Origin of the sequence: Clostridium sp. MT-14, from assembly GCF_042436595.1 — a bacterium.
In the GTDB taxonomy this organism is placed as follows: domain Bacteria; phylum Bacillota; class Clostridia; order Clostridiales; family Clostridiaceae; genus Clostridium_B; species Clostridium_B aromativorans.
On record NZ_JBHMIY010000001.1, the window covers coordinates 230,687 to 288,357 of the forward strand.

The window sequence follows — 57,671 nt, forward strand, 5'->3', positions numbered from 1 at the left end:
GGAGAGAATTGCTTGCCAGCCTGTTGGCACCATGTACTCCAGTGCAGGCACATTCTCCCAGGGCATAAAGTCCTTCCATACTTGTTCTGCCGAAAAGATCCACTTCAATTCCGCCCATGAAATAGTGTTCCGCAGGAGTAACAGGTATATAATCCCTGTACATCTCTATGGAGCTGCTTTCACATTCCCTGTAGATCTGCCTGAACCTGTTCTGGAGAAAATCTTTATCATACATGGTGGCATCCAGATATACATATTTAGATGATACCTTATTCATCTCATGGAATATGGCCCTCGCAACAATATCCCTGGGTGCAAGCTCCATTCTTCTGTCATATTCCTCCATGAATCTCTTTCCTTCCATGTTTCTAAGTACTGCACCTTCTCCTCTTACGGCCTCGGATATCAGGAACAACCTGTCATTTGTATCTCCTGTATAAAAGGCTGTAGGGTGAAATTGAACATATTCCATGTCCTTGAGTTTCACATCTGCCCTTATTGCCATGGCAATTCCATCTCCAGTGAGTACATCCACATTTGTGGTTTTTGAAAACAGCTGGCCTATTCCCCCTGATGCCATTATACAATACCGGGAGATAAAATACGTTGATCTTCCTTTGTAAAATACCGTTACGCCGCAGCATTTCCCCCTGTTTTCCACGATATCCAGGGCAAATACATCCGGTATTATTTCTATATTGTCGGCACTTTCAGCATCTTTTATGAGCACGTCCATTATACCCTTTCCCGTGGAATCGCCATTTACATGGAGTATTCTGGGTATGGAATGATTCCCTTCAAAGGATCTGTAGAAGTTACCCTGATCATCCCTGTCAAAATTCACACCAAGTTCAATCAAATTCTCTATGGCCTGCTGGGATTCATCTACCAGCACCTTCACGGCTTTTGCATTATTCACATAACAGCCTGCATTCACAGTATCCTTTATATGGAGTTCCCTGTCATCATCTCCTATGCTGGCAGCAATACCTCCCTGAGCCATGTAGGAATCCGAATCATCTATTTCCTTTTTGCTGAGCACTGCTATCTTTAATTTTTTTGGAAGCATCAAAGCCGTGTAGAGGCCGGCTATTCCAGCCCCTATTATTACAATATCAAAATATCTACCTTCACAGGGTTCATTTTTAAAATCAACCAAATATCTTTTCATTCATATCACCAGCCTATTTTATAATCACTTGATTCCGATACCAACCTCTTACTCAATACACAACATTTTCTCCAGGGAGTTCTCAGCCTTTTTTCTGATATTTTCAGGCACTGATATTTCGTATTCCATATTTAAAAGACATGTATAAACATTTTCGAGAGATGTCATTTTCATATTCTCACATACGAGTCTGGGACTCATGAGATAAAACTTCTTGCCAGGATTATCCTTTTTCATCTTATGAAGCACACCTATTTCAGTACCTATGATGAATTCTGTATTTGAAGATTTACGGGCATGATCAATTATCTGTGAAGTGCTGCCAACAAAATCAGAACTTTCCCTTATTTCCCCGGAAACTTCAGGGTGAGCCAGTATTTCTGCTTTCGGATGCTCTTCCGATGTTTTTACAAGATCCTCCACCATTATCCTTGCATGAGTTATGCAGTGTCCGGGCCAGGGTATTATATGTTTTCCTCTTACTTTCTCAGCTATATAGCCGGCAAGATTTTCATCAGGTACAAACAGCACTTCATCCTCCTTCAAACTTTCAACAACCTTCACTGCATTGGAAGAAGTACAGCATATGTCACTTATGGCTTTGACTTCTGCTGAAGAATTTACATAACATACAACAGCTGCCCCAGGATGTTTGTTTTTCATAGTCTGAAGCTGTTTTGAAGTTATGGAATCCGCCAGAGGACACCCTGCATATTTTGAAGGAAGCAGCACTTTCTTATCCGGAGAAAGTATCTTTGCACTTTCCGCCATAAATCTGACGCCGCAGAACACTATAACTTCCTTGTCCATTTTTGCCGCCGCCCTGCTTAAGGCAAAGGAATCGCCTACAATATCCGATATATCCTGAACTTCAGGTACCTGATAATTATGTGCCAGTATACAGGCATTTCTCTCTGTTTTCAATCTTTTTATCTCATTTATTAAAAAACTTCTATCCATTTTTGTGCTCCTAAAATAATATTTTATAATTACTGTATATACATCAGTATATACCTTTTTTATTTTTTTAACAACACTATTATAAATACTTAATATAACGATTTGAACGTATAAAAAAACAGCAGAACTTTTAAAATCTGCTGAAACAATTTTAACGTTTGAAAGACAGCATAAAAGTCAGAGTATTATGCTTATAATCTGCAGTTATCTTACCCCGCTGTAGTTCCATCAGCTCTTTTGCAATGGCCAGGCCCAAACCGGAAGAGTGCCCGGAGCGATTAATATCAGCCCTATATGTACGGTTGAAAAGCTGTACTACAGTTTCCTCGCTTAAAGCTTCAGAATCATTGCTTATACTGATATGAACATGCTCTTCTGTCACTTTCAATTCAACCCTGCAGTATGACCTGGCATAGCGTATGACATTTTGAAACAGATTCAAGAACACTCTATTGGTGATCTTTTCATCCAGCAGCACCAACGGAACTTTTTCATCAAGATCCAGCTGCAGGGAGATACCTTTATCTTCAAAGTCCTGGTGAAACAACAGCAGACTGTCACACAGCAGCTGATATAAGGAGTGCGGATTCAGCTGCACAGGATACTCCCGGGCATCAACCAGGGACAAATCATATAGTGAATCCACCAGATTGTTTAAACTCTTCAGCTTATGCTGTACAATATTTAAATATTTTTCTTTATCTTTGATGGATAGATCCATATTCAAAACTATATCAATATATCCCATGGCAGAAGTCAGCGGCGTGCGCAAGTCATGGGAAAAGTTAGCCAGAGCTTCTTTATTCTGACGCTTCTCCTCAATATTCTTCAATTGCAATTCCTTATAGCGCTCAACTAAATGATTGATTTCAGCAGCCAGCTTTTCTGTGGTTTTATCAGGAGCAGCCACAGTAACCTGCTGATTGGTTTGAGAAATCAATTTAGTTAATTTTTTAACCTCCGCAGTTAATGTACGAATATTCATTCTGATAAAATAATGCTTTGTCAGACAGAGGACAGTTACAACTGTCAGTATACAGTTAATATAAATCATAACTCTCCTCCTTTCTCTAGGATAAATCCTTTTTCGTAAAAATTGCCAGCCCCATAATCAAGCTTACAAAAATAATCATCAGTCCCAGCACCCAGCACTTCACGTCAAAATAAGCACTGCCTGACATATAGTGGACTAAATTATTATTAAGCAGTGAAGAAGGTGTCCATTTAGATATAGTTCTCAAAACACTTACTCTGCCGGCTAAAGTATCGATTAAACGTCCTAAAATACTGTAAATAAACAGCAAAATAAGCAGGTTCAAAACTTCTGAGACACCATTGACACTTAAAACATAACCTAGAACAAAACCGGAGGCAACAATGGGCAGTACATTGCTAAAGGCAATTAAAAATTGACCAAGAGTTGAATTATTCACCAAATCAAAAATAACATTACCGCTTAAAATGGTGACCGACAAAATAACAGCAGCCATAACAGCTACTCCCAGAGACAAAGCAATCAATTTTGACCAAAAGACAGCCCCTCGGGAATATCCGAAAGAAACCGCTGCACAGATTTTTGACTGACTCTTTCGTGTCAATATTAAAACAATTAATAAACATAAAACAATAATTAAAGTAGTCATACCAAATACATTACTGTAATAGAACATCCTTGTTCCGTAGGGAAAGGTTGATTCCTTGAATCTGAAATACTGCAGTACCCCTGCGGCAGCCATGACTAGAAAGACACTAACTGCAATAAGCCCGTAGTACAGTTTTGAACGTATCAACCGGTAGACTTCACTTCTAATGAGATTCAGCATTATTATTACCTCCTATGAGCTCCAGAAAATATTCTTCCAGATTCTTGCTTTTAACTGTCATTTCCAAAATATCCACACTGCCTTCATTCAAAAGCCTATTGATTTTTTGACGGTCTTCAATATGATTGTAAACCTCCAGCTGCTGACCAGCTAAAACCCTATAGTCCATATCTGGAAAATGATTTTCCAATATAAAGCAGGCCTTCTTGGCATCATTGACACGAAGGAATATAAACTGCTGATTCATCTCCAATAGCTCTTTACGTGACAAATCCTGAATAATTTTACCTTTGTGAAGAAAAACAAAACGTGTTGCAATTGACTGCAGCTGTGATAAAATGTGACTTGAAATCAAAATTGTAATTTGATGCTCCTGGTTTAAATTAAGAAAAAGCTGACGCATTTCAGCCATTCCTTCCGGATCCAAACCATTGGCAGGCTCATCTAAAAGCAAAAAATCCGGTGAGGATAATAAAGCCAGTGCCAGTGATAAGCGCTGCTTCATCCCCAGTGAATATTCCGAGAATTTCTTTCCCTGATACTCTGCAAGTCCCACTGTATTCAATACTTTTTTTATTACGGCTTTTTCAGGAATTCCCCGCTGCAGACGATAGTACTCTAAATTCTGGATGGCATTGAAGTTATCAAAAAATACATTGTTTTCAATCATGACCCCCATTCTCCTGCGGACATTATGTTTCCCGTAGGGTTCACCAAACAGTGTAATCTCACCCTTTGTGGGAAATATCTCTTCGGCAATCATCTTGAACATGGTTGATTTTCCCGCGCCGTTTTTCCCTATAACAGCACATATTTCTCCATGATACAGTTCAAAATCACTGCTTTCCATGGCAACCTGATGCTTATATCTTTTCTCCAGATCAGTTATTTTCAAAATTGGTGTTTTCATCTCAATTCCTCCTTTACACTTATCAGTTTACAAGGTGTTTTTTAAGAACCCTTAAGCAAATTATAAAGAAATCATAAAGATGATATCTAGACCAGTGAAAAGCCGATTCCCCAGATAGTTTTAATATATTCTTCTTTGGTAACAGCTGCAATTTTTTTACGAATATTCGACACATGGACACTGATACTATTGTCATTTCCCCGGTAAACATCATTCCACAGCAGTTCATACAGCTTGGCTTTTGAGAATACCTGTTTAGGATGCTTCAACATAATTTTCAAGATATCAAACTCCACATTGGTGAGATTCAACTCTGATTTTTCAACCATTGCCACATGTCGGCCTTCATCCAGAGTCAGTGCCTTCCAGTTTAAACACTTATCAGCCTGCCGTGAATAATTTTTACGCAGCTGGACTTCAATCCGTGCTGCAACTTCTTCACGGGCAAAAGGTTTGACCATGTAATCATCCGCACCCAGCCTCAGCAGGCTGACTTTGTCTTCAATCATATTTTTCGCAGAAACAACAATAACCGGGACAGATGAATGCTCCCTGATTTCTCCCAGCAATTCCTCCCCTGTCAGTCCAGGCAGCATAATATCCAGTAAAATCAGATCAAAGGACTGCTGCTGAAGTCTTAATCTGGCTTCCGTACCGGAAAAGCAGCAGGTTGCTTTGTATCCCTGCTCCTTTACAATCAGTTCCAGTATTCTATTGATGTCATCATCGTCTTCCACAATCATTATCTCCACTTGCTTCAAATTTTTCACCTCTCTGTTCGCTTCCCTAAATTTATCCATTAAATTATACTACCATTTCTTTTATAGGTAAATTTATTTTTTCTTCAGCAGCGCTATTTGATGTATTGGTCTTTAATACTGGGTTGATTTTAAAACAAATAAAGTACTAATCAAGCTTTAACCCTTCCATAATTCATACAAAAAAGCTTGATCAGTACCCTCTCTTAATTTCAGCGGATTTATTTCTTCATTCCAACAAGGCATATCCATTTTCCATTCTGTTTTTCATCTTTCTGAACTACGGCAAACCCTGCTGATTTTAAAATATCTGCCAGCTGTATAATACTGTATACTGTCATTCCTTCTATTTTTTCAGACCATTTATCATTTACAGGATCTCCTTCTTCACAGCATATCATAAAATACCCTTCCGGTTTTAATATTCTCCTGACTTCTTTAAAATTTTCATACAAATCAGGCCAGAAATATACGGTTTCAAATGCAGTAGCAATATCAAAGCTTTCATCTCCATAAGGTATATGGCTTACATTACCTGTTCTTATATCACAATTTTTCCCAATGTAGTCCATATTCTTCTTCCTGCTGCACTTTACACTTTCTTCTGAATAATCTATACCTGCCACAAAACCATCCGGACAGCTTTCCAACAATCTTGATATATTGGCCCCTCCACCACATCCAATATCAAGTACATGGTCTGTATTTTTCAATTGAAGATGTTTAAGACCCCAGTCTGAAAGCCTGGCATGACCTGAATTCATCATCTTTAGAATCATTTTTCCACCCAATCCCCTGGGTTTACATGTATTTTGAAATAATTTATTGAACATACCATCCTCCCCTCAAAAAATAGTATCCCTCATATAAATAATAATATCATATTTTTTGTGTAATTGATAGTCATTTTCAATAAACTAATTATATTCAACATCTCTTTTACAATGAAAAATTATTTTATTTTACCCAAAAAATCTGCCATGATCTGAATAAATTCACCTGGTTTTTCAAAATGAATATCATGTTCTGATTTTATTGTACGGGTTTTGCCTGCTTTAAAAACTTCTTTTGAAAACTGAAGATACTTATCATTTCACCCTGTCATTTTTAATTTTGTTGTTTATCTGCCTGATTCTATATTTCCACATGCTATACTGTATAAACCATATTATAATATATATTGCTATAAATATACCATAATAACTTACGATGCCGGCAAATGTATGCTCCATCCAATGTGAAAAATAAGCAATTGGCAGCATTGCAAAAGAGATTATAATAAAATGGACAGGAGACACACTTTTTTACAAGGCAACAGGGATGGGAAAGCCTTTTTCTTCTAATTGCAGGAGGAGGTGGTGACGGAGACCTTTATTTACCTTTGGCAGATGAGCTTGCAAATCAGTATAAAGTTATCACATATGATCGCCGTGCAAATGCGATAAGTACCATGAATTTTCCTGATCATAGAGTAAATTTTAAGTCATACTTCCTATTTCCCATATTTCTCCCTCAGCTCTTTAAATACTTTTTCTCCATCTTTAAGCGGCATACCATCTGCAAGTTCTTTCTCCGCCTCAGATAATTTTTTATAAACTTCTAAAAGAGCCATTTTGCGCTCATAAATTTCCATACTCATTATTACCATATCACCATAACCATTTTTAGTAATAAACACTGGCTCTTTGCTTTTATGACATATTTCAGAAATTTCATTTGTATTTCTTAAATCTTTTATAGGCCTTATTTGCGGCATTTAAATCACCTCACTTTTATTGTGTCATAATTATAGCATAATTATGTATGAAATACAATGTAATTTCTGCTGTTTGTATAGTGGCGTTGTCTGATAAAAAGTCAGATATTAAAATAGAAAATAAAACAGCTTTGAAACCTGATGAAATATCATCCGATACCAAAGTAAACATCAAGTGATTCTTAGGTTCAGATGAAGTTTGCTTATATTTGATCTATATTTAGACAGGTCAAATTTGTTAACCATTTCCTTATACTATATGGGCATATATACTCCCGGCTAAGTAAGCCTTGTTAAACTCTGTGGATCATTGTCTCTGAAAAATGCCTTCTTCATTTCCAGCTCTTTCGTCATAATCTGATTTATACCGTCGCTGGCTTCTCTGAGCTTGCAGCTGTATACAATTGGAAAATAGGTTCTTATAAATTTTCCTTCCGAATGTGCTGTAAGAGCTATTATTTGAAATCCAAGCTGTTCTGCAATAAAAAATACCGGATCCAGTACATGTTCACTGGAAGCCTTGCCAAAAGGATTATCCATTATAACTGCTCTGTGCCTTTTACAATCTGAAGCCATCCTGATTCTCTTCTCTGCCAGATAATTCAGTATGCCCAGAAACAAAGTCATGTTTTTGCTCCACTTTTCTCCGCCGGACCATTGATTTGATGTCTCCCATGAAAAAGGCAGACTGCTCATCTTTCCATCATTGGTCACTTTCCTGCATTTCACCTTTATGGTGTTCTGCTTCATCACATACTGCAGCAGCTGTTTTGACTGAAGCCATTTTTCAATGGATTTTCTGGCTTTTTCCACATCTTCCCTGCCATTTTCATCCTTGAACTGATCCCCCTGAAGCTGATTCAGCATCCAGTCAATATATTCGGCCAGTCTTTCCCTGCCTTCTTTTTCATCCCATTCAGGTACTGTAAACAAAAATACCTCTTTCCACTTTCCATCAATCTTTATCCTGGTGCTTTTGGGAAGTCTCCTGAATTCATCTGATATTGTCTTCAGATAGGAATGAAGCTGGTTTATAAACTGCTGAATTTCTCTGTCATGATTCCTCATGTCATCTTCTGTAATTTTAACTATGCGCATAATTCTTTCACTCATTTTATTCTGCCATTCTAAAATAGCTTCAAAATTTCTGTTATATTCTATACCTGTCACAGACATCTCTTTAAGTTTTACATCCAATATGTCATTTTGACAGAAATCAATAAAATTCTCCTTTTGTACTTTTACCCTGTCGGCTTTTTTATCTAGATTTCCGGCGATTTCATTCAGTTTTTTCTCCATTTCTTTTAAAACTTCCATCCTCTTATAGGGAAACCTTTCCTTTACATCTTCAGAAATAGTCACTTCTCCTGTTTCTTCTGCAGAAGATGGATATTTTGCATTTATGACCTTGATTTCCTGCAGGACATTTTCTATATCCACTTTCTGTTTCTCCAGGGATTCCTGTTCTGCTGTGAGATAATCTTTCCTTCTATTTATATTTTTTCTTTCCCGGGACAAAACCTCAGGTACTCTCTCCAGTGGAATGGAAAAAGATATTATATCTTCATACTCGCCTTTAAAGTCCTTTTCCCTGATTTCATATTTATTTTTGCTATTTTGAAGTACGAGTTCAGCTCCATCATACTTTTTTTTCAGATTCTTCAAGGGCAATCTCATATCTTTTATTTCAACTGAAAGTTCATTTATATCCTCACCACTGTGGTAAATGAACTCTTCTTTTTCATCTATGGGAAATTCCAGTTCGTTTTTAAAAACTTCAAATTCGGACTCCAGAGAATTTTTCAATTCAACTGCACTTTTCATTTTCTGTTCAAGCAAATCTCTTCCCTTTTGCTTCCGGGCAAGTATATCCTTCAGGGCCATCCTCTCATCTTCAAGCACCTCCACACTTGTGGAAGTATATTTAGGATCAAATTCAAGTACCTCTGTATAAAGTTTTTGACCTTTTAGATTTTTAAGGGCAATGCAGAGACTTTTAAAATTATCTTCCAGATCCCTTTGTAATTTTGAGGATATGCTCTTCTCTCCATTGAGCTTTGAAAATTTCCTGTTATTTTCCAGAATATCTTCTTTTATCTCAGCCGCATCCATTTCACATTTTTTCTTTTTCTCTCTGTCATTTAGATACTTTCTCGATTTTATTATTTTATTTCCCAGTACATTCTGTTCACCGCTTGAATCCTTCATATTATTGTTGAGTTCTTTTATCTTATCATCAATATCCTCAATTCTCTTCTCATCAGAGGATATATTTCCTGCTGTCACTGATATATTGTATTTGACACTCTTTTGATCTCTTTGCATGTCCATATACTGTTCATAGGGATATACTTCATAAAACTCTCTCACATCCATAAGCAGCCTACGGCATATTTCAACTTCCTTTTCCTTTTCAATTCGGATCTTGGTGGATTCATCAGCCTTTGACGCAATGCCCATTTTCCAGTTTTCAAAATTCTCCCGGAAAATGTTTTTCTTCCAGCTGGGTGGAAAAAATATATTTTCCTCTGTAATTGTATATCTGTCTTCAATTTTTAATCTTGCTTCATTTTCATCCATTACTATAACAGGATGGGAAAGCTTGCTGCAGTTGTCAGCTATCTTTTTCTTCAGCTTATCTGTCTCTGAACTGGAAGTTATTATGGATATAGTCCAGTAAGGATATACATTTTCACCGCCATCAAAAGCTCTTTGAAAATACTGGGTTCCGCTTTCTATATAATTGAATCCGTTTCTCCAGGCTCTAACCCATTTTTCTATAACAGGATCTGCAGTATAATACTCACTGTCACTGTAATCATCCGCCCATCTGTGAGCTGTTCTCTCTTCAATTATAAGATTTTCCTTTTCTTCATAAAGACTTACGGCTTTATTTTCAAGCTGCTGCAGTATAGTTTCCTGTTTTGAGTACAGTGAATCAAAGCTGAACCAGTTTCCCTTGAATTCTTTAAGTCTTTTCAGCAAAGCATCCTGTTTTTTTCCATGGGCTTCCAGGTAGTCCCCAATACTGCTTTCCTCCCTTTTAAGCTCCTCCAGCTCTTCCCTCTTCATTTTGATATTCGTTCTTAGATCCTCTTTTTCTCTTTCAATGGATTTAATTTCTTTATTACACTCAAAAATATTGTTTTCCAGAACATCTATACGGAGCTGCCATTTGACTGCCTCTTCTTCAACACTTTCCTGTTCAGGATTGCTCAGTATTTCTCTCTCTATGGATTTCATATCTTCTTCAAGATATTCAATTTTAGCTTCCAGCCTGCTCCTATCTTCAATCAATTTTTTACCCATATCCTGAACCTTTGAAATTCTGTTTTCAATTTGTCTAATCTTATCTTCAGCATTTTTGAGATGATTCTCAGCTAAAGATCTTTCATTCTCCAGTTTTTTCTCCTGTTTTACATAATATCCTCTAAGGCAGCAGGAATTATCCTGAATTTTTTCAACAGTATCTACTGCTTTTCTGTCCCTATTGAATTCCTCAAGCTGGCTCTGTAAAAACTTTATTTTGTCATTTTGAATTTTGATACTGCTTTTATATTTTAAAAATCGGAGCCTCTCATAGACCTTCTGCTTTCTATTTCTAATATTCAGCATTCCATTATAACTGTCGGAAACTCTTTCAAAATTTCTCCTGTTTTCCTCCATCTTCACTTTCAGAAGTTGAAGCTTGTAGGAACTCTCCTTCTGTTTCCAGCTGTTTTCTTCCCTCTCCAGTTCTTCCAGCGCAGCACAGTTTTTATCTATTCTATTTTTATTTTCAGTCTGCTCTTCTCTGGCAAAATTATATACAGCCTTTACATTTTTCTTCATTTTACCAAATTTTAAATTTACATTATGGTAGTCCCTGTAAACTTCTACATATCTGTCTATTTCGGCTTCAATGGATCTGCTTTCCTCTACCCTGGCTTTCAGCTGCTTATATTTTTTAAAATGCTGTATCTGCTTTTCAAAAGTCTCGGCAAAATCCCTTGTTCCATCACCGGCTATAGCTTCTTCAACAGTTGGTATCAAAAGGTTGTCCACCAGCTGTCCCGTACTTCTGCAGTTATTGAAAAATTCCTCTACTCCTCCTTCTGCACTATTTATCAGTGCAATTTTCCTCCATTCCCAGGGAACTATTTTAAAATTTTTCTCTATATATTCCTGATATTCTTTTATGGTTGAAAATTCATGGGCATTTATCTTATTCCGGCTCATATTCAAATAGTATTCACCCATTTCCTCTTTTTCGGCAGGTCTCTTGTTTCCACTGCCGCTCTGTATCACAAAGGGCAGTTTTTCTATGGAATTTTCATCATTTTCTTCATATTCATAGACATATTTCAGAGAGCTCACCAATCCCCTGTTCATAAACAGAGTTACAGCTGTAAGTCCATATCTCCTGGGCTTTTCACTCAGTATCCACTCAATTGCTACATGTGCAGAAGTGTTTTCAAGCACCAGAGTATCTCTTATCTTCCTGTTTGCAACTTCCACATGGGGCAGCACAGCCTGAATGGCTGTCTGCACAAACACGGTTTTCCCTCCCCCGTTTGGAATCAGAAGGGCTCCATTGTGTCCATCAAACTGAAATATGTCGTCATTAAACCTTTTGGCACCATTTTCATAGATAACATTTGTAAATCTTATTCTGGAAATAGACGGCATTATTTTTCTTCCTTTCTATTATCAATATTGTACATAAAATCAAGTATACCCCTGTTGTAGTCATATTCCATATAATACTTCTGAATTATGGTCCTGGCCTTTTCCGTAAGAGCCAGTTCCTCATTCCCAATGTCTTCTATAAGATCCTGGGATTCCAGAAAATGCTTTACTATATTCAAAAAGCCCTTTCTGCTTGCAGTCCTGGCATCCTGAACTTTTGCAGTTTCCCTTATTTCATCTATATCCGTCCACTTTTTTACAACAGAGGACCAGTTATAATCGTATTTACTGTCAAGCTCTTTCAGCTTTTTATCCCCCTGTTCCTTCAGCGACGAAATCCTCTCATTCAAACTGGAAAGCCAGTCATTTAGAGATATGAAATCCCTGGTGGGTTCTATTGTCTGATAGCTGTCATAAAATTCTCCAAACAGAACTATTATTGATACGTACATCATGTATAAATCCACATTTACTGCCTTTGCAGGAAGATAGGTTTTTTTGATATAATCATTTGAAACGTGGAACACTGAATCTTTTAAAACAGGTATAAGATATATGTAATCCCCGGATAAAAATATGCTGCAGTCCACCTGCTTTGCGAACTGATCCACCAGCGATCTTATACTGTCATCGGACATGTAGAGATGAAGCTGTTCTTTTTCTCCATATCCCTGCACAGCCAGCACTGAATATATGCCAAATGCCTGCATCACCTGTTCATTACTGTAAAAAGCCATGTTTTCACTCCAATCTCAAATTCATATCTTTTATGGTAAATCTTTCTGTAACCTCTAATACTCCTTCTATTTCCTTTACACAAATACAGTCTGACTTCTGTGCAAATAAATCAAAAGATTTTCCAAACAGACTCTTTTCACTGCTTTCATAATTTTTCAAATTCACAGGAGATTTTTGATGAAGCAGGATCCAGTAGTCGTAAAAGCAGCGTCTGTCAAGTATATTTTCATATCCACTTCTTTTCATATATTCTGCCACTTCCCTTAGGTCTATATCCTTCCCATCTCCCAAAGCATCAAGTAATATAGAAGTTATCTCCTTGAAATTATTTCCCTGGATTTCAATATCCTCCTCTGTCTCTTCCCTATCGGATACAGACAAAAAATCCTGGGATTTTTTAAGCCTGCTCCTGTTTTCTATCCTCTGTCTGGAAAAAACTGCGAGAGGTGACCATTCTTTATGCATTTCCAAAAACATGAAGGGCTCTATGAGCATTCTTGAAGCATGCAGGGGCAGTGGCGATGAAAACAATCTGCCGGCTATCTCCTGATCAAAATTGAAAGAATCTATTCCCGAATAATACAGTGCCTCCTGGGCTGCCTCAAGTGCCCTGGTCTTTAAAACTATACTTTCCTTCAAAAGCAGTCTATGTTCATAATTCACCTGTCCCAATTCCCTGTCCACTTTAATTATGAGTTCATAGGCTTTTTTGTCTTTTTCATGGACTATCTCATTTCCCATTTTCTCCCCGGTGTCTTTCACAAAAGACTGCAGTTCGCTGAATTCCTCATCTTCCCGCTGCAGTCTTATATTGATGTCTTCAATTGTATTTTTATATCTTTCATAGATCTGATTTGAAATTATATTTCTGCTGACCTCATGCTTGATTCTCATTATTCTGTCACGAAGATTTCTCACATCGAGGCTCATTTCGTCAATCTGCCTGAGTGCTCCTACAAATTCTCCCTTTTCCAGCTGCTTTCTTAAAACCAGCTGATTTATGGAGAGCTGAAATTCATTGAAATACTCCTTTGTAGCAAATACAAGTTCCAGTCCCTGCTCATCAAGAGTATAGTACTGGGTGTTTTTTTCAAAATCCGCCCTCTCAGCCTTTATTATGGAATACTGAACGGTTTCCTCCCTTCCCGTTTCCCAATTGTAAAATTTTCTGGAATTTCTCTTTCCATTGGGCGGTCTGAAAATTTCTATTATATCTCTGGCAATCTTCTCAAAATCCTCACAGCCAAGATCCAGCCTTCCCAGGTTAACCCTCTGAAAAAATTCGGCCAATTCTCTTATTCCAGTTTTTCTATTTCTCATGAGCATATTTTCAAAAAAGAACAATAGAGCCAGAAACCCCAAATTAAAGTAGTCAATGGGTTTATTGCTCCTGTCCCTTGAATTTTTATTAGACAGCTTGTAGAGGGGATCAAACAGTGCAAGCCTTTGAATTCTCTCTCTATAGTTTTCCGTAATGCTTTTTATATCTATGTCCAACAATCTTCCCTCCATATATTTTCAAGTTCCTCTTTTTTCAAAGCCTCCTGGGGCAAATACTTTCCTGAATGCAGTATATCCAAAATTCTTCGGCTTTCATCTGTGCTGAAAAATTCCAAGAAGTTGTCGACAGCACTGTGATTTTCAACCTGATTTTCCTTTCCCCTGCTGCAGGGCTTTCTGATGAGTTCACTGTAAAATTTCACTGCAACAGAGGCTTTCCTCCTTCCATTCAGGGAATTCCATATGGATATGCCTTCATTATCCAGGTCTCCAAAATAATACAGTTTGTGTTTTCCAGTTACACCAAGCTGTCTTTCCAAAAGTCCTATATTGGAAACTATTTTCCATCCAGAGCCAAATATGAGAGCAGTAAAATCAGTATCACAGAGCATATCCACAAGTGCCATGAAAGTGGCTTTATTTTCCACAATCAAATGGCGGTATTCAGATTGGGATCGTGAAAGTTTCTTTGGATTCACTGCCATCATAAGAGGATCGCAATTGTTCATTATCTTCAATTTATTCCAAAGCCCAATCTTGTCAAGAAGTTTTCTGCCGGATTTTTCATCAATCCACTTTTCATCCCCTACAAGATAAAAAGATCTTTCCTGTGAAGTTGCATATTCCTTTGGCAGCCCGTTTTTGCATATATATTGACTAATTTTATCGATATAGGGTTTATCCCTTTTTAATTCTTCAAAACTGCCGGCAAAATATTTTTGCAGGTCGATTTCACTGCTTATGCTCAAACTGTAATTCTGCAGAAAATCAATGTAGTCTTTTTTCAATTCATATTTATTGATGCCGAATTTATAGGGAAGTGGAATATCCTTTCCGTTATTTATTTCCGGCTTTTTTTCCACAAGTACATTATCTTTCACCAGCTCCATTATACAGCCGGCAAATTCGTCATATTTCATATTCCCCGGCACCAAGCTCTCCAATTCCCCCAGAGTTATAGTGACTCTCTTATAGGATTTGAGATAGGAAATTATATCATCTTTCATCTTATCACCTTTATGTACAATTATTACCTGTTGCTCCCCGATTTGTTTGCAATAACCAATACAGTTATTATAGCATTATCTAATAAAAGTTCAGAGACAAAAACATTTCTTATGGGCAATTTCCATTTATGCTATAATTAATTCCATAAATATTCTAAATTTGGAGGGACAAAGAAAAATGGCAAAAAAGATATTAACACTGAAATTGTTAAAGGGAAAATATGGTGTCTGCAGATTGAATAAAACTCAATCAATACCTGAGTGGTCAAAAAAAGGTGAGTTTTTTTCCATAACAAAAACATCAGATGAACTATCAATCGTATGTTCTGAAAACAATATACCCAATGACGTAAAATGTGAAAAAGGCTGGAGAATTTTAAAAATCCAAGGTCCCCTTGACTTTTCCTTAATTGGAATCCTTGCTTCAATCAGTTTATTACTATCGCAAAATAAAATCAGTATATTTGCTATTTCTACTTATGATACAGATTATATCCTCGTCAAAAACAAAGACATAGATAACGCTGTAAAATCACTTGTTAAAGGGGGCTACGAAGTTGTGGATCAATAAATGATCACTATATGAATTTTTGCCATGTCTTTCTTGCTTTTAGTTTTCAGTAATTAGAGTATATGTTATAATTTAAAATGTAATAAGAAAATTTATGTGGTTACCTCTTCTTTATTCATGGGTGGATTATGGTTAATAATGTCTGCGTATGAAGATGAGGTGATGCATTTATGGCAGAAAGATATTTAATATTGTTCTTCAGTTTATTTTCAATAACTGCTATTTGTATAGTGGCATTGTCTGATAAAAAGTCAGATATTAAAATAGAAAATAAAATAACTTTGAGACCTGATGAAATATCATCTGATACCAAAGTAAACATCAAGTGATTCTTAGGCTCAGGTGGAGTTTGCTAATAAGGAATACTTTTCTCCACCTGAACCTTAGCAGAACTTATCCAGGCGCGTAGCAGTGCTTATCTCTCACTTTGAGAAGCTGGGAGTATTAGCAATGGTAGCGTTCGGATAAATAATTCTAAAAAAATAATAGATAGATCTTAGCCGGCCTATCTATTATTTAAACCATGTAATTTAATCAAGCAGACTAAATTCATAATCCACCCTTCTTATTACTGATATTATACCATAGAATATAAAAATTATACAGATAAATTTGTGAGTCATTTAAATATGCATTATTTAAGTTTTTATTAAATTCAAAAATCTTGTTAGCATTTTTCCTATCTGTACAAAATGAAATGTAATTCATTATAGAATTTTCAAAACTAACAGCTTTATGATACACTAATCAGGAGGTGTTGTTCATGAAAAAATTATTAAAAGTTGTTGGAGCAATTATAGAAAATAAAGACAAAGAAATCCTATGTGCTCTCCGTTCTCCCAAAATGTCACTTCCAAACAGATGGGAATTTCCAGGTGGCAAAATAGAACAAGGGGAGACTTTTAAACAAGCCATTGAAAGGGAGATCAGGGAAGAGTTGTCATGTACAGTTAAATTCATAGATGTTTTTAATGAAAGTACTTATGAATATGAAAAATTTATAGTGAACCTGATTACAGTTAAATGTAAATTGATATCTGGAACTCCGACAAAAAGTGAACATTCAAAATTAATATGGATGCCCAGGGAAAATTTACCTTCTTTAAACTGGGCACCTGCGGATATTCCAACCATGAAAAAACTACTGGAACAAAAAGTATAGCAAAATTAAATCTGCTATACTTTTTTGACAAATTCATTATACAATCCAAATGGCACTTGATTTTCCAGCTTTATCTTTACCGTTATAGGCTTTTCTCCCTGATACTCTATTACATTTCCCTTTCCTATATAGATATAGGGCTGAGTCAATCCATCTATCTGTCTGTATTTTCTTATAAAAATATGTAAATTTACACTTCTCCCTTTATTGTGTATTATATTTTGCCCTCTCTCAGAATTTTGAGATGTACTATTTGGGCTCTGCCACTGAAAAAGGCCTTCATTTATAAATTTATCCTTGTAATTAATACTTTCCTTAATTCCTTCTTCCTTATGCAAATCTACAAAAATAAAATATTCACTGCCATTACTTATAAGACCGCTTCCCCTAAAAGAGCTGTGAGCTTTTTCATAATTTGACAACAATGCAGTATCCGTCATTTTATACTGCATATACAGCTTAAAAAATGGCACTCCATAATACTTATTGGAAAATTCCTTCTCATATCTTATGAGTCCATAATTTATAATATCCTCTATATATTTTCTATATTCCCTGTTATGTGTTAACTTTTTAAAATCCCAGGCAGAATATAATTCTCTATCCTTTAATTCAAAACATCTAATAGTACCATTTATTTCAGCTTTGTCACAATAATTCTGATTCAAACATTTAAAAGCATGATGAATGCTTTTATCATCCACATATTCAATATGTTTTAAAATTTCATTTTTAGCCTGCTCAAGATTTATATTTTGATGATTTAAAAGATATTTTATTATGCTGAATTCATATACTCTTTTTATGGGCAGCTTTCCTGTGAATTTTTTCAGGACTTTAAAAAAGTCATCATTTTGCAGCAATTCTTTCAATCCTTCATCTTTTTCCATTTTAGCTACAAATGCAGTATAAATCTTTTCCTTATAAACAAACTTGAGTGGATCAGGTGCTCCGTCATATTTCATATAATCCATTAAAAAATATGGGACTCTTCCTCCATTCATCTTCTTAAACTCCATATACTCTTCCTTTAAATATTTCATGGAATTAAAATTTTCTTCATCCAGCTGCTTTAATATTCTCTCCTGGACAATCCTGTCCATTTGAATATTAGTACAACCGTGTAAATCCTCAAATTCGGTCGCCACTGCCACCTTCAAACTGTCCTTATCATAATATCTTGAACCATTAAGTGCTATGGCAATTAAAAATGCTCTTTTATAATTGCCTATAAAATCCAGCACCGTTAAAAAGCTCTTTTCCATGCACTTTCTAAGTCCTCGTCCAAGCTGCTGTATAAATACTACAGGAGATGTGGTAGGCCTGAGCATTAAAATCAAATTAACAGATGGTATATCTACACCTTCATTAAAGATATCCACAGTAAATATAATTTCCAGTTCATCATTATCATCTTCAAGTTTCTCTATGTACTCTTTCCTTTCATCAGCAGAATTTTTTCCCGTCAGGTACACACTTTTTATACCCCGCTTATTGAATTCAGAAGTCATATATTGGGCATGGTCAATATTTGCACAAAAGCCTATGCACTTTCTCCTTTTTCCATCATATCCATAGAAATTCATCTTTTCTATAATAAAATCCACCCGTTCATTTACTTTGAGCCGCTTGACTATTTCGTCCACATCTTTCATGTTAACATCACTTAAATCAATAGAATCAATATCTGTTATACCAAAATAGTGAAAAGGAATAACTAAATTCAATTCCAGTGCTTCCCTAAGTCTAACTTCCAGTGCCACATTATTATCAAAAATATCAAATATACTCTCTCTGTCACATCTTTCAGGTGTAGCAGTCATTCCAAGTAAAAAATCCGGCCTGAAATACTCCAAAATTCTTTTATAAGATAAGCTTGATGCATGGTGAGCTTCATCTAGAATAATATAATCAAATTCATTTCTGCTAAAATGTTCTAAATAATTATTCATGGATTTTATTGTTGAAAATAAATAATCACAATTCAAGTCTTTGCTTGAACCTGTTAAAAGTCCTAATGTTCTATGTTTATTTTTCACCAGTTTTGAAAAAGTATTTTCAGCACTTCTTAAAATTTCTTCTCTATGAACCAAAAAGAGCATCTTTTTAGGATTGTAATTCATAATATCAAAAGCTGATAAATAAGTTTTGCCTGTACCGGTAGCTGCAATAATCAGTGCTTTTTTCTCACCTGAAGCCCTGAGTCTTTCTAAATTTTTCATAGCTTCGATCTGCATATCATTTGGCTTTACTATTTCATAATTACTAAAATATAGTGTTTCATCATGTCTTCTTTTTTTGATTTCTCTCAAAAAATTTCCATAGCTGTTTAAAAATCTATCATCTACAACAGAAGTTATTTTCCACAAATTTAAATATTCCTCAAGAACCTGGCAGCAAAAGCTGTCATCCTTTTTTAAAATTGTCCTCACATTCCACTCTACATTACTTTTTAAAGCCCTTTGAGTCATGTTGGATGATCCTATAATAATCTTGTAACTTTCACTATTTTCAAAAATATAAGCTTTAGTGTGAAAACCCTTATCTCCGGAAGCAATAAAAACTTTTAAATCAATATTACCAAACTTCCTTATTCTTTCGAGCGCCTTTGGTTCAGTAAAATTGAGATATGTAGAAGTTATAATTCTCCCTTTGACTCTCTTTTCTTCAAGTTCTTTAAAACTATCCAATAAAAGCTGTAACCCGCTGAAATTAATAAAAGCCACACTGAAATAAAATTTTTCACATTGACTCAGACACCTTTTGAGTTCATTTAACAGATTCCCTCTATGCGAATTTACTATTAATTTATTATTTACGAGATAAGTACTATCCTCTATTTCTTTATTTTTAATATCAAAGTATGTATTTTCCTGCTTTTCATTATTTATTTTATCAGGTATCGATTCCATAATTTTCATCTGCCCTTAAAATAATTTTTCAAATCTATCTGATAATTTACCCAAAAATCAAGTTTAATTTTCAAAAAATATGTTATAATATATTTAAAAGAAGCCATTGCGGTTTTAAATGTTTATACTTTTTTAGTTTAGTTTATTAAAATGCACTTGTGCCAGAGTGCATTTTAATTTTTTGAGTTTCTATCTTTATTATCATCAACGGTAATTGAAATTTCATTGCCACTGACACTGGAGTTATTCTTATATTTAAGAACAGCTCTTTCTTTCAAGTATGCGAGTATAGAAAAAATACCCACTACACCGACTATAGTAACACATACCATATCCGTAATAACAATATATCCACTCATGCCGCCACCTCCTCTGCTGTCAATTACCGCAACAGCTCCTTTTGTGAGAGATAAAACCCGGGAGGCGGCTGTCTAAAAAATATTTATACTCTCCTAAATATTATAAATCACTGTATGAATTTTTACTATGTCTTTCTTGCTTTTAGTTTTCAGCAATTAGAGTATATGATATGATCTAAAATATAATAAGAAAAATTTACATGGTTACCTCTTCTTTATTCATGGGTTGTCTGCGTATGAAGAAGAGATGATGTATTTATGTCAGAAGGATATTTAATATTGTTCTTCAGTTTATTTTCAATTACTGCTGTTTGTATAGTGGCACTGTCTGGTAAAAAGTCAGATATTAAAATAGAAAATAAATAATAGATAGTACCTGACAAGACCTATCTATTATTCAAACCTATAATTTAATCAAGCAGACTAAGTTCATAATCCATCCTTCTTATTACAGATATTATACCATAGAATATAAGAATTATAAGTCTCACTTCGTCCAAGTAACTTTTCCACTTAATTTACCTGATAAAATATGCCTTTATTAAGCTCCCTTAATCAGATCCCTGAGTTTATTTAAAAATTTCAAATTGTCCTTGTGATAATCAACATCCGGTTCTTTTTTCGACAATAGCTCTATTTTTTTATCCAATCCTCCAAAACTTATTATATTAGATGGCTTAACCAAATCAGTATCCAATTCTAAGTTTTCAAGCAACTCAATTAAATTTCCTGGCTTCTTGCCAAAATTTTCAATTATAAGTCTTTTCAATCCGAGGATTTTACTAAACAAGGGTATTCTGGTACAGAGTTAATTAATAATTTTAAAGAAATAACTGGAGAAGTAAGACCTGCAGTTGAATCCTTAATTGCTGAAGCAGATAGGGCAGCAACATAACAAAAAGGTACAGGTGATGAAGAATTAGAAGAAACTTTTTTAAAAATAATTCTACAAAAAATGTGTTCATGATGAACACATTTTTTGTATTTTGCTATATGAATAATTTTTATAATTTAAATCCTAAAAAATATTATTTTTCATAATGTGTCTTACATTGAGCTATTTCAATTTGATCATTTTCAATACGATATACTAAACGGTTGACTTCATCAATTCTTCTGCTCCAGAATCCTTGTAGTTCATATTTTAAAGGCTCTGGTTCCCCAATACCATCATACCCATTTCGATCAATATCTTTAATAAGTTTATTTATTCTTTTTAACGCTTTTTTATCCCGCGATTGCCAATAAATATAATCTTTCCAAGCTTCATCAGACCATAGTTTCTTCATTCTTCACCTCAACAATATCGTGTATTTTACCTTTACCCTCGTTAAGCTGATCTATAGATTTTTTCAAATGTTTCATATTAGATTCACTGTAAAATGGTTCACTGGCAGCAATATCAAAAGGTATCTTTCTTTCTCTCACAACTCCCCTCAAAAAAACATTAATTGCAGAAGTTGTATTAATGCCAAAATCATCAAATAGACATACAGCTTTTACTAATAATTATTCATCAACACGGATATTAATTGTCCTAAGAGCCATATAAATATCACCTCTTTTTTATTATATTATATAACAAAAAACTAATTTTGTGAATATATTATATATACATCATGTACATATTGTATTATTTTTATACACATAAATAGATAAAAGTCTCTAAAATTTTTCATTATAATTCTGCTAAACGATAAACATCATCTATGTCATCTTGAGAAATACCAAGGTATAACTTAGTTATAGATTGATTACTGTGGTTATACAACTCCATCAAAATAAGAAAAGGATTGCTTGAAATATACGGTGAAATAACCATAAATTCATTTTTTGCTTTATCTATATATGACGCATAGAATATTATGCACTGGAAATAATTAAGTTTTATAATTTTAGTCTAATAATGATATTATGTAAATACAAATCATTATTGGAGGTATAGCCATGCATAATGAAAATATTAATGAAAAAGAAGAAATTAAGGTGCTAAAGAAACTATTGAGAATCACTGATAATAAACGTATGCATGTCAGATATCAAGTTATATTATTGCATCTAAAAGGCTATACAAATGCTCATATAGCTAAAATAATGGACTTGAATCCCCATACTATAGGTATTTATATTAACTCATACAAGCGAAATAGAGCAGATGGCTTAAGAATTGGCAAAAGTAATGGCAGCCCTGGTTTTCTCAGCAAAGACCAGGAAAAAAAGTTATATGAAATAATAACTATAAAAACTCCGGACCAATTAGGGCTCGGAAACCGCAAAAACTGGAATGCCAACATAGCCCGTAAATGGGTTAGTGACAATTTCCATATCGAATACAGTAATAGAGGAATGCTTCAAGTGTTCCACAGATTAAATCTCAGTTATATACGGCCAACGTATACCCCTGGCAAAAGCAGATGAAAAAAAGCAGGAAGCCTTTAAACAAGAATTTGAGGTTTTAAAAAAACCTGATTGACGGAAATATCAACCATATTCTTTTTGAAACGGAAATATCAACCATATTCTTTTTGAAGATGAATCAATGATCCGGGATTATCAAGCTATTTCCAGGACATGGTTTTCAAAGGGTCGGCAGAGAATTATAGCGACCTATGGGTCATTTACACTTGACCTTTCTACTTAATTTACCTGACAAAATATGCCTTATATATTCATTCGATACTGAAACCACCAACGACACCTTTATTGAAATAGCAATTAAATACATAAATATAATTATCTATCAAAATATAATATTAAAAGTACTGTCCTTTAAATTTTCTATAAAAGCTTCATTGCTTAAAATTTCATCATGTTCTTCAACTGAAGTATCAAGTGCATTTTTTGTATACTTAACCCTCTTTTCATCTCTAAATCTTATAATAGAACAAATATCCTGTCTATAATTTATATAGTTATTTAAATAACTTTCTTTAATTATGAAATCATTAGATTTAAACGTTATAGAACTTTCTTTTAATTCTATAAACATACTATCTTTTGATAATTTTAACTTCGCAAACTCAATAAAATCATACGTATCCCTATCATTGGACAATATAGTTACAGTATGATTTGCCTTAAAATAGATATATGACATAGTCAAGGCCAAAACACTTATGGAAATCTCACCTGCATTTTTCTTTTTCATTCTTCCATTTTTAAGCATTTTACCTTCAAATCCATTATGATATAATAAGTTCAGCCAAACTTGATAATCTTCTAATTCTTCCAATGCTTGGCCTTTTTCAATATATCTCTTTATAAAACTTTTTAACTCACCAATTTTATATGAGGAATAGAGAAAAAATTTATACAGCCATACTGTTTTATAATTTATTAACTTTTCATAATCTCTCTCATCTACCACAAAAATTTTTATGCCTTTGTTGAAAATTTTCTCTATATAACCTACTCTTCCTTTTGAATCTCTTACTTCTTCATAAACCCAATTAGGTATTAGTAGCAGATCATAATTTGTCAATATTTTTTCTATACAAATATATTCACTTACATTTATTAAAAAACTAATTGTATTATTATCAAGGATCCCAATTTTTTTAGGAGTACTGGAACTTAATATTTCAATGAATTTCTTTACCTGAATTATTTCCATTATTTAGCTCTCCCTTCATTAGATCCTTGAGTTTATTTAAAAATTTCAAATTGTCTCTGTGATAATCAACATCCGGTTCTTTTTTTGACAATAATTCTATCTTTTTATCCAATCCCCCAAAACTTATTATATTAGATGGTTTAACCAAATCAGTATCCAATTCCAAGTTTTCAAACAACTCAACTAGATTTTCTGGCTTCTTATCGAAATTTTCAATTATAAGTCTTTTCAATCCAATGTCATTGAACACATCTACGGCATCCTCGTATAACTGGATTAATACAGCCTTATAGGGTGCTTTGAATACATCCACGCACCTGGCAATTTTATTTATGAACTCATCACTTTCCAGTGAATAATAATATTTATAGACATCTCCCAATAACATTCTGGCAGCAAAGTAATCTGCTTTTCTCTCATTCAGTTCCATTTTTTCCGCTTTTATATTGTGCTGTCCCTCAGCTATGGAATTATCATAAAGTAAATGAAATATTTCATGCCATGCAATAAAAAATTGATAAACTCTAGGCTGTGCTGAATTAATGACAGGTATTTTGAAATTATTTCTAATAAATATGGCTCCCCCCCAATATTCGTCATCTATTGGCAGCTGTATTAAATTATAATTTTTCTTTAGAACTTCAAAAGCTAACTTATCAAAACCAGTTATTCCAATTTTGTTATAATTAATAAAGAAATCACTTTTAAAGTTTTCAATTTCATTCCTTATTTTTTTATTTGCTTGTATAACTTCATTTAAATTCTGAGATGTTATATATTGAGACATATTTATCAACCTACCTATCCTCATTATAAACTTCATAAAGATCTATTATATCATCTAAAAATCCCAACATTCTCTTAGCACTGTCACTTAATTTATATTCCTCCGGTGCATTATCAGATGCTACAATTCTACATTTACTTTCTGACTCCAGATGTTTATAATCCATCAATTCTTCAAGATTTATATTAAAGGTTGCAATAATCTTATCCACATGCTTTTTTAGTGTTGTATTGTTGTCTATTTCACCCTTAACCAATTTATCAATAGTCGGTCTGGAAATACCAGCTAATTTTGAAAAAGATGACTTAGTGTACCCATTATCTCTAATAAATTGAAGAATGTTAGAGCCTATTTTATATCTATTGTCGTATATATAAGATTTTAACTGCATTTCACCATACTTTTCTGCTATATCCATACTATTACCTCCTTACTTATATTATAGACCAATATTGTAAAAAAAGATACATATGTAAAAAATATTTTTACATATGTATCTTTTTGAGCTTTTTACTTATAGATTTATATTATTATTAAAAATATTATTTATTTTTATTCATTTTCTACTTTTTCAAATTCACTTATATATTCCTTTAATATTGCTGCATTTTTAAGTAAACTTCCCAATCCACCAATAAATAATTTCCATGCATCTATAATATCTTCAAATTTTATTTGTTTCTCTAGTGGAGCAGCTGGAGTAATTATGTAATTAAATTTCTTTGCATTTTTTATTCCCAGTCTTTCATCCATTTGCAAAAGCATTTTTCATGTTAACAGATTCGGTTTTTTATATTCAAAACTTTTTAGTGAAATACAGTCTATTCCTGGATTGCTTCTATGTGTAAAAGGATTTCTGATTTCTTTAAAAATCTTCACATGTTCATCAGTATTAAATTGTTCCATAATATTTTTTATTAATCTAAATTCATCATTATTAATCCAAGAAATATTATTATTATAAATATCAATAATTTTCAGCTCTTTATTAATTTTCTAGCTTATAAAGTATTTCTCGTTCAACTAAATTATAATCTATATTAGCTATAATGTTTTCTTTAAGTATTATGCCTTCAATTGTATCATATAATTTATTTTAAACACTTAAAAATTCCTTTTTAGAAAATGAATATTTCATTTTATTTACCACCTGGTCTATTATTTCATAAATTTAATTACTCAATCATTGTGTATATCAGTATTATCGTAAATTACCAATGGAAATTCCTATGCAATTTTAATAGTAATCGTCTACTAATAACCCTATTTAATATACTTTACTTTCAAAAATTATAAATTATATATCATACTAAATTATCAAATCTTTTATCCGTATTTTTCATTAGATCAACTTGTGTTTTTGCCCAAGCTCCTCTACCAATATCTCGTATAGGTCTTGACTTATGTAAATATTTAATTGGTAAATTTTGAATAATACTATTAGGAGCCATAATATTTAAATCTTCAATCTTAGCTACTGGTTCAGTAGTCAAGAATTTTGGTAAACATTTATATGCATCTATTGCATCTAAACTTTTAACCAACTTTTTTCCACTACATATTTTATTCTTTCAAATTGTGCTTTATCTACTCCTGTTTTCTTATTCTTTCTTGTTTCAAATCCATTAAAAACCCATCCTGCAAATTTGGGTTGCCCCTTTGTAAGTATCAATTTATCATATTTATTTAAATTTATATATCTCGATTTACCCTGCTGCCAATCATTAATAAACATTGGTAATACTTCACCAATTAATCCAACACAATATGCAGAAAAAGAATCTGGGATACATGGAACTAAAAAATAATCTGAGCAATATAAAGCTGATCTCACTAATGCATTAAATACCGATGGTAAATCTACTAAAATGAAATCATATTTCTTATCATAATATTTTTCAATTTCATTTACCAAATGACGTTCTTTATACATTCACAAGCCCACGGGTTTTTTGCATTAGATTTTAGTTGAATAGTATATAAGACCTTCTTGAAAATAATATATTCTCTAATTTGGTTTGTACCGTATGCTTTATCTGCCAAGATATTACTATCTTTTATATCAATGTTGGAAAAAACATCTACAGCCTGTGTACTATCATGTAAATTACCAGATGATAATTGAAAATAGATTAGATTACCAAGCACGTCAACAACTGCATGAATTTTTATGATATATCCACCACAGCTTAGTCCAATATGCTGTTTTGTTTCACTGTTTATAAGCCCCTTTTTAGCACCAGTACTATGCTGGTGAGCTTTTATACATGTTGAGTCAATGCTTAATTTTTCATAATCTGCCTCTGAAGTTAATTCTCTAAAAATTGTTACTAAAGTACCATCATTACGCCACTTACAAAAACGGCTGCATACAGTTTTCCATGGACCAAAATGTTCTGGTAAATCATCACGCTATACTACACCACTTCTTGCAGTCCATAGTATGGCATTAAATATAAGTCAGTTATCTTTTGGAGATCTTCCTGTTTTTGCTATTGGAATTAAATTTTTTATTTGATCCCATTGTTCATCCAATATTTCATAACGTTTTCATGCCATATTTGCAACCTCCGAGTTTTTTATTTTACCTAAAACTCGATTTTTGCGCAATATTTAGTTTTCAGACACGATCTAATCTAATTTATAAATTAGATTTATTATAAATATATTTCTCTACTATTTTCCACACATTTGCAATAGACACCTTAAACAATCTATCAGGTATTAAAATTGTCTCTTTATCTCTATCTATTTTATTCATATTGCACATTGCAGGATATATTTTTATTTTTTTCTTTAGTGTTCCTATATTTATCCAATAATTATTTTCTCCTTTTATAATGTGACCTGGTTCTTCCTGCAATTGTGCTATTTCTTCAAGTGTTTTCATATAATCAATTTCTTTTTTTTGATCAACTTCAGCTAATTCACCCTTTCTCACCCAGTTTAACAACTGTAATCCTGCCTTGCGATCCAAATTTGCCCTGATAGATTGATTCCAAAAATTTTGCAAACAATTTGGGCATGCTGTTTCACAATTACATTTTTTTAATCTATTTTCAGCTTCGTCCATCACTTCCTCTATTAGATCTGCAACTCTATTTGCATATCCAGCTCCACTTGATAAACTATCATATAAATATATATCTACATAAATACTTTCCTTACCATATCTTAACCGATATCCTGATCTTAAATCACTAAATTCAATATCCAAGACCTTACTAGCTGCTAGTGCTAATGCTTCAGATAATGATGTCGCTGCGGGTATTACCCATATGTTTAAACTATCTTTAGCAATATTAATATATTCATTTTCCAATTTTAATTCTAAAACGAGCATATCAGTATGTATATCACAGCCCAAAAATACTTTTTGTCTCGTATGAGAACATTCTTGCATATCTTTCTTCCATTTATAAGAAACTTTATACGGTCTCTTTCGTTCTTTTTTATCTTTACCCGAGCTTACACATGGATCAATGGCACCACATTTAGTACATAAATCAAAACCTTCATCATCAGGTCCTTTATTGACGAGAATCAATTGCTGATCTTTTCTATTTTCCATACAAATCAGCCCTGTTTTTGATATTGAATCCATTTTACTTGTATCACCATAAACTGAAGCATAGGAAGGTTTACTTACAATGGAGTATTCTTGATTATCTCTCACTTCTGGAATTTTCATTCCATCTCTTGCTGTAAATCCCCAAGGTTTAATCAAAATTTCTTCCCTTAAACTACCTCCACACAATGGACAAACTCCTGTTTTGTTTTCTAATCCAAACCATCCACAGTCATGATTCTCACAACAATAAATGCGTTTATTATATTCATTCATCTTTAACCATGGTTCCGCAGCTTTATATGCATATTCCTTATTATACTTAGTATAATAATCATATAAACCGCCTGAAATATAGGACTTTTTATCAATAACAAGCATACGGCCCGGAGCATATTCACTAAGGGCAATATCAATACTTCTTTCAGGACTTTGTTCTACTTTACCATATTTATCTTCAACCCAAAAATGTACAATATCTCTTGGGAAAGAGTATGTTGGCAATAGGCCTTCCGTAAAGAGCTCATTCATCAATGAAATATATTTCTCTTTTTCGTCTTCTTCACATTTTTTACTTGCCCTGTAAATAATTGGATTTTTATTAACTTTTACTTTTATTTCTTGAAGCTGCTTTGTTATATCTTTTTCATATTTATCCCAACTAATTGAAATTTCATCAGGTATGAGTCTTCTTACTCTTTCTTGTGACAATGGTAATCTATCTTTTAGCCATTCAATGAAATTTAGATAATTGGGCTTTACTTCCTCTGAAAAGAAATTTATAACATCTATGTCAGCCATACTCATTTCATAGGACATAAAAAATTCTTGTAATAAAATCAAATTCAGATGTCTTCCGATTAGTTTTTCATTAGTATAGTCAATCCAGGGTATTCTGGGATTACCTGAAATAATCTCTCCTGGATGATTAAAATACCATGCATCATGCGGTCCATTTTCTGTATATGTTACAATGGTAGAAACAGCTGCACCTTTCCTTCCTGCACGTCCGGAACGTTGTTGATAGTTTTCCCTCATAGGCGGTATATTTCTCAAGCCAACTGCTGTTAATGACCCAATATCAATTCCTACCTCCATAGTAGTCGTACAACTTAAAATGTCAATTGGCTCACTATTCTTTTTTATTAAAATATTTCTAAAAAGCATTTCATTTTTTTCCGTAGTTGCCCAAACATCATTTTCTTGGCTTTTATGAGATAATTGTGCTGTATGCTCGTCAGTCACAAAGTTCTTAATTTTTCTTCCTTGTATCGCTTCTATTACAGGCTTTCTCCAAAAATCATATCTTTCTAAGTCTTTTTGTGACATCTCTGATAAATAATCCTTACTGCCACAATAAATACAACTATCAAATAAAGTAAATGTAGATGTGCCTGAACACCTATTGCATCTATACCATTTACCATTTTCATTTGTTTTTAACATCAAATTGCTCGACAGCAAATATCTATTATTATGAGATACATGGCTGTCTTTGTTTACATCAGTAAGCAGTAAAACAAAATTTCTTCTCATCTCTTCTATCTGATTTTTATTTATTCCATTTGACTTTAGTATTTCAATCAAATATTTAGGAAACTTATCTTCTTCTCTAATACCTAAGTTCCCTTTATCGAAAGGTAATATACTGTTCCTCACTTCATCAGATACTGATGGAAATATAGCTATATCTTTAACTAAAATATTTTGAATCCATGTATTATATATATTTCTAATAATATTTACATCTAATCCAGTATTTCTTTTTACTCCTTTTAATACTAATTCCTCCAATTCCTCTGCATCTTCACCTTTTTCTAAAAGAACAATTTGTCCTAAGCAAAGGTTATTAAAAGAACGATAACTATCACTGATGTTTTTTAAAAGAAGCTGATAAAACATTTTAGGTGGAGTTCCTAACCTTCTCGCCATTCTTTCATAATCTAACCCTTTTTTATTTTTACTACCATACATATCTCTATAACGTTCTAATTGTTCATTAAATTCTTTTTTTTCATCTCCATAAAAAAATGAAATATTATTTTCCTCAACAACCTTAAGAAATGCATAATACAATATATCAAGCGATTTCTGCTCTTCACCATATCTTTTATTTAACTCTTTTTGCGCCATAAAAATGGCTTGTCTTCCTGCATCTCCATCAGTCGCTATTGTCAAATCACGTGCTAGTGTAGCTGCACGCTGCCTACTGTCAGAAAACAGGAGCACTTTTTTTCCCTCATTCTTCAATTTTGCATTTTTAACTGGCTGATCTATCAACTGCTCTGTAACTAAATTGGCAAAAGGTTCATTTCCCCTTACCCTAAATGGTGTTGGATTATTTTTTTCTCTCCCGCAATTGGGACACATCTTAAAAGTATACATTTTTTTATCTTTATCATAAGTTCTCGGTATTAATACTCTAATAAATCCTTTTTTATTAGAAAATTCTTCTCCTTCATATAAAATTCCTGTCTGACTGTTAATATATCCAAATATAGATTCTTTTCTTGATTTACTATTTTTTACTCCCTCTTTAAATATATCATCTTTAGTTCTATACTTTGGTGCCAACCACAAATGTATTTCTCTAGGATTATCGATAAATTTACTGCTATCCTGCCATAAAAACGTGTGATATCCCATATCTTCACTTTCTTTAAATGCTCGAATAAATAATGTGCCACATCGTCTATCTCCGACAAGCTCAAAAACCCTTCCTCCACATTTAGGACATGTAAAATTAGGCTGATTGCTAATATGTCCTATTTTTATTCCCATTATTTCATGATTATCTTTACACTCCGGGTTTATACAAGCATATATACCATTTATTCCCCTGAATAATAAATGCACTTTAGCTGAAAGTAATACCTTACCATCTCTAGATCGTGATAATGCTCCTAATGCTAATAAAATCTCCGTTGCCTTTTCTGCATCTTCTTGAGAAACTCCTTTAAAAACACATTTGGCAATTTTCTTAAATGGAACAGCACTACCACTGCATAATCTAATCAGTTCCAACATAGGTGGATATTTAGATAATTTTTCATAGAGCCAATCATTATAATTATCTGTAATTTTCCCCCACTTGAATGATTGCGAGAGTATAATAAGCTGATCCTTTAAATTCTTTTCATCACCCTGTAATTTATCATAGTCAAGCTGTAAAAGGCAATTCACATCTTCTTTATTACCTTTTTCATGACCTAGTAGCAGCGTTTTCTCTCCTTCAATAATAGAAAATTTATCTTTTTTCAAACTTTGCCCTGTTAAACCACAAGCAAATTCTCGTAATTCCTTTTCACTGTTAGGCGGTACACTAGCACTAGTTAATATACATTTAACTTGTTCTCTGCTAATATCTAACTTATCCAATAGTCTTCTAATAAGTAAAGAAACTTCTCCCCCTGCAGCACCTCTATACATATGAGCTTCATCTATGACTAATAAAAGTTTATTATTTATTGAACGTTTTAACCATTTTCTTGTCTTTTCCCAAAAGCACTGCTCAATAGGTCTCATAAGCATAAATTCAAGCATACTGTAATTAGTAATAAGGATATCAGGGCATATTTTCTGCATTTCAGTACGCGTCAGAAGTTCAGCATCATTCTCCCCGGTTACTTGAATTCCCTTATCCAGGGCACAAATAAAAGCATTTAAATCTTTAGCTGGAATTTTTCCTGCTTTTTTCAATTCTTCATATAACATTTTCTTATATTCACCTTTTTGATAATATGTACTTTTCAATAATTTAGAAAGCTTCTTATTTTTATTTTTATCTTCTTTTCCTGAATAAGGTGTACGTCCCGTATACATACCAAACCTTAATCTTCTGACATCATTATTACTTTCCTGTTTCATAAGGTTCATATAAGCATCATCTGCTCTTCCTACAATATTGCGTATTCTTCCCAGTTGATCTGATACTAGAGCATTCATTGGATATAAAATAAGTGCTCTTATACCTTCTTGTTCCCAATTATTTATATCAGCAGCTGCTTGTCCTATCATCTCAGTTAATATAGGCCAAAGAAAACATTCTGTTTTACCTGAACCAGTCCCAGTCGTAACTAACATATCTTTATCATGATAAAAAGCTTCGAGTGCTTTAACTTGATGTGAAAAAGGTGTATCAAAAACACCTAAATTATTTTTTACTAAATAATCTAAGTATCTCTTTATATTTTCATCCAAATCTGCATTTTTAAATCCTTCTATCTCAACCTTATAATTTTGTGTTACTTCAATAAAAGGCTCCCGGAACAATACACCTTCTTCATTTAACATTGATTTTGTAGCTTCTAGTAACAAATCATTTTCTGCAAAATATTGAGCCTTAATATAATTTGCAAGTTTTTCCTTTAGCTTTTCATGTATCTTTCTGATTCCTAATTGACTCACTATTTTTCTCCTTTCTATAGTTATTTAAATACTACTTGAATCCCTAATCCATCCAGCATATCTTCTATATCTTCCCACATAAATACAGGAATTTCTCTTAAATAAATATCGTCATACGTTCTTTTAGGCCAGGATGACATTAAAAGTATTCTGGTCTCTGCATCAGGTAATCTACTATGGCAATGCAATTCTATTATTTTTCCATTTGTTTTTGCTTTAAATATTGCAGGCTTACCACGATAATAATCCAAAGCATACATAATTCTGTTTATCTCTTTCTCCCTATAATACCATTCATCCAGTTTGGCCGTAAAAAATTTTCCTTTTTCATGATACAGTAAAACATAATTGCATTTCTGATCACTTCTTCTAAGTAATGAAATACCATTAGGAATACATGATCTATTAAGTTTTCTCCAGGCTTTGCTGTGCCACAAGCCATTTTCTCCACTAAAATATTCATAGTCATCTTCTAATTCATCTAGCTGCCAGGAAGCATTTTCTTCTAAAGATCTATAATATTCCTCTAAGTTGCATTCAGGTATATTAAACACTTTCCTATAATTAGGTTCACATTGTTGCTTTTTATTTCTCCATTCTCCCAAGCCAACAGCACAAGCCCCTTTAAGACTACTGTTCCAATCTACACCACCCAAAATCAATTCATTGTTTTTAAAATATACTATTCGCTCAGGTGATGATGTCAGCCACTGTGTTTTACATGTTTTATTTATTTGATAACAAAAAATCAATTTTTCAATTATATAATTACTCAACTCTTTTTTTACTGACCGGGTGTCATTTACTTCTGTCCACTTTTTTAAATGAGGAATTGCATTAACTAACCCATTAGCAACATGTCTTAGTCTTTCATTTACATAGCGTTGACTTACGCATGGATATTCTCTTTCAGTTTCATTCATTATTTCAACATAGGAATTTCCTAGGATTTGAACTTTTGCCCATGCTGCCAATGCACAATATATCACTCTATTGCCATATTCCTCAGCCGTCTCGCCATCAAAAGGATACATTCTTAAATCTCTCGAAATTTGTAGTATCAATTCATCCATATCAATCACCTACTATAGATTCCTTTAACTCCTGTGCAAAATAATCAGGATAGTTATCTATATTACTCCCGATTTTTTCTCTTACATCATCTTTAAACATTGATTTTAAATCACATATACTTAAACATTTAAGAGCACTTCCCACATCTTCCATATTACACAAATAAGCTAGTATCAAACTTCTAGTAATTATATAGGAATCTTCAGCTTCAATATATTCAAGCAGTCTTTTTAGCTTTTTATAACTATCCTCTATATTCAATTTACTCTTTCTAATTGATTGCAATATTTTCATATTATCGGCATAATTATAATCAAATTGCACTACCGGTCTAATATTTGATATTTTAATAAGTGCCAAATATTCAAATAAATATGATGGTATTAAATTAGCCATATTAATATCTTCACACGATAACAATATAATTTTATTATCTTCTTTCGATTCAACATATTCTTTAAAGAGTGGAAGCAACAAGGATTCATTCATCTGACCTATTGCATTTTCTATTAAAATAACTTTAGCTTCAGAATTATGATAAAGATCTATCAATTCATTTACTTTATTATATCCTGGCGATAGAGTGATAATATAAGGTGTTTCTCCTGCATATGAACAACTTATGGCTTTGGCAATTTCTCTAGTCCTGTACCCAACAATAAGGGGTATCATTCTAGCTGCTAATACACTTATTATGTAATCTGACCATTCATATCTATCTTCCACTACACCTATATTTTTAAGATTATCTAATATTGTATTGCTCCATTCTTCTTCATCTATACCATTAAAAAGCTCCATTTTATTACACTTAATTTGATATTTAATATACAATTGCATGTTATTTTCTTTTTCTTGTAATTCTTTTATATTTAAAACCGAAGATTCTAGGGCTGATCTAATAAGTTCTTTATCAATATTATTAATAAAACCACTTACTACACCATTATATTCTTTTAATCTTTTCCGAGATTTTTCTTTTTCCTCATTTAAGTTTATAATTTCTTTTTTTAATTTTCTAACATTTTCCTTTAAACTATTCTTTTCATATATTTTTTTATCTATTACCAACTGATTCTCTTTTTCCCACCTTGCTTTGTATTCACTGCTATAATTTTCATATCGTCGATTTAATTCATTTTCTAGATACTCAATCTTTTTATTTTGATCTTCATTTATATTTTCTAACTTTTGATTTTTCTGCTTTTCCTTAATTATATTTTGCTGCCATTTTTCTTTGTTATCATTTAATTCTTTCTTGATTTCACCAATCTTAGATTCTAAAGACTCTGATTTCTCTTTTAAATAATCATAGTTCTTCTGTTGTTCATCTATATATTCATTTTTTTCATTAAGCATTTGATTTATATTTTCAATAGCCCTTTCTTTTTCCAAAATTTGTGAGCTTAAAATCTGATTTTCATTTTTGAATTTATTTTCTATAGCTTTAAGTTCTTTCTCATATTTTATTTCTAATTTTTCTTCTTCTTTTAGCACCCGCTTTTCTATTTTCCTGAGTTCAACAACCTTTTCAATACTGTTTTCAATCATTTCTCGTTGCTGTTCATTAATATAAATCCCATTTAAATTCAAAAATAACGAAACCCATTCCATACTTTTTCCTATATATTTTGACTCCATTTTTTCTAATAAAATATCTAATAACTTTATATAATTTTCTTCTCTATTACTTTGTATTGTCTTTTCTATATTTTGCATTGAGCCAAATTTTGATTTTATATATTGATTAATTTCATCTAACCTTCCACCTACATTTTTTTCAACAAAATTAATCACCACACTATTTTTTCGTTTAATCTCATTTGAAAAAACATTTGGTATTTTCCTTTGCAATACCAGTGAATTCATTTTTAAATCTGCTCCATCAAGTTCATTTCCAAACAGTTTTCTTTTTTTCTTTAAAAATTCTATCAGCCCAGGTGTTATAGGTAGAAAAAATTCTATTATTAATCTTATTTTACTTTTATCCAACTTTTCAAATTCAATCATTATATTATAAATTCTCCCCCATTTTATGTAAAAGTCCCTGCAGATTTACAGGTACTTTTTCTGTCCAAATCCACTTATATAAGATTTTATATATATCTTTGTTTTCTTTAGTAAGATTTTTTCTAAGCTTGTACATTAATATTTTATTTTCATAAGTTGCAGAACCTGTAACTCCTCCTCTATACATATAAAATTTTTCACGTATACCTTTCCAATTTATTTTTCTATACCTGCAAACTCTATTATATCTGTAATATATATTTCCAAATCCCCTGCAATCAATATTTATTGTTCTTCCATAATCTATTTTCTCTAAGCCATATTTACCCGAATATATACAATAATTACCTTTCATCACTCTTGCTATAATCGGAACATTAGAATCCATAGACAAAATACCTTTTTCAGGGACAGAATTATTATCCTTGTTATAATCGATGATATTTCCTCTAATATCTTTCATTATTATTTTAACTTCTAATAAATTTTTATAGTTTAATCTTTTTTTATAATTTAAAATATACTTAATCTCTGCTGAAACATTTGTATCGTCTGTATTGTCTAATATTTTTTGATCTTTAATTATTTTATTTGTAATTACAACGACTTTCTCACTAAATGCAGATATATCAGAGATTTTAAAGACTCTATTACCCGATAAAAAATACATTTTCCCATCTTGTATTTCGTAAAGGTATTCACTACTATTGTTAGGTAAATGATAAAACCATGCTGTATCACCATTAAAAGTAAGTTCTTTTCCATCACACACAGCAGGCGGCCACAAAGGTATAATTTCACTTATTTTATCAGCAAGATGATACCTTTTTCCTTCTATAAACTGTCTTACCTCTTCTGTAAATTTTATAATTTTCATCTCATATATATTAAATACTTTCTGTTTGCAGTTTTCTTTCAATTTAATTTGACCTACATTTTTAAATACAATACCATTAACCCAAGGTGCTTTTTCCAAAAACATCATTCTATATTTTTTACCAACATAAATATTAGCTTTTATAGCTACACGATATCCTCCATTTTCACTTGAGTAATATATGTCATTTTTTATATCAATGCCTTTTATTCCATACAGCCATTTCCTTTTTACTTCTTTAAATTCTGTACCTAATTTAGGTTTAATACTGATATCTATCCATTTGGTAATATCATATACTCTATAATAACTTAAATTTTCTATACAGCACCACTTCTTTTTGTTAATAAGAACTTCTGCCCGATTTTGTATCAATTTATTTCTGCAATTTTCACTTATAGTAGGAAAATAGGCACGGAGTTCAAACCTATTCCCATCATTACACAAATACAATGGAATTCCACCGTTCATCACATATGCAACATCAGTTGCATTATCAATTTTACTATACCCTAAACTTTCATGATACTCAGGACACATACGCTGCAAAGGTGTTCTCTCTTTTATCACATTATGTGCAAAACAAGGCTTTTTACCATTCCTCAGAACTAGTTTTTCTATACAATAAGGGCAAAAATATTGTTTCCATTGTAAAGCATTTTTATAATGTACTTTTCTGCCTTCTTTATCAATACCAAATTTCATTCTGTACCTCCACACAAATTACATAAGATTGCCAATATTCAATGTAGAATATCAGACTTTATAATACCCTTCATCTTCCGCAACTTTCCCATAACCTGAATATGCATGGCTTTCCACATTACCACACATTAATTCAGCCTGCTTCATTACAGTTTTCAAAGCACTTTTAGCCTGCTTGGGAGGATAATCATATTTTTTCAAAAGTCTCTTTATAATTCTCCTCATACCTGCCTGGGCACTTTTTCTTATACTCCAGTCAATAGTTATATTTTTTCTGATTACTGCAGTCAGCTCATGAGCTATTTTCTTCAAAACATCATCTTTCATAAATTGTTTTACAGCATCATCTGCTGTCAGGGCGTAGTAAAAAGCAGCCTCATCTCTATTCATTCCCAAATCTTTTTCATTCTCCACATCTTTCTTCATTTCATTGGCCATTTTTATAAGTTCTTCTACAACCTCTGCATTGGTAATAGCCTGATTTCTATACTTATTCAGAGCCCTCTTGAGTTTTTCGGAGAATTTTTCCGACTTTACAAGATTGCCTTTCTCCATGGTCTTTATATTACCTTCAAGCAATTTTTTCAGCATTTCCACAGCAAGATTTTTATATTGTATATTTTTGATCTCTTCAAGGAACTCCTCTGATAAAATTGATATATCAGGCTTTTCAATACCCATAACATCAAATACATCTATTACTTCCTCCGATATTATGGAACGCTGAAGCATTTGGTTTACTCTTTCTTCAATCTCTTTTTTGGATTTTTTCCGGAGCTTTTTCTCCTGAAGCTTTGCAAGGCTTGCCTTTACACATTTAAAATAACTTATCTCAAGTGCGGATTCTTTCCCTTCAGGTGTAGCTGCACAGAGCGAATGGGATTTTGCAAGTTCTACTGCTATCTGTTTGAATTCCTTCTGCTCTTTTTGAGATTTTCCCAATACAAAGTTCATTCCGCCGGTAATTGCCCTGATTCTTCCCGCCTGTGACTTACCCATATAATCGGAATAATCAAAGCGGTGCATCATATCCTGTAAGATTTCCAGTTTTTCCAGCATGACAGCCACTGCTGCAGAAGTATCTATTCCAGTATTCTTCCTATCATTGTCCGTATATTCATTCAAAGCCTTTTTTAAACTTTCAAGAATACCCAGATAATCAACTATGACCCCACCAGCCTTATCCTTAAAAACTCTATTGACTCTTGATATTGCCTGAATTAAATTATGGCCCTTCATAGGCTTGTCAATATACATTGTATGCAAAGATGGAACATCAAAACCTGTAAGCCACATATCACGGACAATGACTATTTTAAGTTCATCCTCATTATCCTTCATCCTTTTGGCAAGAGTATCACGTCTCTGTTTTCCTCCAATATGTTTTTGCATCCTGGGCTCGTCCGCAGCGCTTCCAGTCATTACAATTTTAATCTTACCCTTGTATAAATCATCACTGTGCCAATCCGGCCTCAATTTTACAATTGCATCATACAAATCCACACAAATCTTTCTGCTCATACATACAATCATGGCTTTTCCATCGACGGTTTTGGCCTTTTCCTCATAATGACTAACAATATCCTGGGCAAGTTTTTTAATTCTGTTAGGCGATCCAACTACTGCCTCAAGTCTTGACCATTTGGATTTATTCTTCTCCTTCTCCCTTTCTTCCTGACCTTCTGTAATTTCTTCAAATTCATCATCTATCTTCTTGAGTTCTTCATCATTGGTCTCAAGCTTTATTACCCTGTTTTCATAGTATATTTTAACTGTGGCTTCATCCTCAACAGCCCTTGTCATATCATAAACGTCTATATAATGGCCGAATACCGCCGGTGTGGATTTGTCTTCATTTTCAATGGGTGTACCTGTAAATCCTATAAAAGAGGCATTGGGCAATGCATCCCTCAAATGCTTTGCATATCCATATTTTACCTTACCTGTTTTAGTATCTGTTTTTGCTTCCAGACCATACTGGCTTCTGTGAGCTTCATCAGCAATAATTATCACATTTCTCCTGTCTGTTAAAACCGGCATTTCATCACTCTCCGGCCTGAATTTTTGAATAGTGGTAAATATAATTCCACCGGATTCCCTGTCATTTAACAGATCATAAAGTCCATTGATTTCTCTTACATTTTCTTTAACCTGCTGATTTTTCTGTTCATCGGTCAATTTTCTGACATCAGCCTGCCTGGGAGTCTGCCTGAGCAGATCTTCCGATTTGGAAAAGGTCCTGTACAACTGGTCATCCAAATCATTCCTATCAGTTATAACCACTATGGTAGGATTATTGAATTTTTCAGCAAGAAGCGCTGCATAAAATACCATGGTAAAGCTTTTCCCCGAACCTGTAGTATGCCAGACAACACCTATTTTCCTGTCTCCATGGGCACTTATTGCAATTTTAGTTTTCTCCAGTGCCTTTTTAACGGCAAAATATTGATGATACCCTGCAAGTATCTTTATTATGGTCTTTTTATCCCCAATTTTGTTTCCATATGAATCCTTTTCTTCTTCTTTGGATTCCTGAAATAAAATAAAATTCTTAATTATATCAACAAATCTTTCTTTCTCAAACATTCCCTTAAACAGCACTTCGTACTGCGGAACAGACAGAGGCTCAATATTTTCTCCATCTATGGTTCTCCAATTCATGAATCTTTCTTCATTAGAGGTTATGGTTCCAGCTTTTGCATTAATTCCATCAGATATTACACAAAAGGCATTGTAGTTAAAAAGAGAAGGTATATCCCTTTTATAGGTTTGAATTTGATTGTAGGCATTTTCAATCCCTACATTTTCATCAGAAGCAGATTTAAGCTCAATGACCACCAGTGGAATACCATTTACAAATACTACAAGATCAGATCTTCTCTCTTCATTTTCAACAATGGTAAATTGATTTGCCACCAAAAACTCATTATTGCTATTGTTTTCAAAATCCACAATATAAGCTCTTTTTGTCCTTGCCAGTCCGCCTTCCATATAGGAAACTTCCGCACCCTCCGTTAAAAGTCTATGAAAATGCCTGTTGTTCTCCTCAAGCACAGGACTGTTAAAAGTTATTATCTGCCTGTAGGCATCTTCAAGGGCTTCCTCCGGCAAATCCCTGTTTATTCTAAACAGTGCATCCTTAACTCTATCCTTTAAAATGACATCCCTATAATCTTTCCTTTCAGGATAATCTCCGTCACAGGATATATCAGGAGCAAAGACATAATCATATCCAAGTTTCTTAAATATTTCTACAGCTGCCTGCTCCAGCTGATCTTCCGTAAAATTTTCAAGTGCACTCATGGCATAACCCCCTCCTTATACTTATTTTATCATCTTATATGACATTTTATACAAAAAACAACTATTTGCTTCTATGGAAAATTTTTATATTGCCTTAACAATCTTTTTCATGTATAATTTAAATATAATAACATATGTTAATAATATATTGCTTAAACGAGGCGGGTGATTTATTCCCTGCTATTCGTCAATTGGCAGTATTTAGTAGGTTATCAAGAATCTTAGTTGTTTGGTGGGTGATTTATTCCCTACTAAGTTGACTAGGATTCTTTAGTTCTATAATATTTTAACCAATCATATATCTTAATCAATCGTCTAAAATTAGTTTTATCAGCACTTCTACCATTACTAAAAATATCAGGATTATTTTTATAATAATCTCTTAAAAAATTGCCAAGTGATTCAATATCAATATTTTCCTCTTGTAAAAAGGAAATTAGCCATAAGCTCTTATTAGGATCATTATTTGATACAATATGATTTACAGTTTTATCAATGCAATCTTGTCTTTTTTTATTATTACGTATTGATCTGCTTAATAAATCCTCATATTTTGTCCTAATTGCATGCTGCACATATGCAGGTATTTCAACTGTCGCTTTTGATATATATTTGTATATTGGAACACTTCCCGTATTACGTTTAAGCAGTACAGGCAAACTTTCAGTAACTACAAGATTAGAGTCATAATTTCCATTATCAAATAGAACATCTTTAAATATTTCTTCAACCTTTAACCCACAATATCCTTTTTTACCAAATTCAGATAAAACTCCTACACCAATTACAACTTCTATATTATCCAGATTTTCATCATCTTCTATTCCAACAACTTTCATTTTTGTAGTAGGTTCATTATTAATAACCAAGTCATAAATTTCTTCCTTAAGTCTTCTTAATACAGCAGTATTATATTTAAATTTATTTTTTAGTAATGCTTTATATAACCTAGAATAATCCTTAATATATATCCTCGTCATATTTAAAGTTTTTTCATCTTCAAAAGATATACTATGAGTTGATATTTGATCCTCCTCACTTGAATTATTCCATTCTACAAAAATAAGCCTTTTTTTAAATTTCTCTAATTTTTCCTTTGAAAGACATTTCACTATGGCCTTTAAAATACTCTTAATATCTTTATCTTCAATAGAATACCCAAGAAAAATAATTGGATGTTCCAAGAAAATGGTCAATATCTTGGCTGCAAGATATGCATTATTTTCCTCAAAATTCAAGTAATCTTTCTCATTAATTACTATGGAATCCGGTTCAGTGCAACAGCCATGAATTTTATATATTTCACCTACTCCCTGTATATTTGAAAATATAAGCTCTTCTTGTCCTATAAATCTCCTATAATTATATAAACTGTCTTCTATAAAATTATCATAATTTGTTGTAATAACTGCTGCTATACTCTTTTTACCTAGTTTCTTGAACAATTTAATTTCATCAACATACTCTTCCTTAACACTTAGAGAATTATTTTTAATATATTTAGCAATTTCTATTTTCAATGGCGAGGCTCCTGCTAAGGCAAGTTCTTTATATTCTCTCCTACTCTCCTCAAACTTAGGATCTTCAAACCAAATATCCGATAAATCACATTCTATCAATTCTGCTATTTTCTGAAACTCACCAATTTTAAATCCCTCATTTTTAGCTTTTCTACTGTATATTTCAAATGCGAACTCATTATCTTTAGTCAATTTTGCCATTTCACGCAAAAGAGTTTCCCAATTTGCCAACCCCAAATATCTTCTAGAGATACCAGCACCAATAAATAGAACCGGTGCTGTATCAAAATTTCTAAATACATCTTCAAGTTTTTGTATTCTAATCACCCTCTTTAATAAATTAAATTTATTCAGTTGGTTCTCAATTGTTCAAAGGCACTCTTATTTCACCCGACATAAGTTTTGGAAGTAATGTATCTCTCAACTGAGTTAGCTCATTATTAATATTACAATTTAAAAATATTCTTTTCAACAAAGATAATATTATAATATCAAACTTATTAATTATACTTTTATCCGGAATTAATATTTTCAATGATTTAACTTGAACCTGATTTATACCTGGTTGTGCTGAATTCGCATTGAGATTTATAATATCTTTTGTCATACAATCTTGATCTAACCAAAAATAAAGGTAGCTTTGAGATATAAGTTCATTAGTTCTCAATATAAAAACATGGGAGTTTACACAACATTTTTCATGAGGATATCCATTCATAAATATTGTTTTTCTTCCTAATTTAGCACCATCTTTGTAAAGTAAAACGTCCCCAGATTTTATTATTCCTTTGTTCATATTTTTAAAATAATCATATGATACATACTTTTCTTTACTATAATTATATTTGCCTAATCCAATTATATTTTCAGCTCCTATACTTGGTATTCCCTTGTTTAAGTTACCCGCTCCACCTTTAGGTCTATTACCTGCTTCAATTGTATTTAGTACCTTGCCTAAAGCTTTTAGTTTCCACCCCTCAGGAATCATCCCCAGCTCACTTTGAACCATCTTTCCACCACTTGATTTATAAGGCTTCCCTTCTTCATTGGAAAACTCAAAATCCACAAACCAGTGTTTGAATATTAATTGAGCCATTTTTTCAAGAGTCTTGTTCATTTGATTGTTGACTTCTATTTTTTCATCCAGGGTTGAGAGGATATGGGCTATTGCTTTTTGTTCTTTTAAAGGTGGAATATATAAATTTATAACTTCTCCTAATCTAGTTTTAGACAATTCAGTCTGGCCAGTAGAACCTTCTGCTAATCTCTCAATATTTGAATGTTGCATAAAAAGATTATATCCTAAATATTCAGGATACACTTTTTCGTTAGCCCTAACTATAGTTACATGAGAATCACACGTAATAAGTTCTTTAACATTTTTAAGCTGAGCTACCCTTCCAAGTGTTCCTACACCTGTAGAATTTATAAGTATGTCATATGGTTTCAAATATTTTTGTTTTGAAATTCTTTTCTTATTAGGATTTGTAAGTCTTGATGCTTTAAAATTTACAGTATTATTTCTAATACATTTTTGATTAATTACAATAACCCCACCCTTGTTAGTGTATGATGGTGTTATCCCTCTAGAAATAAATTCACACACATCTATCAATTTTGCTTGCATCCATTTATCAGATATCATATCCAATCCCCCTAAGGTTTTTCCTTATCTCTTCTTCTAAGCAGTGGGATTTATCAAACAACTCTCCCAGCTCATCTGTCAGTGTTTTTATCTTTTCATCAAAGGGAATCCCATCATCTTCTGCTTCTTCTATTCCCACATATCTCCCTGGAGTCAATATATATTCGTTTTGTCTTACTTCATCAAGTTTTGCTGCTTTGCAAAAGCCCTTGATATCTTCATAGTTTCCATCTATATTTCTGTATCCGTGGTAGGTATCTGCAATTTTTTTTATGTCTTCTTCACTCAGCTCCCTGTGCCTTCTGTCAATCATTTCTCCCAAATTTCTGGCATCTATAAAAAGTATTTCATCTTCCCTACACCTAAATTCAGGATTATTCTTTCTATTTCTGTTTAATATCCACAGTGAGGCTGGTATGCCTGTTGAATAAAACAGCTTATCCGGTAATGCTACTATTGCATCTACCAAAGGTGCTTCAATTAAATTTTTTCTTATTTCTCCCTCATTTGAAGTATTCGAGCTTAGTGACCCATTTGCCAGTACTATGCCTGCACAGCCATTGGGAGCCAGATGATACACCATGTGCTGAAGCCACGCATAGTTTGCATTTCCCTCCGGTGGAATACCATATTTCCATCTGACATCTTCCGTCAATTTATCCCCACCCCAATCACTTATATTGAAAGGTGGATTGGCTAAAATAAAATCAGCTTTTAATGTTTTATGCAGATCATTATGGAAAGTATCATCATTATGTGGTCCTATATTTGCATCCAGACCTCTTATGGCAAGATTCATTCTGCAGAGCTTCCATGTAGTAGAGTTTAACTCTTGACCATAAATAGATAGGTCATTGATTCTTCCCTGATGTTCTTTAATAAATTTTTCACTTTGAACAAACATACCACCGCTGCCACAGCAAGGATCATATATTCTTCCCTGATATGGCTCTATCATTTCAACTAATGTTTTAACAACTGAAGTTGGAGTATAGAATTCTCCACCGCCTTTTCCCTCTGCATCGGCAAATTTTCCTAAAAAATACTCATATACTCTCCCAAGCAAATCCTTCTCACCATTTTTATGAAGTTTTATAATAGAAATTAAATCTATAAGCTCTCCAAGCCTTCTCTTATCAAGCTCTGGTCTTGCATATCTTTTATCTAAAACACCTTTGAGTGTAGCATTTTCTTTTTCTATTAAAATCATGGCATCGTCAATTAATTGCCCTATTTTTGGACTTTTAGCATTATCTTTTATATAATTCCATCTAGCTTCTTTGGGAACCCAGAATATATTCTCTGCTTCATATTCATCTCTATCCTCTTCAAAACCTTCTCCCTCTTCCACAAGTTCGTTGTATTTGGTTTCAAATTTATCAGAAATATATTTTAAAAATATAAGTCCCAATACCACATGTTTATACTCTGATGAATCCATGCTGCTTCTCAGTTTATCCGCAGACTTCCACAGTGTTTCCTCAAATCCAATATTTCCTGTTGACATTGTTTTTATTCCTCCCTGTTTATTCTTCTGTATTAAGCAATTGATCTAAAAATTATAATCATCAAATATTTCAAATATTTCACTTTCAAACTCATCCTGGCTTTCATCACTGTTTATTTTATCCGGAAGAACCTCCATGTAGTGTGCCAGTGCTTCGATGGTTCTATGTAGAACAACTTCCTGCTGAGCTTTGCTCAGCAATTCAGTAATAAGCCTATAGGTATCCATATATGGATTGTCATCTACTACATCCAAAGCTTGTTTAAATTTAGAAACAAGTTTTGCTTTTTCAATCTTTCTCTCAATTCTGTTCATCTCTTCTTTATCGTAGATAGGCACTTTATAGATACCCTTGGTGTCTTTTACCATGAACTGCTTATCATATTTTTCAATTACGGGATTTAATTCCTTTTTCAATTTTTCTTTTTGAATTTCAAGTTTTTCTATTTCATTTAACTCTTTAGGAAAATACTCTTTGCTAATTCCAAACATTTTTTCAAGTCTTGGTAAATATTTTTTGGGTATGCCCTGTTTGCCCTTTATCCACAAGTTAATATTTTGTTTTTTCAATCCAAGTTCTTTGGCAAGTTCTATATGCTGCATATTGTAAAGTCCTAAGATATATTCTAATCCTATCAATCCACCACCACCTAACTTAGGCCTCATTGTCTTAGTCAATACAATTATATTACCTCTTTTTATTGTCCCAGTCAATATTTTTTAATAAGAATTATATCATTTTGTTAAGTATGATTTAAATCTCATCTTTTCCATCAGTGTAAGCAAGCATAAAAAATGCCAAAAAAATAGGGCAAAATGCCCAATCTTATATAAAAATAGAAATAATTATTTTTATATATCTCATATTTAGTTTCTCCTATAATTCATCTAATCATTATCAATACTTATTACAAAATTGATCCATCCAGTCATCTAATTCATCATCTTCTTCTGCTTTCCAATTATCCAATAATTTTTTCACATCTTCTTTCATTTCACAATATTTCTTCTCAGCTTCACCATTACTGGAAGCAAAAGCTGTATGGACCATTAGGCCATAGATGCCTATGGTTATAGCAAATGGTGTATTACCACAATCCCGTTCAAGTATTATTCGGGCTTCATCGCCATAAGTTTCATCAATTATCACTATTCCATTTTCAGAGCCAACTTTACCAATAGTTATACCTTTTTTATACTTTTTCCACATTACTAAATGCTCCTTAATTATTCATTGTCCTATTTATTGGACAAAAATTGCAAATAGAACATGTCTCATTTTTCGAAAAAACTTTTATCCCCAAAACTGCTGAAAAGGCTAATTTCACTTTAGTCACCATAATTATTTCATGGCACAATTTCCCTGTAATTTTCTTATCAAGCAGTGGACAATAATGATCATACACCGTTAACTTTTTATACAATATTTCTCTATTAAAATATTTCTTGGCCTCATTAAGACTCATTGAATTAGCTCCACCACTATAGTCCGGTTGTTCTTTTTGCAGAGGATCATCCTCTCAGTCACACAGTCCACAAATATCCCAGCCATTTTCTTCATCTAACGACAATTCTCCACAGCAGGGACACCTATACCTTTTCCACTACAATCTCCCCAAATATTTTAATCTCATTTCAGTTCATTTATGCCACCGTCAAAAAACCCGTAATTTTTCTCAATGAAATCTATAAACTTATCCCAGAATTCATCTTCTGAACAGTTTTCTGGTACTGATACGTGGCTATCTATTTCAATTTCCTTGGTGTTAATAAACCCTCCATCTTCATTCTGGTCAAGAGCATAGAATATCCTATATTCGACTTTACGGTATTTTTTCACCCTCTCGTAATCTACATTTGAAGAATTTTTTATCCTTGACAAGTCCGTGTTATTTCATAAATTACCATTTTCATTATTATTCCAGTCAACTATCATGTTTGAATCCCTCATTCTGGTTTTTTTACCATTGTAGGCAATTAGGCAAGCTTTGGCAAATGATTCCCAATTTTCTTTTTTAAATTTCAGGACTTCATCAAAACTCAAACAGAGAATATAACATTCAATATTTTTAAATATCCATTCTTCTGAAATATTTGTTAATCGTTCTTCAGGAATTATATATTTCAAATCATATATATTTATTTTAGGATAAATTATTTGAACTATTGGCTTATTTTTAAATGGAAAAAGAAAAATCCTGTAGTTCATTATATTCATAGCTACATCTACTTCTCTTTTATTTTTTCTATATCTAAATTTACAAGAGCTTCTTACACTTATAGGTATATTATTTTTAATCAAATTATAAATTTCAAAAACCTTCTGTTCAAAATTTTTCATATTACATTCGTTAATTATTAAATTTAAAGCTTTATACTCTGAAATATTATGAACAATTCTATCATTTATTTTATTTAAATGATTTTTATCCTCCTTTTGTCCGTAGTTTTTACCACTCATAGTCCGATTCTTTTCCTTATATTGATGACTTTTCTTCTGTTTTACAACTTTTTTATCAACCTTTATAACTTGGTTCCTTATACCGTCTATCTGATTCTTATTTTTCTTGAAAACATCAAGTTTATTTTGTATTAAAGCTATTTTTTTATCATTTATTACACCGGCTTTATTCCATAAATTATTTATATCTTCCAGCATATTATCCAAATTATTTTCAATTAAAACACCATATTCTAAATTATTGTACATACCATTTTGAGTGAAATTAGCTGAAGTTACTATAGCTTTCTGCCTATCGATAATATAAATTTTGGCATGAAGATTAGAATAATACCTTACCTCTGAGTTTGGATTTTTAACTAACCTATCAATTATATTTATATCTGACGAATCATTTAAAAAATCTTCCAGAGAAAATCGTGTTAGCACTCTTAACTTTATTCCATTTAAGTCATAAATCATATCTATTAAAGGGTTGTTTGAAATATAAGGTGACATAATTATAACTTCATTTTTTGTCTTACTTATTAGATATTTCAACCTTTCTCCAATTGAATTAGATATGCCATGATGATTATACAAAAATTTTACATTCATCATAAAATGAACTTCTCCTTATTTTATTTTTCATCACTATATTCCATACTGTAATCATTGAAACTATTAATACAATACAACTCCGAATAAAACATTTACCGCAAATTGATGTCCTTTATCGTTATTTATCTATAATAATTTTTAAAAAATGAGTCGCTGCATAATTAATTATGCAGCAGCCCCATATAATTTAAAAATATAAAATAGACCTTGTATTATTGGTTATTATTAAGTAAACTATTTATAACTATCTGTTCTTCTTCCTCATATTCTTTCCTGACTTGTTTTGGAATTGTAAATAAATCAACTAAAAGCATTATAGCCAGTACTATAATACATATTAGGCCAATGATGGATGCTCCACCTCCACTAGCGCCTTCACTTGAAATAGCTGAAATGCCACCAGTTAAAATGGCTATCCATCCAAAAATCCCCAATACCAAATAAATGATACCCATTTTTTTATTGCCTAAATAAAACTTATGAACACCTAAAGAACCAAAGAAAATAAATAACACATACGAAAGTCCAACACTTTTTTTTCGCTTGTCCATTTCACTGTTAAGTATGGACATTTGTTTTTCTGTAAGCTGTTCCTTTTCCTTTATAGACATTCAATCTTCACCCCATTTATATATAATTTTTATATTGTATAATAATTTATAAATAAATTATTATAACATTTACAATGTTGTATTCTACACAATACCACTTAGAAATTTATTTAAGAGCAATATTCCATTCCGGCTGATTTTCTTTAATAAGCTTCCTTTCCAATGAACATATTTCTTCATCATCTTCTAAAGGCATGACATAAAATGTAACTTTACTCCCTATATTGTTGATTATGGAATTTATATGACAGTTGGTCGCCTGACCATCAATATAACAATTTCTCGGAGAAATACTAGCATACCCAGAATTTATCCTCTTATAGAAATTAAAATTACCTTTCACTCTCCCTATATACTTTATCTCTTCATTACATACATACATATAAATTCCCTTACATTTTTCCAGAGGGTTTTGTTCCATTTTAAATTTACAGAAAAGTTCATCACCATAAGGATTAAGAAATTTTTTGTAAAATAAATCATTATCTTGTTTAAGCCTGACAAGGAATAGACCCAATTTCATATTCATATATTCTTTGTATATTCGATAACATTCATCTTTCAATTTCATATATTTATCTTCAGTAAGAATTTCTCCTAATGTATGCGTACCAAATCTTGAAAATGTATCTTTGATATCGGTATCTTCAAACTTTAGCTTTATTTCTATAAAATTCTTACCACACTGATTAAAACTTTTATTCAATTTTGTGGGATTTAGCGTTTCTTTGTCAGATCTTATTTTTTTTAATGGATTTACATCTGCACAGTTTTTATGAGACATAATGACCTCCTATTAATAATGTATATATTTTCTCCTTTCCATATTCTCAAGAATCACTTGATTTCATTTATGCCGCCGAAAAAAGACCAGTAATTTCTCTCAATAAAATCTATAAACTTATCCCAGAATTCATCTTCTGAACAGTTTTCCGGCACCGATACACAGCCATCTATTTCAATTTCCCTGGTACATATAAATTCTCCATCCTCATTCTGATCAAGTGCATCAGATATTCTATCTGCAGCTTTACGGTATTTTTTCACCCTCTCGCGATCTGCATCTGAAGGATTTTTTATCCTCGACAAGTCCATATTATCGAATAGATCACACATTTTTACATGACCGGCTGTTTTATTTTTTACAATCCTGCCTATGTATTCATCATAGGTTTCGCCATATCGCCTGGTGAGAGCATCCAGTGCAGACAGTACTTCCTCGGAAAATCCCTGATCTCTCAGGTAGTCCAGCGATATATCAGTGTCTTCTACTACATCGTGAAGCACTGCACATATTCTCTCAGCTTCACTTCTTCTTGAAAACATCACCCGCAGAGGATGCAGTATATATGGCTGTCCACCTTTGTCAACCTGACCCTCATGGGCCTTTGCAGCTATTAGAATTGCCTTGTCCAGCATTATGTGTACCTCCTTAATCATCATATTTATCATTTTATCTCCCATACAAATAAAACTGTATCACTGACTTTTATATCATCTGGTTCGATACCCGGAGCATAAGATGACTGAACAGCCATACAATTTTCCTCTACCCCAGATCTTGTTTGAGAATAAAGGTGCAGTTCACTCCAATTGTAATCAATACTAACCAGATCCCCAAGAATGACTCCTGATGCTTTTGCTAAAATTTCCGCCTTGTGTTTCGCATTTTTGGCAGCACTTACCAAAAGCCTTTCACTGATAACAGATTTATCCTTAACAGAAAACTGTATATCCAGCTGTGGACTTATTTGCGTTTTTGCAATAGCAGCAAATACCTTTGACATTACTTCTGTGTCAAAATCAAACTCAATTTTTAAACTTTGCCTGCAAATGTATCCATCAAATTTGCTTCTATAATTGTCGTTATTATCACGATAACTTTCATAGTGTGTTTTTATATTAAAACTTGTTGTTTTTAGATCTTTTTTGTCAAAACCTGCTGATTCAATTGCATTTTGTAAAATCTCTACTGAATCAGCCGCAAGTTCCATTGTCTTGTCATAATTATAATGCTGCGATTCAAGGTTCATGGTAATAACAATTAAATTCGGCTTAACATTGATACTGCCTGTGCCTTTCACCCTAATTAAATGTTCCATTCAAACAACCTCCTTCAGTTTTATTTCATATGCTCAAGAATCATTCGATTTCAATTTTCTTATATAAAAAGCTCATCTGTACATCTCTCTCATTCTGTCTATAATCTCTATCATTTCTTCTCTGAATCTATCTGAGCTCAAGACCTCCACAGAATCTCCCTGACTCAAAAGCCACATCTTTATTCCCTTTCCGAATACCCTGGCTTCCACCATATACTCACCCTTTTTTTCTTCTACTATTCTGGCATTAGGCAGTTTGTCTAAAACTGCTTCTATAGATCTGCCTGTATACCTGAATCTCACTCTTTCCAGCTCCCCTGCCTGCATGAACTGGATTAACTTTCTGAACTCCCCGTCTTTAAATCTTTTGCTGTAATCCACCTTGTATTTCCTGTCTGTAACAATTAGTTTTTCAATTCTATCCACCCTGTAGATGGCAGGATATTCATAACTTTTACCTTCTATTAAAGCTATAAGATAAAAATAGTATTCAGAAAACAACAGACCCTGAGGATACAAGGTCCTTTTTGAAGTCTCCTCCTCTACCTTTCCTCCTGTGCCGATTTTGAAATACCCAATTTCCAGTATATTTTTATCTTTTATTGCAGCACTTATTTTCCAAAGCTTATCCAAAAGCTTTTTCCCATGTTTTGGAGGAACATAATTCATGAGCTCGTTGCCTATAATGTATTTGATATTCTCCCTGTCCTTAGATATGCAATTATCAAGAAGTTTGTAAATTATATCTTTTATTTCCGCTTTTATAAAACCTCTGCTCTCTAAAAGCACCTTGGAAACTGCCAGTATTTCTTTTTCGCTTAGATTTTTCTCCTGCCCGCCTTTTAAGATATATCCGCCTTTTTCTCTGTCTGATACAATTTCTTCTCCCATTAGCTCGCCATCAGATTGGTCTTCTACAAATTTCTTTATGTCTTTTATATATCTGTAAAAAGTTCTTTCATTGATATTGAATTTATCTATTACATCATTCTTTAAAATCACTTTTCCTTCTTTTAATTGATTGTATATAGACAGTACTACATCTGCTTTAAATCTCTCCATATATATGTGCCCTTCCTTATATTTTGTTAACATTTTATTAACTAATTATACATATATATTTATAATTCCTTCTTTTTTTGCAATTTTTTCTTATACATTTCAAAATCCGCATTTTTTATTAAATCCTCCACAGACATTCCACACTGCATTCCTTTCCTGCACTCACAAAATCCACAGCTCAAGCTAAAATTATAATTTTCATTATTCTCATTGTATTCCTTTAATTTTTCCTCAATTCTATGCCAAATTTTATGAACTTCCTCCATTGCAACGCCTGGAAATATCACTAGAAATTCATCCCCGCCCATTCTAATTACAAAATCAGTTTTTCTAATACTGTCTTTCAGTATTTTAGCTGTATTTATCAAAAGCTTATCGCCTTCCTGATGTCCAAAGTTATCGTTTACTATTTTTAATCCATCTACATCAACAAAGCAGACAACAAGATTTTTATTGCCTATCCTTGACAAATTAAGTTCTTTATTCAGCATCTCCAGACCTGATCTTCTGTTCAACACTCCAGTCATAGCATCTGTACTTGCATAGTAATTCAATTTTTCCCTTTCCATATACAATTTTTCGAGCACAGTGTCCTTTTCCCGTAAAATCCTGATAAGCGTTTCCCTGTACATATCCTCATAATCCACACAATACCCCGCCTTTAATGTTTGTATTCTATATTTTTATTATATACAACTATAATGACATGGACTGTCAGTACCAATAAAAGTTTTTGACAAAAAATAAAAAAACAATTAAAGCAGATAAAATCACTTTAACTGACCCTTATTTTGGTTTTATTTTAGAAAAGTCTGCTTCAATTTTCAAAAGCTCTTCTATCTCCAAAAGTTCTTAAAAACTGATTTTCATCTTTATCAAGAGCATCAGCATTTGATCTTTCCCATTTCGTCAAGAAATGCCGGCCGCTTCCTGTAGATATTACCCAGCACATCTATAATTTCTTTCGTCTTTTCCCTACCGGCTATCTTTTTATATCTCTTTATAATTTTACAGACTCTTTTGTACTGCACCCTGTTTGATGCCTCTCTTGCACTTTCCCTGATATTTTTTTCATATAATTTTATAACCTCTTCTCTGTGTTTATCAATCAGCAAGTAGGCATATTTTTCTATACTGGACGGATTTTCTCCAACATACTTCATCAATTCATCAATATCTTTTTCTTGAACTATAAGTTCAAGAAAAACATTTTTTGCCTGCCAGTTTTTACAGTTTTTTATTTCTCTTTTGATATTATTGTAAAAGTTTTTGTAATTTCCGCTATTTAGTTTTTTAAGCTCCTCATAGTATTCAAACTTACCATCAAATAATAGCTCTTTTGCCAGTTTCTCCTGTTTTTCCTTCAATGAAAGTTCTTTATAAGCCCTGTATCTTATCTCTTTCCATTTCAATACTAATCCAGCATAATTTTTGTCCTATTTCTCACCTTCAAGTGCCAGTTCTATAACTCTTGAATAGTTTCCTGCTTTCATGAACCTGTCTATGAGTATCTTTCTGAAAGATGAAAATCCAATATTTTTCTCTATAAACTTTTCAGATTCTTCTTTGGTACCATATTTATCTATAATATTAAACAGTATCAACAGCATTCTTTCAACTCCATATTCATGGCAGCTATTATGGGGCATGCTGTTGAGCAAATCCTCTATTTTGATTTTAAGCTGATTCCTAAATTCCTCATTATCTGCAGACTCGGAGCAGATTTGAATTAAATCAATCCTGTAGTCAATCCAGCCATCAAAAATACTGTTTTCAGCTTCTTTCAGTAATTTTTTAAATGTTTTTCTTCTTGTATCTATATCTTTAGAAAAACGTGCAATTTTACCTATAGTCTCTATTGTTTCCGACACAAGCATTCCTATATCTCCATCTGAATCATCTGCATATTGAAAAGCTTTCACGGATTCACGCAGAATCATAAGGGCAATATCTAATGAAATCAGAGGATCATTGCCAATTTCACATATTTCTTTTATTCTTTTCAGTATAACCTCCATTTCGCTGGCAAAATCACAGGCTTCCATGTAGGAAATAAAGCCCTCTCTTCCCTTGTATTTTCGTACTATTGAATTCATAAGTTTTTTACATCTGCTGATTTCCTGTTTTTTATCAACCGGTGAATATTTAAAAACTATTTTGTTCTTTAAATTATCATCATCTTCAACTATATCTTCTATAATATCCATCAACTTTTCTTTTGAAAAGTTTTCCAACATTTTTTTTACTGCAGGTTTGCGTTCTATTTCATATTTCTTGAATTTATCAGTTGATTTTCCATTTAAGATCTCATTCAGCTTGAAATAAGCTGCAGCTTGATGTTTGCATACAGGGCCAAAATCATAAGGGCAGTCGCAATTTGAATACAGTATATCTCCGCCTTCATCTATTTTTATATCTACCCGGTATTTTTCGCTTCCTTCTACAAGAAAAACATATTCACTATTCCCGTTTTTATGGAATTCGACTATGTTTCCATTGTTATAATAATCATATCCCCTGCCTAAAATTGTTTTACCTATGTGCTTCTCAAAATCATTTATGTTCACATTCTATTCCCCATTCTTTAAAAATTCTATTTGTCTTATAAGTTTATTATTTTAAAGTATATACACTTAAAATTCTACCTTGACAATATCAGCTCCATGGATTTATATAAGAGACATGTAAACTTATTACCTGACCATGCTTTCTGGAAGAAAGCTTTATTTTGTACCATATACTCCCGTAAATTTTCAGCTATTTTTTTCTTTGTTTCTTTTTAGAGGCCTTTGCCTGTTTTCTTTTATTTTTTCTTTTCTTGTTATTTTTATTTATATTGCTGCCTTTTTTTGCTTTTTGGGGATAAGTATCCCTTTCTTGAAAACATGCCCACCATTCCAACTCTTTAATTGTATCCTCAATAAAACTATACTGTGTACCTTTTAATATGACTTTTTCATCTTTGCTACCACGGGGGATACTAAATTTTACATCTTCCCGACTTATAAAAGAGGGTTCTATCAATTCTTCGTCAAAAACTTCTTTAATATCTTCCAGTAACTCAAAAGCTTTTATATCACAACAAGCACTTATGAGCCCTCCCCAAACCTGGGAAAATTTTCTCTCGAGCCCGCCATTAAATAATGTTTTATAATATTCTATAACTTCACTTCTTGAAACAATTTTCTGAGAAAAAAGTACAAGGAAAACTCTAATTGCTGATATTCTTACATATTCATTAATATTACTGTTTTCAATTAACCTCTTAATAGGCTCAACATCACTATCACAAACAGATGCAATTATTCTATCTAAATCTTCTGTAATGGTATCTCCCAAAACTCCAAAAGGTATATCCCCGGGTAAACTAATTAAATCCATGATTAATGGGAAACTTTTTTTCTCTCTAAACTGGGCCAGCAAATAAATCGCATATATATGGCCAAAATAATTTTCTTTTCCTATAACTTCCTCATAATTTTCTTTTGTATACATTAATATTTCCAGTAAATCAGGTATAAACTCTTCTTTTTTATTTATTATTTCCCTTAATTGCTCTTTAGGAAATCTATTGTTATAGTATTGTATTTGTTCAAGTAATTTGTTCAATGTTAAAGTACCTCCCTGTAAATTTAATTTTCTCTATAATAACAGCATTGTATTCAGAAATCAATTTTAAGTCTTACCATTGACACTATATCCCTGTAATCCTCCACGCCGTATCTCCATAATACAAGCTTTGATTCATATCGAAGCTTCAATTTATCCGCCATGATTATTCCCTCTCGATCCAGATCTCCTGAATAATATATCCGTACACCATTTTCCACTAATTTATCCATTAAGACAAGGGATGCCAGATGCGACAAGAAGTCGCATAATATATTGCCGTAAGGCTACCCCATCCATTCGGGGTAACTCTACTGTGACTAGCGTGGATGGTAACGTCTGGGTTAGAAAGCTCACAAGACAATGTGGAAGTCCGAGTAGCCTAAAACTGGGATGACTGCTAGAGTAAGAAAGCTAAGGAGAACATAAAGTGAATCACTGTAAGAATCGTTACGCTGGAGAAAGCGAAATAGGCTGAAACGCTTCGACCAAAAGGTAAGGAGTCAAGCAAAGGCGCTCTGGCAAACCAATGCGAATGGATAAAGAACTCCCGGTTTAAAGGTGACTCCTAAGGCTTTCACAATTATATATTATGCGGAACTTGGTAAACTCTATATGTTCCTCATGTGAATGAGGTATCCAACCGTAAGGAAAAGAAATGGCATAGAGGGCAGAAGAAATGGATAAAAAGCAAAAGCTACTTTCGTAATGAAAGAAGATAAGGGTTTAAACTTTACCCTGACCAGAAATGGTGCTGACTTATCCAGTGGTATTTCTTAGTGGGAAAGGACTGTAAACTTATGAATTTTAGTAATTCAACGACGGATAAAACCGAGAAACTAAAAGGCAATAAATCGCTAGAAAGTCAATGGGAATCCATTGACTGGATTCAGGTTCAAAAATATATTAATAGGCTACAGACCAGAATCGCTAAGGCAACAGTAAAAGGCAATAGAAATAAAACTAAAAGACTGCAGTATTTATTGAATCATTCTTTCTATGCAAAATGCCATGCTGTAAAGAAAGTAACCTCGAATAAAGGTAAAAGGACTTCGGGCGTTGACAGGAAGTTATGGTCAACATCAGCATCAAAAATGAAAGCAGTATTATCGCTAACAGATATGTTTCATGTAGAAGTAATTTCTTTCATTGCAGTCACCTGTTTTCCAGGCAATCACTATTACAGGTATCGAGCTTTTATTGTCTACATTTATATATCAGCAACATTATCAATGCAACTGTATATAAAATAAAGTTTCGGGCGACAGCATTTTGTTAATTTTAATTTATTGTCAATAATAAGCATGCCAATTGCCTGCATAAATGAGTAGACGATCACCGGACCGACAAAACGGTCTGAGCCGGGACACCTCCATCAAACTCCCAATTGTTTATAATCGGAACAGAATCAACGTAGCTCCATAAAAAGTATCCTCCAGTCATTTTTGATATACTGCCATTATATCATTTTTAGCCTGACAGCAGCTTGTCATAATAAAAAGACAGATACGCCGAGCAATCCCAATATTAACTGAAATTCATAATTTTTATCATAAACTTAACATAAACATGCAATCAAAAAATGCCTATGAGAGATACTATTATATTGTAAATTTCTCTTACATGAGGCAGTTCAAAATTAATTGATAATAGCAGTTTGCCACAGAGGAATATACCTTATTTTAATGTGAAAAGAAATGCATTAGGCAAAGGAGGTCATTTTAAGAGATACATTTTATTTAGATATGAACAAATTTAGAAATCTAAAAAATTATAATCTAACAAGGGATATAGGAGGGATAATGTGAAGGTAGCTATTTTTACAGATACTTTTTTACCTCAGATAAACGGAGTTACCAATACCTTAAATAAGCTTATAGAATATTATGAAGCAAATAACATTGAATACTTAATA

General features: G+C 32.7%; 53 protein-coding genes and 4 pseudogenes (2 of these 57 running past the window's edge). 7 read left to right on the plus strand and 50 right to left on the minus strand.

Annotated features, from left to right (window positions below; translation table 11 throughout):
* From nadB to ACFHWD_RS01140, 9 genes are all read right to left on the minus strand, one after another.
* On the minus strand, nucleotides 1-1,171 hold the 5' portion of the coding sequence (nadB, locus tag ACFHWD_RS01100; protein ID WP_378059874.1) for an L-aspartate oxidase. Its footprint begins 398 nt before the window's first position; only the first 1,171 of its 1,569 coding nucleotides appear in the window; the start codon lies at nucleotides 1,169-1,171; its stop codon lies off the left edge, out of view.
* A gap of 48 nt (nucleotides 1,172-1,219) precedes the next feature.
* Complete coding sequence (nadA, locus tag ACFHWD_RS01105) at nucleotides 1,220-2,281, minus strand: quinolinate synthase NadA (protein WP_378059996.1); 1,062 nt, start codon at nucleotides 2,279-2,281, stop codon at nucleotides 1,220-1,222.
* A 1-nt stretch (nucleotide 2,282) separates the two neighbouring features.
* Nucleotides 2,283-3,185 (minus strand): sensor histidine kinase KdpD, encoded by a 903-nt coding sequence (locus tag ACFHWD_RS01110; RefSeq protein WP_150356570.1) that lies wholly within the window; start codon nucleotides 3,183-3,185, stop codon nucleotides 2,283-2,285.
* A 16-nt stretch (nucleotides 3,186-3,201) separates the two neighbouring features.
* Nucleotides 3,202-3,954: a hypothetical protein gene (locus ACFHWD_RS01115; protein ID WP_179977954.1), complete on the minus strand. Its 753-nt coding sequence runs from the start codon at nucleotides 3,952-3,954 to the stop codon at nucleotides 3,202-3,204.
* On the minus strand, nucleotides 3,938-4,864 hold the full coding sequence (locus tag ACFHWD_RS01120; RefSeq protein ID WP_273336522.1) for an ATP-binding cassette domain-containing protein: 927 nt from the start codon (nucleotides 4,862-4,864) through the stop codon (nucleotides 3,938-3,940). Before ACFHWD_RS01120 ends, ACFHWD_RS01115 begins: the two co-directional genes overlap by 17 nt.
* An 86-nt stretch (nucleotides 4,865-4,950) precedes the next feature.
* Nucleotides 4,951-5,664, minus strand: a complete 714-nt coding sequence (locus tag ACFHWD_RS01125) for a response regulator transcription factor (RefSeq protein ID WP_229980479.1) — start codon at nucleotides 5,662-5,664, stop codon at nucleotides 4,951-4,953.
* A gap of 179 nt (nucleotides 5,665-5,843) precedes the next feature.
* Complete coding sequence (locus ACFHWD_RS01130) at nucleotides 5,844-6,455, minus strand: class I SAM-dependent methyltransferase (RefSeq protein ID WP_150356566.1); 612 nt, start codon at nucleotides 6,453-6,455, stop codon at nucleotides 5,844-5,846.
* A gap of 255 nt (nucleotides 6,456-6,710) precedes the next feature.
* Nucleotides 6,711-6,920 (minus strand): DUF3021 family protein, encoded by a 210-nt coding sequence (locus ACFHWD_RS01135; protein WP_378059878.1) that lies wholly within the window; start codon nucleotides 6,918-6,920, stop codon nucleotides 6,711-6,713.
* Between the two features lie 194 nt (nucleotides 6,921-7,114).
* A complete protein-coding gene (locus ACFHWD_RS01140) occupies nucleotides 7,115-7,378 on the minus strand; it encodes a type II toxin-antitoxin system Phd/YefM family antitoxin (RefSeq protein WP_179977960.1) in 264 nt (87 codons plus the stop codon).
* A 47-nt stretch (nucleotides 7,379-7,425) separates the two neighbouring features.
* On the opposite strand from ACFHWD_RS01140, the gene ACFHWD_RS01145 reads away from it, so the two are divergent.
* The gene (locus tag ACFHWD_RS01145) at nucleotides 7,426-7,557 is read left to right on the plus strand and encodes a hypothetical protein (protein ID WP_378059881.1); all 132 of its coding nucleotides are present in this window, start codon (nucleotides 7,426-7,428) and stop codon (nucleotides 7,555-7,557) included.
* A 100-nt stretch (nucleotides 7,558-7,657) separates the two neighbouring features.
* On the opposite strand, the gene ACFHWD_RS01150 is transcribed toward ACFHWD_RS01145, so the two are convergent.
* Genes ACFHWD_RS01150 through ACFHWD_RS01165 form a run of 4 tightly spaced genes read right to left on the minus strand, consistent with a single transcriptional unit; the run spans nucleotide 7,658 to nucleotide 15,291 of the window.
* Nucleotides 7,658-12,046, minus strand: coding sequence for a hypothetical protein (locus tag ACFHWD_RS01150; protein WP_378059883.1), 4,389 nt, complete (start codon nucleotides 12,044-12,046; stop codon nucleotides 7,658-7,660).
* Entirely contained in the window at nucleotides 12,046-12,783 is a 738-nt protein-coding gene (locus tag ACFHWD_RS01155) for a DUF6063 family protein (protein ID WP_179977961.1), read from the minus strand. The genes ACFHWD_RS01150 and ACFHWD_RS01155 overlap by 1 nt, the downstream gene beginning before the upstream one ends.
* Nucleotides 12,784-12,787: 4 nt before the next feature.
* Complete coding sequence (locus ACFHWD_RS01160; protein WP_179977962.1) at nucleotides 12,788-14,281, minus strand: replicative DNA helicase; 1,494 nt, start codon at nucleotides 14,279-14,281, stop codon at nucleotides 12,788-12,790.
* Nucleotides 14,272-15,291, minus strand: a complete 1,020-nt coding sequence (locus ACFHWD_RS01165; protein WP_378059885.1) for a Wadjet anti-phage system protein JetD domain-containing protein — start codon at nucleotides 15,289-15,291, stop codon at nucleotides 14,272-14,274. The genes ACFHWD_RS01160 and ACFHWD_RS01165 overlap by 10 nt, the downstream gene beginning before the upstream one ends.
* A 178-nt stretch (nucleotides 15,292-15,469) precedes the next feature.
* Here ACFHWD_RS01165 and ACFHWD_RS01170 point away from each other — a divergent pair, with 178 nt between their 5' ends.
* The 3 genes from ACFHWD_RS01170 (at nucleotide 15,470) to ACFHWD_RS01180 (ending at nucleotide 17,024) form a co-directional block, all read left to right on the plus strand.
* On the plus strand, nucleotides 15,470-15,862 hold the full coding sequence (locus tag ACFHWD_RS01170; protein WP_150356560.1) for an ACT domain-containing protein: 393 nt from the start codon (nucleotides 15,470-15,472) through the stop codon (nucleotides 15,860-15,862).
* 170 nt (nucleotides 15,863-16,032) lie between these two features.
* The gene (locus ACFHWD_RS01175) at nucleotides 16,033-16,191 is read left to right on the plus strand and encodes a hypothetical protein (RefSeq protein ID WP_229980487.1); all 159 of its coding nucleotides are present in this window, start codon (nucleotides 16,033-16,035) and stop codon (nucleotides 16,189-16,191) included.
* A 434-nt stretch (nucleotides 16,192-16,625) separates the two neighbouring features.
* Nucleotides 16,626-17,024, plus strand: coding sequence for a (deoxy)nucleoside triphosphate pyrophosphohydrolase (locus tag ACFHWD_RS01180; protein ID WP_229980488.1), 399 nt, complete (start codon nucleotides 16,626-16,628; stop codon nucleotides 17,022-17,024).
* Nucleotides 17,025-17,038: 14 nt separating this feature from the next.
* Here ACFHWD_RS01180 and ACFHWD_RS01185 read toward each other — a convergent pair whose 3' ends face one another.
* The 5 genes and pseudogenes from ACFHWD_RS01185 to ACFHWD_RS01205 form a co-directional block, all read right to left on the minus strand.
* Nucleotides 17,039-19,936: a DEAD/DEAH box helicase gene (locus ACFHWD_RS01185; RefSeq protein WP_378059888.1), complete on the minus strand. Its 2,898-nt coding sequence runs from the start codon at nucleotides 19,934-19,936 to the stop codon at nucleotides 17,039-17,041.
* A 173-nt stretch (nucleotides 19,937-20,109) separates the two neighbouring features.
* A complete protein-coding gene (locus ACFHWD_RS01190) occupies nucleotides 20,110-20,295 on the minus strand; it encodes a hypothetical protein (protein WP_229980492.1) in 186 nt (61 codons plus the stop codon).
* A gap of 541 nt (nucleotides 20,296-20,836) precedes the next feature.
* The gene (locus ACFHWD_RS01195) at nucleotides 20,837-21,085 is read right to left on the minus strand and encodes a hypothetical protein (RefSeq protein WP_229980493.1); all 249 of its coding nucleotides are present in this window, start codon (nucleotides 21,083-21,085) and stop codon (nucleotides 20,837-20,839) included.
* A gap of 238 nt (nucleotides 21,086-21,323) precedes the next feature.
* Nucleotides 21,324-21,584, minus strand: a complete 261-nt coding sequence (locus ACFHWD_RS01200) for a Txe/YoeB family addiction module toxin (protein ID WP_229980495.1) — start codon at nucleotides 21,582-21,584, stop codon at nucleotides 21,324-21,326.
* Nucleotides 21,565-21,771 (minus strand): annotated as a pseudogene (locus ACFHWD_RS01205) (type II toxin-antitoxin system antitoxin, RelB/DinJ family); the annotation flags it as partial. The pseudogene ACFHWD_RS01205 and the gene ACFHWD_RS01200, both read right to left, overlap by 20 nt.
* A 471-nt stretch (nucleotides 21,772-22,242) precedes the next feature.
* On the opposite strand from ACFHWD_RS01205, the gene ACFHWD_RS01210 reads away from it, so the two are divergent.
* The gene (locus ACFHWD_RS01210) at nucleotides 22,243-22,713 is read left to right on the plus strand and encodes a winged helix-turn-helix domain-containing protein (protein ID WP_229980498.1); all 471 of its coding nucleotides are present in this window, start codon (nucleotides 22,243-22,245) and stop codon (nucleotides 22,711-22,713) included.
* A 322-nt stretch (nucleotides 22,714-23,035) separates the two neighbouring features.
* On the opposite strand, the gene ACFHWD_RS01215 is transcribed toward ACFHWD_RS01210, so the two are convergent.
* The 31 genes and pseudogenes from ACFHWD_RS01215 to ACFHWD_RS01365 all read right to left on the minus strand — a co-directional run bounded on the left by ACFHWD_RS01215 (nucleotide 23,036) and on the right by ACFHWD_RS01365 (nucleotide 56,016).
* On the minus strand, nucleotides 23,036-23,908 hold the full coding sequence (locus ACFHWD_RS01215; RefSeq protein WP_229980499.1) for a hypothetical protein: 873 nt from the start codon (nucleotides 23,906-23,908) through the stop codon (nucleotides 23,036-23,038).
* Nucleotides 23,877-24,695, minus strand: coding sequence for an ImmA/IrrE family metallo-endopeptidase (locus ACFHWD_RS01220; protein ID WP_229980500.1), 819 nt, complete (start codon nucleotides 24,693-24,695; stop codon nucleotides 23,877-23,879). Before ACFHWD_RS01220 ends, ACFHWD_RS01215 begins: the two co-directional genes overlap by 32 nt.
* A gap of 10 nt (nucleotides 24,696-24,705) precedes the next feature.
* Complete coding sequence (locus tag ACFHWD_RS01225) at nucleotides 24,706-25,113, minus strand: helix-turn-helix transcriptional regulator (RefSeq protein ID WP_229980501.1); 408 nt, start codon at nucleotides 25,111-25,113, stop codon at nucleotides 24,706-24,708.
* Nucleotides 25,114-25,247: 134 nt separating this feature from the next.
* A complete protein-coding gene (locus tag ACFHWD_RS01230) occupies nucleotides 25,248-25,448 on the minus strand; it encodes a hypothetical protein (protein ID WP_229980502.1) in 201 nt (66 codons plus the stop codon).
* Nucleotides 25,449-25,999: 551 nt separating this feature from the next.
* Nucleotides 26,000-26,239, minus strand: a complete 240-nt coding sequence (locus tag ACFHWD_RS01235) for a hypothetical protein (protein ID WP_229980503.1) — start codon at nucleotides 26,237-26,239, stop codon at nucleotides 26,000-26,002.
* Nucleotides 26,224-26,628 carry an AAA family ATPase gene (locus ACFHWD_RS01240; RefSeq protein WP_229980504.1) on the minus strand — a complete coding sequence of 135 codons (405 nt, stop codon included), beginning with the start codon at nucleotides 26,626-26,628 and terminating at the stop codon, nucleotides 26,224-26,226. The genes ACFHWD_RS01235 and ACFHWD_RS01240 overlap by 16 nt, the downstream gene beginning before the upstream one ends.
* A pseudogene (locus ACFHWD_RS01245) lies at nucleotides 26,604-27,089 on the minus strand (IS5 family transposase); the annotation flags it as partial. The pseudogene ACFHWD_RS01245 and the gene ACFHWD_RS01240, both read right to left, overlap by 25 nt.
* 247 nt (nucleotides 27,090-27,336) lie before the next feature.
* Nucleotides 27,337-32,670, minus strand: coding sequence for a DEAD/DEAH box helicase (locus tag ACFHWD_RS01250; RefSeq protein ID WP_229980505.1), 5,334 nt, complete (start codon nucleotides 32,668-32,670; stop codon nucleotides 27,337-27,339).
* A gap of 20 nt (nucleotides 32,671-32,690) precedes the next feature.
* On the minus strand, nucleotides 32,691-33,743 hold the full coding sequence (locus ACFHWD_RS01255; protein ID WP_106010495.1) for a hypothetical protein: 1,053 nt from the start codon (nucleotides 33,741-33,743) through the stop codon (nucleotides 32,691-32,693).
* A gap of 1 nt (nucleotide 33,744) precedes the next feature.
* Nucleotides 33,745-35,754 carry a hypothetical protein gene (locus ACFHWD_RS01260; RefSeq protein WP_229980507.1) on the minus strand — a complete coding sequence of 670 codons (2,010 nt, stop codon included), beginning with the start codon at nucleotides 35,752-35,754 and terminating at the stop codon, nucleotides 33,745-33,747.
* Between the two features lie 4 nt (nucleotides 35,755-35,758).
* Nucleotides 35,759-37,336: a hypothetical protein gene (locus ACFHWD_RS01265; protein WP_106010493.1), complete on the minus strand. Its 1,578-nt coding sequence runs from the start codon at nucleotides 37,334-37,336 to the stop codon at nucleotides 35,759-35,761.
* A gap of 51 nt (nucleotides 37,337-37,387) precedes the next feature.
* Entirely contained in the window at nucleotides 37,388-40,639 is a 3,252-nt protein-coding gene (locus ACFHWD_RS01270) for a type I restriction endonuclease subunit R (RefSeq protein ID WP_378059895.1), read from the minus strand.
* A 260-nt stretch (nucleotides 40,640-40,899) separates the two neighbouring features.
* Nucleotides 40,900-42,486, minus strand: a complete 1,587-nt coding sequence (locus tag ACFHWD_RS01275; RefSeq protein WP_229980513.1) for an SIR2 family protein — start codon at nucleotides 42,484-42,486, stop codon at nucleotides 40,900-40,902.
* A 34-nt stretch (nucleotides 42,487-42,520) separates the two neighbouring features.
* Nucleotides 42,521-43,804, minus strand: a complete 1,284-nt coding sequence (locus ACFHWD_RS01280) for a restriction endonuclease subunit S (protein ID WP_229980515.1) — start codon at nucleotides 43,802-43,804, stop codon at nucleotides 42,521-42,523.
* A complete protein-coding gene (locus tag ACFHWD_RS01285) occupies nucleotides 43,794-45,311 on the minus strand; it encodes a class I SAM-dependent DNA methyltransferase (RefSeq protein ID WP_229980516.1) in 1,518 nt (505 codons plus the stop codon). Before ACFHWD_RS01285 ends, ACFHWD_RS01280 begins: the two co-directional genes overlap by 11 nt.
* Nucleotides 45,312-45,356: 45 nt before the next feature.
* On the minus strand, nucleotides 45,357-45,989 hold the full coding sequence (locus ACFHWD_RS01290) for a helix-turn-helix domain-containing protein (protein WP_229980517.1): 633 nt from the start codon (nucleotides 45,987-45,989) through the stop codon (nucleotides 45,357-45,359).
* A 220-nt stretch (nucleotides 45,990-46,209) separates the two neighbouring features.
* Nucleotides 46,210-46,521, minus strand: coding sequence for a hypothetical protein (locus tag ACFHWD_RS01295; RefSeq protein WP_229980519.1), 312 nt, complete (start codon nucleotides 46,519-46,521; stop codon nucleotides 46,210-46,212).
* 13 nt (nucleotides 46,522-46,534) lie between these two features.
* Nucleotides 46,535-46,777, minus strand: coding sequence for a hypothetical protein (locus ACFHWD_RS01300; protein WP_229980521.1), 243 nt, complete (start codon nucleotides 46,775-46,777; stop codon nucleotides 46,535-46,537).
* Nucleotides 46,778-46,831: 54 nt separating this feature from the next.
* Nucleotides 46,832-46,900, minus strand: a pseudogene (locus ACFHWD_RS01305) (hypothetical protein); the annotation flags it as partial.
* A gap of 41 nt (nucleotides 46,901-46,941) precedes the next feature.
* Nucleotides 46,942-47,151, minus strand: a complete 210-nt coding sequence (locus ACFHWD_RS01310; protein WP_229980523.1) for a hypothetical protein — start codon at nucleotides 47,149-47,151, stop codon at nucleotides 46,942-46,944.
* A 54-nt stretch (nucleotides 47,152-47,205) separates the two neighbouring features.
* Nucleotides 47,206-48,372: a phospholipase D family protein gene (locus tag ACFHWD_RS01315; RefSeq protein ID WP_229980525.1), complete on the minus strand. Its 1,167-nt coding sequence runs from the start codon at nucleotides 48,370-48,372 to the stop codon at nucleotides 47,206-47,208.
* Between the two features lie 212 nt (nucleotides 48,373-48,584).
* Nucleotides 48,585-48,983 carry a TM2 domain-containing protein gene (locus tag ACFHWD_RS01320; protein WP_229980527.1) on the minus strand — a complete coding sequence of 133 codons (399 nt, stop codon included), beginning with the start codon at nucleotides 48,981-48,983 and terminating at the stop codon, nucleotides 48,585-48,587.
* A gap of 106 nt (nucleotides 48,984-49,089) precedes the next feature.
* Entirely contained in the window at nucleotides 49,090-49,767 is a 678-nt protein-coding gene (locus tag ACFHWD_RS01325; RefSeq protein ID WP_229980529.1) for a hypothetical protein, read from the minus strand.
* A 218-nt stretch (nucleotides 49,768-49,985) separates the two neighbouring features.
* Nucleotides 49,986-50,402: pseudogene (locus ACFHWD_RS01330) on the minus strand (GTP pyrophosphokinase); the annotation flags it as partial.
* Between the two features lie 29 nt (nucleotides 50,403-50,431).
* Nucleotides 50,432-51,085: an SIMPL domain-containing protein gene (locus ACFHWD_RS01335; protein WP_229980531.1), complete on the minus strand. Its 654-nt coding sequence runs from the start codon at nucleotides 51,083-51,085 to the stop codon at nucleotides 50,432-50,434.
* 72 nt (nucleotides 51,086-51,157) lie between these two features.
* Nucleotides 51,158-52,147 carry a helix-turn-helix transcriptional regulator gene (locus ACFHWD_RS01340; protein ID WP_378059902.1) on the minus strand — a complete coding sequence of 330 codons (990 nt, stop codon included), beginning with the start codon at nucleotides 52,145-52,147 and terminating at the stop codon, nucleotides 51,158-51,160.
* A 59-nt stretch (nucleotides 52,148-52,206) separates the two neighbouring features.
* A complete protein-coding gene (locus ACFHWD_RS01345) occupies nucleotides 52,207-52,794 on the minus strand; it encodes a GGDEF domain-containing protein (RefSeq protein WP_378059904.1) in 588 nt (195 codons plus the stop codon).
* A gap of 237 nt (nucleotides 52,795-53,031) precedes the next feature.
* Entirely contained in the window at nucleotides 53,032-53,559 is a 528-nt protein-coding gene (locus ACFHWD_RS01350; protein WP_378059906.1) for a hypothetical protein, read from the minus strand.
* A gap of 24 nt (nucleotides 53,560-53,583) precedes the next feature.
* A complete protein-coding gene (locus ACFHWD_RS01355) occupies nucleotides 53,584-54,714 on the minus strand; it encodes an SWIM zinc finger domain-containing protein (RefSeq protein WP_378059908.1) in 1,131 nt (376 codons plus the stop codon).
* Between the two features lie 190 nt (nucleotides 54,715-54,904).
* Nucleotides 54,905-55,756, minus strand: coding sequence for a DUF1186 domain-containing protein (locus tag ACFHWD_RS01360; protein WP_150356406.1), 852 nt, complete (start codon nucleotides 55,754-55,756; stop codon nucleotides 54,905-54,907).
* Between the two features lie 53 nt (nucleotides 55,757-55,809).
* The gene (locus ACFHWD_RS01365; RefSeq protein ID WP_378059910.1) at nucleotides 55,810-56,016 is read right to left on the minus strand and encodes a DUF2399 domain-containing protein; all 207 of its coding nucleotides are present in this window, start codon (nucleotides 56,014-56,016) and stop codon (nucleotides 55,810-55,812) included.
* Nucleotides 56,017-56,535: 519 nt separating this feature from the next.
* Here ACFHWD_RS01365 and ACFHWD_RS01370 point away from each other — a divergent pair.
* Nucleotides 56,536-57,009: a reverse transcriptase N-terminal domain-containing protein gene (locus tag ACFHWD_RS01370; RefSeq protein WP_378059912.1), complete on the plus strand. Its 474-nt coding sequence runs from the start codon at nucleotides 56,536-56,538 to the stop codon at nucleotides 57,007-57,009.
* On the opposite strand, the gene ACFHWD_RS01375 is transcribed toward ACFHWD_RS01370, so the two are convergent.
* Nucleotides 56,967-57,095, minus strand: coding sequence for a DNA-3-methyladenine glycosylase I (locus ACFHWD_RS01375; protein ID WP_229980544.1), 129 nt, complete (start codon nucleotides 57,093-57,095; stop codon nucleotides 56,967-56,969). The genes ACFHWD_RS01370 and ACFHWD_RS01375 overlap by 43 nt on opposite strands.
* A gap of 465 nt (nucleotides 57,096-57,560) precedes the next feature.
* Here ACFHWD_RS01375 and ACFHWD_RS01380 point away from each other — a divergent pair, with 465 nt between their 5' ends.
* A protein-coding gene (locus ACFHWD_RS01380) for a glycosyltransferase family 1 protein (protein ID WP_150356403.1) crosses the window boundary here: on the plus strand, nucleotides 57,561-57,671 show its 5' portion. It continues 1,035 nt past the right edge of the window; only the first 111 of its 1,146 coding nucleotides appear in the window; the start codon lies at nucleotides 57,561-57,563; its stop codon lies beyond the right edge, outside the window.

Bases quoted from the DNA above. Each gene is read 5' to 3' on its own strand.
- ACFHWD_RS01110 (WP_150356570.1), bottom strand. From the start codon at position 3,185: ATGATTTATATTAACTGTATACTGACAGTTGTAACTGTCCTCTGTCTG.
- ACFHWD_RS01115 (WP_179977954.1), bottom strand. From the start codon at position 3,954: ATGCTGAATCTCATTAGAAGTGAAGTCTACCGGTTGATACGTTCAAAA.
- ACFHWD_RS01120 (WP_273336522.1), bottom strand. From the start codon at position 4,864: ATGAAAACACCAATTTTGAAAATAACTGATCTGGAGAAAAGATATAAG.
- ACFHWD_RS01125 (WP_229980479.1), bottom strand. From the start codon at position 5,664: ATGGATAAATTTAGGGAAGCGAACAGAGAGGTGAAAAATTTGAAGCAA.
- ACFHWD_RS01130 (WP_150356566.1), bottom strand. From the start codon at position 6,455: ATGTTCAATAAATTATTTCAAAATACATGTAAACCCAGGGGATTGGGT.
- ACFHWD_RS01140 (WP_179977960.1), bottom strand. From the start codon at position 7,378: ATGCCGCAAATAAGGCCTATAAAAGATTTAAGAAATACAAATGAAATT.
- ACFHWD_RS01145 (WP_378059881.1), top strand. From the start codon at position 7,426: ATGAAATACAATGTAATTTCTGCTGTTTGTATAGTGGCGTTGTCTGAT.
- ACFHWD_RS01150 (WP_378059883.1), bottom strand. From the start codon at position 12,046: ATGCCGTCTATTTCCAGAATAAGATTTACAAATGTTATCTATGAAAAT.
- ACFHWD_RS01155 (WP_179977961.1), bottom strand. From the start codon at position 12,783: ATGGCTTTTTACAGTAATGAACAGGTGATGCAGGCATTTGGCATATAT.
- ACFHWD_RS01165 (WP_378059885.1), bottom strand. From the start codon at position 15,291: ATGAAAGATGATATAATTTCCTATCTCAAATCCTATAAGAGAGTCACT.
- ACFHWD_RS01170 (WP_150356560.1), top strand. From the start codon at position 15,470: ATGGCAAAAAAGATATTAACACTGAAATTGTTAAAGGGAAAATATGGT.
- ACFHWD_RS01175 (WP_229980487.1), top strand. From the start codon at position 16,033: ATGGCAGAAAGATATTTAATATTGTTCTTCAGTTTATTTTCAATAACT.
- ACFHWD_RS01180 (WP_229980488.1), top strand. From the start codon at position 16,626: ATGAAAAAATTATTAAAAGTTGTTGGAGCAATTATAGAAAATAAAGAC.
- ACFHWD_RS01185 (WP_378059888.1), bottom strand. From the start codon at position 19,936: ATGGAATCGATACCTGATAAAATAAATAATGAAAAGCAGGAAAATACA.
- ACFHWD_RS01190 (WP_229980492.1), bottom strand. From the start codon at position 20,295: ATGAGTGGATATATTGTTATTACGGATATGGTATGTGTTACTATAGTC.
- ACFHWD_RS01200 (WP_229980495.1), bottom strand. From the start codon at position 21,584: ATGAAGAAACTATGGTCTGATGAAGCTTGGAAAGATTATATTTATTGG.
- ACFHWD_RS01210 (WP_229980498.1), top strand. From the start codon at position 22,243: ATGCATAATGAAAATATTAATGAAAAAGAAGAAATTAAGGTGCTAAAG.
- ACFHWD_RS01215 (WP_229980499.1), bottom strand. From the start codon at position 23,908: ATGGAAATAATTCAGGTAAAGAAATTCATTGAAATATTAAGTTCCAGT.
- ACFHWD_RS01220 (WP_229980500.1), bottom strand. From the start codon at position 24,695: ATGTCTCAATATATAACATCTCAGAATTTAAATGAAGTTATACAAGCA.
- ACFHWD_RS01225 (WP_229980501.1), bottom strand. From the start codon at position 25,113: ATGGATATAGCAGAAAAGTATGGTGAAATGCAGTTAAAATCTTATATA.
- ACFHWD_RS01230 (WP_229980502.1), bottom strand. From the start codon at position 25,448: ATGGATGAAAGACTGGGAATAAAAAATGCAAAGAAATTTAATTACATA.
- ACFHWD_RS01240 (WP_229980504.1), bottom strand. From the start codon at position 26,628: ATGTATAAAGAACGTCATTTGGTAAATGAAATTGAAAAATATTATGAT.
- ACFHWD_RS01255 (WP_106010495.1), bottom strand. From the start codon at position 33,743: ATGGATGAATTGATACTACAAATTTCGAGAGATTTAAGAATGTATCCT.
- ACFHWD_RS01260 (WP_229980507.1), bottom strand. From the start codon at position 35,754: ATGATTGAATTTGAAAAGTTGGATAAAAGTAAAATAAGATTAATAATA.
- ACFHWD_RS01265 (WP_106010493.1), bottom strand. From the start codon at position 37,336: ATGAAATTTGGTATTGATAAAGAAGGCAGAAAAGTACATTATAAAAAT.
- ACFHWD_RS01270 (WP_378059895.1), bottom strand. From the start codon at position 40,639: ATGAGTGCACTTGAAAATTTTACGGAAGATCAGCTGGAGCAGGCAGCT.
- ACFHWD_RS01280 (WP_229980515.1), bottom strand. From the start codon at position 43,804: ATGATATCTGATAAATGGATGCAAGCAAAATTGATAGATGTGTGTGAA.
- ACFHWD_RS01285 (WP_229980516.1), bottom strand. From the start codon at position 45,311: ATGTCAACAGGAAATATTGGATTTGAGGAAACACTGTGGAAGTCTGCG.
- ACFHWD_RS01295 (WP_229980519.1), bottom strand. From the start codon at position 46,521: ATGTGGAAAAAGTATAAAAAAGGTATAACTATTGGTAAAGTTGGCTCT.
- ACFHWD_RS01300 (WP_229980521.1), bottom strand. From the start codon at position 46,777: ATGAGTCTTAATGAGGCCAAGAAATATTTTAATAGAGAAATATTGTAT.
- ACFHWD_RS01315 (WP_229980525.1), bottom strand. From the start codon at position 48,372: ATGATGAATGTAAAATTTTTGTATAATCATCATGGCATATCTAATTCA.
- ACFHWD_RS01320 (WP_229980527.1), bottom strand. From the start codon at position 48,983: ATGTCTATAAAGGAAAAGGAACAGCTTACAGAAAAACAAATGTCCATA.
- ACFHWD_RS01325 (WP_229980529.1), bottom strand. From the start codon at position 49,767: ATGTCTCATAAAAACTGTGCAGATGTAAATCCATTAAAAAAAATAAGA.
- ACFHWD_RS01335 (WP_229980531.1), bottom strand. From the start codon at position 51,085: ATGGAACATTTAATTAGGGTGAAAGGCACAGGCAGTATCAATGTTAAG.
- ACFHWD_RS01340 (WP_378059902.1), bottom strand. From the start codon at position 52,147: ATGGAGAGATTTAAAGCAGATGTAGTACTGTCTATATACAATCAATTA.